General features: G+C 68.5%; 51 protein-coding genes and 1 tRNA gene (1 of these 52 only partly in view). 19 read left to right on the forward strand and 33 right to left on the reverse strand.

From position 1 onward, the window contains the following. Window positions 1-203 precede the first annotated feature (203 nt). The 5 genes from gltB to O4G76_RS10370 form a co-directional block, all read right to left on the reverse strand. Complete coding sequence (gene gltB, locus O4G76_RS10350) at window positions 204-4,751, reverse strand: glutamate synthase large subunit (protein ID WP_269397260.1); 4,548 nt, start codon at window positions 4,749-4,751, stop codon at window positions 204-206. Next, on the reverse strand, window positions 4,738-5,457 hold the full coding sequence (locus O4G76_RS10355) for a hypothetical protein (RefSeq protein WP_269397261.1): 720 nt from the start codon (window positions 5,455-5,457) through the stop codon (window positions 4,738-4,740). Before O4G76_RS10355 ends, gltB begins: the two co-directional genes overlap by 14 nt. Before the next feature lie 145 nt (window positions 5,458-5,602). Then, on the reverse strand, window positions 5,603-7,042 hold the full coding sequence (locus O4G76_RS10360; protein ID WP_269397262.1) for an NAD(P)-dependent oxidoreductase: 1,440 nt from the start codon (window positions 7,040-7,042) through the stop codon (window positions 5,603-5,605). A gap of 157 nt (window positions 7,043-7,199) precedes the next feature. Further along, a complete protein-coding gene (locus tag O4G76_RS10365; protein WP_269397263.1) occupies window positions 7,200-8,006 on the reverse strand; it encodes an undecaprenyl-diphosphate phosphatase in 807 nt (268 codons plus the stop codon). A gap of 16 nt (window positions 8,007-8,022) precedes the next feature. Continuing rightward, window positions 8,023-9,006, reverse strand: coding sequence for a complex I NDUFA9 subunit family protein (locus O4G76_RS10370; RefSeq protein WP_269397264.1), 984 nt, complete (start codon window positions 9,004-9,006; stop codon window positions 8,023-8,025). 230 nt (window positions 9,007-9,236) lie between these two features. Between O4G76_RS10370 and O4G76_RS10375 the strand changes: the two genes are divergently transcribed. From O4G76_RS10375 to O4G76_RS10410, 8 genes are all read left to right on the forward strand, one after another. Next, a tRNA-Leu gene (locus O4G76_RS10375) sits at window positions 9,237-9,323 on the forward strand. Window positions 9,324-9,354: 31 nt separating this feature from the next. Further along, window positions 9,355-9,966 (forward strand): ribonuclease D, encoded by a 612-nt coding sequence (locus tag O4G76_RS10380; RefSeq protein WP_269397265.1) that lies wholly within the window; start codon window positions 9,355-9,357, stop codon window positions 9,964-9,966. A gap of 1 nt (window position 9,967) precedes the next feature. Further along, window positions 9,968-10,948 carry an SIS domain-containing protein gene (locus O4G76_RS10385; protein WP_269397266.1) on the forward strand — a complete coding sequence of 327 codons (981 nt, stop codon included), beginning with the start codon at window positions 9,968-9,970 and terminating at the stop codon, window positions 10,946-10,948. Further along, window positions 10,949-11,560 (forward strand): LPS export ABC transporter periplasmic protein LptC, encoded by a 612-nt coding sequence (gene lptC / locus O4G76_RS10390; protein ID WP_269397267.1) that lies wholly within the window; start codon window positions 10,949-10,951, stop codon window positions 11,558-11,560. Then, window positions 11,557-12,039: an LptA/OstA family protein gene (locus O4G76_RS10395; protein ID WP_269397268.1), complete on the forward strand. Its 483-nt coding sequence runs from the start codon at window positions 11,557-11,559 to the stop codon at window positions 12,037-12,039. The genes lptC and O4G76_RS10395 overlap by 4 nt, the downstream gene beginning before the upstream one ends. Continuing rightward, a complete protein-coding gene (gene lptB / locus O4G76_RS10400) occupies window positions 12,036-12,794 on the forward strand; it encodes an LPS export ABC transporter ATP-binding protein (protein WP_269397269.1) in 759 nt (252 codons plus the stop codon). The genes O4G76_RS10395 and lptB overlap by 4 nt, the downstream gene beginning before the upstream one ends. Window positions 12,795-13,008: 214 nt before the next feature. Further along, a complete protein-coding gene (gene hpf / locus O4G76_RS10405) occupies window positions 13,009-13,584 on the forward strand; it encodes a ribosome hibernation-promoting factor, HPF/YfiA family (RefSeq protein WP_085895300.1) in 576 nt (191 codons plus the stop codon). Between the two features lie 53 nt (window positions 13,585-13,637). Beyond that, a complete protein-coding gene (locus tag O4G76_RS10410) occupies window positions 13,638-14,102 on the forward strand; it encodes a PTS sugar transporter subunit IIA (RefSeq protein WP_085895299.1) in 465 nt (154 codons plus the stop codon). A gap of 13 nt (window positions 14,103-14,115) precedes the next feature. On the opposite strand, the gene O4G76_RS10415 is transcribed toward O4G76_RS10410, so the two are convergent. From O4G76_RS10415 to cysQ, 8 genes are all read right to left on the reverse strand, one after another. Then, entirely contained in the window at window positions 14,116-15,537 is a 1,422-nt protein-coding gene (locus O4G76_RS10415) for a nodulation protein NodH (protein ID WP_269397270.1), read from the reverse strand. Then, window positions 15,530-17,230 (reverse strand): beta-1,6-N-acetylglucosaminyltransferase, encoded by a 1,701-nt coding sequence (locus O4G76_RS10420; RefSeq protein WP_269397271.1) that lies wholly within the window; start codon window positions 17,228-17,230, stop codon window positions 15,530-15,532. The genes O4G76_RS10415 and O4G76_RS10420 overlap by 8 nt, the downstream gene beginning before the upstream one ends. Beyond that, entirely contained in the window at window positions 17,227-18,237 is a 1,011-nt protein-coding gene (locus O4G76_RS10425; protein ID WP_269397272.1) for a glycosyltransferase family 2 protein, read from the reverse strand. Before O4G76_RS10425 ends, O4G76_RS10420 begins: the two co-directional genes overlap by 4 nt. A 28-nt stretch (window positions 18,238-18,265) precedes the next feature. Further along, window positions 18,266-19,450, reverse strand: a complete 1,185-nt coding sequence (locus O4G76_RS10430; protein ID WP_269397273.1) for a glycosyltransferase family 1 protein — start codon at window positions 19,448-19,450, stop codon at window positions 18,266-18,268. A 27-nt stretch (window positions 19,451-19,477) separates the two neighbouring features. Then, on the reverse strand, window positions 19,478-20,371 hold the full coding sequence (gene galU, locus O4G76_RS10435) for a UTP--glucose-1-phosphate uridylyltransferase GalU (RefSeq protein ID WP_269397274.1): 894 nt from the start codon (window positions 20,369-20,371) through the stop codon (window positions 19,478-19,480). Between the two features lie 118 nt (window positions 20,372-20,489). Then, a complete protein-coding gene (locus O4G76_RS10440; RefSeq protein ID WP_269397275.1) occupies window positions 20,490-21,734 on the reverse strand; it encodes a glycosyltransferase in 1,245 nt (414 codons plus the stop codon). After that, entirely contained in the window at window positions 21,731-22,534 is an 804-nt protein-coding gene (locus tag O4G76_RS10445; RefSeq protein WP_269397276.1) for a 3-deoxy-manno-octulosonate cytidylyltransferase, read from the reverse strand. The genes O4G76_RS10440 and O4G76_RS10445 overlap by 4 nt, the downstream gene beginning before the upstream one ends. After that, window positions 22,534-23,328 carry a 3'(2'),5'-bisphosphate nucleotidase CysQ gene (gene cysQ, locus O4G76_RS10450; protein ID WP_269397277.1) on the reverse strand — a complete coding sequence of 265 codons (795 nt, stop codon included), beginning with the start codon at window positions 23,326-23,328 and terminating at the stop codon, window positions 22,534-22,536. Before cysQ ends, O4G76_RS10445 begins: the two co-directional genes overlap by 1 nt. A 147-nt stretch (window positions 23,329-23,475) precedes the next feature. Here cysQ and O4G76_RS10455 point away from each other — a divergent pair, with 147 nt between their 5' ends. Together O4G76_RS10455 and O4G76_RS10460 are read left to right on the forward strand one after the other, a co-directional pair. After that, window positions 23,476-24,297, forward strand: a complete 822-nt coding sequence (locus O4G76_RS10455; protein ID WP_269397278.1) for an ABC transporter permease — start codon at window positions 23,476-23,478, stop codon at window positions 24,295-24,297. Then, the gene (locus O4G76_RS10460; protein WP_269397279.1) at window positions 24,294-24,896 is read left to right on the forward strand and encodes an SH3 domain-containing protein; all 603 of its coding nucleotides are present in this window, start codon (window positions 24,294-24,296) and stop codon (window positions 24,894-24,896) included. Before O4G76_RS10455 ends, O4G76_RS10460 begins: the two co-directional genes overlap by 4 nt. 56 nt (window positions 24,897-24,952) lie before the next feature. Here O4G76_RS10460 and O4G76_RS10465 read toward each other — a convergent pair whose 3' ends face one another. Continuing rightward, window positions 24,953-25,561, reverse strand: coding sequence for an alpha-ketoglutarate-dependent dioxygenase AlkB (locus O4G76_RS10465; RefSeq protein WP_269397280.1), 609 nt, complete (start codon window positions 25,559-25,561; stop codon window positions 24,953-24,955). Between the two features lie 199 nt (window positions 25,562-25,760). Between O4G76_RS10465 and dnaK the strand changes: the two genes are divergently transcribed. The 3 genes from dnaK to radC all read left to right on the forward strand — a co-directional run bounded on the left by dnaK (window position 25,761) and on the right by radC (window position 29,726). Next, window positions 25,761-27,683, forward strand: a complete 1,923-nt coding sequence (gene dnaK, locus O4G76_RS10470) for a molecular chaperone DnaK (protein ID WP_269397281.1) — start codon at window positions 25,761-25,763, stop codon at window positions 27,681-27,683. A gap of 81 nt (window positions 27,684-27,764) precedes the next feature. Beyond that, window positions 27,765-28,919, forward strand: coding sequence for a molecular chaperone DnaJ (gene dnaJ, locus O4G76_RS10475; protein WP_085895274.1), 1,155 nt, complete (start codon window positions 27,765-27,767; stop codon window positions 28,917-28,919). A 45-nt stretch (window positions 28,920-28,964) separates the two neighbouring features. Further along, window positions 28,965-29,726, forward strand: coding sequence for a DNA repair protein RadC (radC, locus tag O4G76_RS10480; protein WP_269397282.1), 762 nt, complete (start codon window positions 28,965-28,967; stop codon window positions 29,724-29,726). On the opposite strand, the gene O4G76_RS10485 is transcribed toward radC, so the two are convergent. The 3 genes from O4G76_RS10485 to secA all read right to left on the reverse strand — a co-directional run bounded on the left by O4G76_RS10485 (window position 29,723) and on the right by secA (window position 35,192). Next, complete coding sequence (locus tag O4G76_RS10485) at window positions 29,723-31,333, reverse strand: phosphate ABC transporter substrate-binding/OmpA family protein (protein WP_269397283.1); 1,611 nt, start codon at window positions 31,331-31,333, stop codon at window positions 29,723-29,725. The two genes, radC and O4G76_RS10485, sit on opposite strands and share 4 nt — an antisense overlap. Next, window positions 31,330-32,232 carry a hypothetical protein gene (locus tag O4G76_RS10490; RefSeq protein ID WP_269397284.1) on the reverse strand — a complete coding sequence of 301 codons (903 nt, stop codon included), beginning with the start codon at window positions 32,230-32,232 and terminating at the stop codon, window positions 31,330-31,332. The genes O4G76_RS10485 and O4G76_RS10490 overlap by 4 nt, the downstream gene beginning before the upstream one ends. 134 nt (window positions 32,233-32,366) lie before the next feature. Then, window positions 32,367-35,192, reverse strand: coding sequence for a preprotein translocase subunit SecA (secA, locus tag O4G76_RS10495; RefSeq protein ID WP_269397285.1), 2,826 nt, complete (start codon window positions 35,190-35,192; stop codon window positions 32,367-32,369). A 185-nt stretch (window positions 35,193-35,377) separates the two neighbouring features. On the opposite strand from secA, the gene O4G76_RS10500 reads away from it, so the two are divergent. From O4G76_RS10500 to O4G76_RS10515, 4 genes are all read left to right on the forward strand, one after another. Beyond that, entirely contained in the window at window positions 35,378-36,220 is an 843-nt protein-coding gene (locus tag O4G76_RS10500; protein ID WP_269397286.1) for a peptidylprolyl isomerase, read from the forward strand. Between the two features lie 2 nt (window positions 36,221-36,222). After that, on the forward strand, window positions 36,223-37,440 hold the full coding sequence (argJ, locus tag O4G76_RS10505; protein ID WP_269397287.1) for a bifunctional glutamate N-acetyltransferase/amino-acid acetyltransferase ArgJ: 1,218 nt from the start codon (window positions 36,223-36,225) through the stop codon (window positions 37,438-37,440). Then, entirely contained in the window at window positions 37,437-37,835 is a 399-nt protein-coding gene (mutT, locus tag O4G76_RS10510; protein WP_269397288.1) for an 8-oxo-dGTP diphosphatase MutT, read from the forward strand. The genes argJ and mutT overlap by 4 nt, the downstream gene beginning before the upstream one ends. 130 nt (window positions 37,836-37,965) lie before the next feature. Further along, window positions 37,966-38,106, forward strand: coding sequence for a hypothetical protein (locus O4G76_RS10515; RefSeq protein WP_269397289.1), 141 nt, complete (start codon window positions 37,966-37,968; stop codon window positions 38,104-38,106). 79 nt (window positions 38,107-38,185) lie between these two features. Here O4G76_RS10515 and O4G76_RS10520 read toward each other — a convergent pair whose 3' ends face one another. The 8 genes from O4G76_RS10520 to dps form a co-directional block, all read right to left on the reverse strand. Beyond that, on the reverse strand, window positions 38,186-38,731 hold the full coding sequence (locus O4G76_RS10520) for an AAA family ATPase (RefSeq protein ID WP_269397290.1): 546 nt from the start codon (window positions 38,729-38,731) through the stop codon (window positions 38,186-38,188). Window positions 38,732-38,842: 111 nt separating this feature from the next. Further along, complete coding sequence (infB, locus tag O4G76_RS10525; RefSeq protein WP_269397291.1) at window positions 38,843-41,344, reverse strand: translation initiation factor IF-2; 2,502 nt, start codon at window positions 41,342-41,344, stop codon at window positions 38,843-38,845. A 5-nt stretch (window positions 41,345-41,349) separates the two neighbouring features. Then, window positions 41,350-41,973 (reverse strand): RNA-binding protein, encoded by a 624-nt coding sequence (locus O4G76_RS10530; RefSeq protein WP_085895259.1) that lies wholly within the window; start codon window positions 41,971-41,973, stop codon window positions 41,350-41,352. 7 nt (window positions 41,974-41,980) lie between these two features. Beyond that, window positions 41,981-43,597: a transcription termination factor NusA gene (gene nusA / locus O4G76_RS10535; protein ID WP_085895258.1), complete on the reverse strand. Its 1,617-nt coding sequence runs from the start codon at window positions 43,595-43,597 to the stop codon at window positions 41,981-41,983. After that, on the reverse strand, window positions 43,597-44,175 hold the full coding sequence (rimP, locus tag O4G76_RS10540; protein ID WP_269397292.1) for a ribosome maturation factor RimP: 579 nt from the start codon (window positions 44,173-44,175) through the stop codon (window positions 43,597-43,599). Before rimP ends, nusA begins: the two co-directional genes overlap by 1 nt. A gap of 148 nt (window positions 44,176-44,323) precedes the next feature. After that, entirely contained in the window at window positions 44,324-44,941 is a 618-nt protein-coding gene (locus tag O4G76_RS10545; protein ID WP_269397293.1) for a glutathione S-transferase family protein, read from the reverse strand. Between the two features lie 31 nt (window positions 44,942-44,972). Continuing rightward, window positions 44,973-45,467 carry a DUF2165 family protein gene (locus O4G76_RS10550; protein ID WP_269397294.1) on the reverse strand — a complete coding sequence of 165 codons (495 nt, stop codon included), beginning with the start codon at window positions 45,465-45,467 and terminating at the stop codon, window positions 44,973-44,975. Window positions 45,468-45,695: 228 nt separating this feature from the next. Further along, window positions 45,696-46,169: a DNA starvation/stationary phase protection protein Dps gene (gene dps, locus O4G76_RS10555; protein ID WP_269397295.1), complete on the reverse strand. Its 474-nt coding sequence runs from the start codon at window positions 46,167-46,169 to the stop codon at window positions 45,696-45,698. 351 nt (window positions 46,170-46,520) lie between these two features. Between dps and O4G76_RS10560 the strand changes: the two genes are divergently transcribed. Beyond that, window positions 46,521-47,153: a hypothetical protein gene (locus tag O4G76_RS10560; RefSeq protein ID WP_269397296.1), complete on the forward strand. Its 633-nt coding sequence runs from the start codon at window positions 46,521-46,523 to the stop codon at window positions 47,151-47,153. A gap of 264 nt (window positions 47,154-47,417) precedes the next feature. Here the strand turns inward: O4G76_RS10560 and O4G76_RS10565 are convergent, their stop codons facing one another. From O4G76_RS10565 to pip, 5 genes are all read right to left on the reverse strand, one after another. After that, on the reverse strand, window positions 47,418-48,962 hold the full coding sequence (locus O4G76_RS10565) for an ABC transporter substrate-binding protein (RefSeq protein WP_269397297.1): 1,545 nt from the start codon (window positions 48,960-48,962) through the stop codon (window positions 47,418-47,420). 46 nt (window positions 48,963-49,008) lie between these two features. Next, entirely contained in the window at window positions 49,009-50,652 is a 1,644-nt protein-coding gene (locus O4G76_RS10570; RefSeq protein ID WP_269397298.1) for an ABC transporter ATP-binding protein, read from the reverse strand. Next, window positions 50,649-51,821: an ABC transporter permease gene (locus tag O4G76_RS10575; protein ID WP_269397299.1), complete on the reverse strand. Its 1,173-nt coding sequence runs from the start codon at window positions 51,819-51,821 to the stop codon at window positions 50,649-50,651. The genes O4G76_RS10570 and O4G76_RS10575 overlap by 4 nt, the downstream gene beginning before the upstream one ends. Then, window positions 51,818-52,810 (reverse strand): ABC transporter permease, encoded by a 993-nt coding sequence (locus O4G76_RS10580; RefSeq protein WP_269397300.1) that lies wholly within the window; start codon window positions 52,808-52,810, stop codon window positions 51,818-51,820. Before O4G76_RS10580 ends, O4G76_RS10575 begins: the two co-directional genes overlap by 4 nt. A gap of 127 nt (window positions 52,811-52,937) precedes the next feature. Further along, window positions 52,938-53,930, reverse strand: a complete 993-nt coding sequence (gene pip, locus O4G76_RS10585; protein ID WP_269397301.1) for a prolyl aminopeptidase — start codon at window positions 53,928-53,930, stop codon at window positions 52,938-52,940. 63 nt (window positions 53,931-53,993) lie between these two features. Here pip and ubiG point away from each other — a divergent pair, with 63 nt between their 5' ends. Further along, window positions 53,994-54,761: a bifunctional 2-polyprenyl-6-hydroxyphenol methylase/3-demethylubiquinol 3-O-methyltransferase UbiG gene (gene ubiG, locus O4G76_RS10590; protein WP_269397302.1), complete on the forward strand. Its 768-nt coding sequence runs from the start codon at window positions 53,994-53,996 to the stop codon at window positions 54,759-54,761. Here ubiG and O4G76_RS10595 read toward each other — a convergent pair. The 3 genes in view from O4G76_RS10595 to grxC are tightly spaced (each overlapping or abutting the next) and all read right to left on the reverse strand, a layout consistent with a single transcriptional unit that may run on beyond the window. Beyond that, the gene (locus O4G76_RS10595) at window positions 54,758-55,201 is read right to left on the reverse strand and encodes a MarR family winged helix-turn-helix transcriptional regulator (RefSeq protein ID WP_085895241.1); all 444 of its coding nucleotides are present in this window, start codon (window positions 55,199-55,201) and stop codon (window positions 54,758-54,760) included. The two genes, ubiG and O4G76_RS10595, sit on opposite strands and share 4 nt — an antisense overlap. Next, window positions 55,198-56,034: a carbon-nitrogen hydrolase family protein gene (locus O4G76_RS10600; protein ID WP_269397303.1), complete on the reverse strand. Its 837-nt coding sequence runs from the start codon at window positions 56,032-56,034 to the stop codon at window positions 55,198-55,200. The genes O4G76_RS10595 and O4G76_RS10600 overlap by 4 nt, the downstream gene beginning before the upstream one ends. Then, window positions 56,031-56,109, reverse strand: the end of a protein-coding gene (gene grxC, locus O4G76_RS10605; RefSeq protein WP_085895239.1) for a glutaredoxin 3. Its footprint extends 191 nt past the window's final position; 79 of the gene's 270 nt are visible here — the last part of the coding sequence; its start codon lies off the right edge, out of view; it ends in the stop codon at window positions 56,031-56,033. The genes O4G76_RS10600 and grxC overlap by 4 nt, the downstream gene beginning before the upstream one ends.

The following is a 56,109-nucleotide window of genomic DNA, read 5'->3' on the forward strand; positions in this document are numbered from 1 at the left end:
CCCCCCCCCCCCCCCCCCCCCCCCCCCCCCCCCCCCCCCCCCCCCCCCCCCCCCCCCCCCCCCCCCCCCCCCCCCCCACCCCCCCGCCCCCCCCCCCCCCCCCCCCCGCCCGGGCGCCGGGCCCCCCGCCCCCCCCCCCCCCGCCCCCCCGCCGGGGCCCCCCCCCCCCCCGCCCCCCCGTTTCTATGCCGCTCCGCGCCGCCTCATTCGGCGGGCAGCGCCACCTTCTCGACGGTGAGCGGGTGCGGGATGTGGCGCAGCATCTCCTTGGGGCAGACCTGCAGGAAGTTGTGCTTCTCGCTGTCCCAGTGCTGCAGGATCTCGGCGGCCTTGCGGCTGCCGGTCTCGAGCTGGTGGCGCTCGATCAGACCCTTGAGCTGGTTTTCCCAATGCTCGACCGTGACATCGCAGGTGACCAGCGTCTCGGTGTTCATCAGCGGCTCGGCGAGGCCGTCGGGGTCGTAGAGATAGGCCATGCCGCCGGTCATGCCGGCACCGAAGTTGGCGCCGATCGAGCCGAGGATCACCGCGACGCCGCCGGTCATGTATTCGCAACCATTGGTACCGCAGCCCTCGATCACCACATGCGCGCCCGAGTTGCGGACCGCGAAACGCTCGCCTGCCCGACCGGCGGCGAAGAGGTAGCCCGCCGTCGCGCCGTAGAGCACGGTGTTGCCGATGATCGTGTTCTCCGAAGCCACCAGCGGGCTCGCCATCGCCGGGCGCACCACGATGGTGCCACCGGAGAGGCCCTTGCCGACATAGTCGTTGGCGTCGCCGGACACTTCGATCTTCAGGCCGGGAGCCGCGAAGGCACCGAGCGACTGGCCCGCCGAGCCGGTGAGCTTGACGGTCAGGTGGTCGGGCTGCAGCTGGTTCCTCATTCCGAAGTTCTCGACGATATGCGCCGAGGTGCGGGTGCCGATGGTGCGGTGCGTGTTCTGCACCGCGTATTGCAGCTGCATCTTCTCACCGTCCTCGAGGAAGCGGCGGGCATCCTTGACGATCTCGGCGTCGAGCGTGTCGAGGACCTCGTTGCGCGGCTTGTTGCGGTCGTAGCGGATGCGGTTGGTGCCATCCACGGTGATCAGCAGCGGGTTCAGGTCGAGATCGTCGAGATGCGCCGAGCCCCGGCTGACCTGGGTCAGCAGGTCGGCCCGGCCGATCACGTCGTCGAGCGAGCGGGCACCGATCGAGGCGAGGATCTCGCGGACCTCCTGGGCGTAGAAGGTGATCAGGTTGACCACCTTGTCGGCGTTGCCGGTGAACTTCTGGCGCAGCGCCTCGTCCTGGGTGCAGACCCCCACCGGGCAGGTGTTGGACTGGCACTGGCGGACCATGATGCAGCCCATCGCGATCAGCGCGGCGGTGCCGATGCCGTACTCCTCGGCCCCCATCATCGCCGCCATGACGATGTCACGGCCGGTGCGCAGGCCGCCATCGGTCCTGAGTGTGACCCGGTCGCGCAGGTTGTTCATTGACAGCACCTGATGCGCCTCGGTGAGACCCATCTCCCACGGCAGACCCGCATATTTGATCGAGGTCGCGGGCGAAGCGCCGGTGCCGCCATTATGGCCCGAGATCAGGATCACGTCGGCCTTGGCCTTGGCCACGCCGGCGGCGATGGTGCCGACGCCCGAGGAGGAGACCAGCTTCACCGTCACCTTGGCGCGCGGGTTGATCTGCTTGAGGTCGTAGATCAGCTGCGCGAGGTCTTCGATCGAGTAGATGTCGTGATGCGGCGGCGGCGAGATCAGCGTGACCCCTTCCGTCGAATGCCGCAGCCGCGCGATCAGCTTGGTGACCTTCATCCCCGGAAGCTGGCCGCCCTCGCCGGGCTTGGCGCCCTGCGCCACCTTGATCTCCAGCTCCTCGCAGGCGCCGAGATATTCGGCGGTGACGCCGAAGCGGCCCGACGCCACCTGCTTGATCTTGGCCGAGGGGTTGTCGCCATTGGCCTCGGGCAGGAAATGCGCCGGATCCTCGCCGCCCTCGCCCGAGTCGGACTTGGCGCCGATGCGGTTCATCGCGACGTTGAGCGTCTTGTGCGCCTCGGGGCTCAGAGCGCCCAGCGACATGCCGGGCGTGACGAAGCGCTTGCGGATCGAGGTGATGCTCTCGACCTGCTCGATCGGGATCGCCTCGCCGATCGGCTTGATCGCCAGAAGGTCGCGCAGATGGATCGGCGGGTTGGCCTGCATGGTCGAGGCGTATTGCTTCCAGAGCTCGAAGGAGGCGCGGTCGCAGGCGGCCTGCATCATGTGCATGGTCGTGGCTTCCCAAGCGTGCTTCTCGCCCGAGCGGCGCGACTTGTAGAAGCCGCCGATCGGCAGCGTGCCGAGATCGGCGCCGGGCTTGGTCCAGCCCTTGGCGTGCACCTCCTCCAGCTTCTTCTGGATGCCGGTGAGGCCGATGCCGGAGATGCGGCTGTGCATGCCGGGGAAATACTCGGCACACATGGCGCGCGACAGGCCCACCGCCTCGAAGTTCAGGCCACCGCGATAGGAGGAGATCACCGAGATGCCCATCTTGGCCATGATCTTCAGCAGGCCCGCATCCACCGCGTCGCGGTAGCGGCGCATGATGTCGGTAAGCGTGCCTTCGAGCAGGCCGCGGTTCAGGCGGTCGGCAAGGCTGTCCTGCGCCAGATAGGCGTTCACCGTGGTCGCGCCCGAGGAGATCAGCACCGCGAAGTAATGCGGGTCGATGCATTCGGCCGAGCGGACATTGACCGAGCAGAAGGTGCGCAGGCCCTTGCGGGTCAGCCAGCTATGCACGGCCGAGGTGGCGAGGATCATCGGCATCGGGACGCGGTCCTCGTCCTGATGCTGGTCGGTGAGCACGATGTGGCCCGCGCCCGAACGCACCGCGTCCTCGGCCTCGGCGCGGATCCGCTCGAGACCCGCGCGCAGCGCGTCGGGCGCCCCGCCCGCCGGGAAGGTGCAGTCGATGAAGGCCACCTGGTCGCCGAACTGCTCGACCATGGTGTCGAACTCGGCATTGGCGATGAACGGGCTCTCCAGCACCAGGATCTCGGCCTGGCTGGAGCTTTCGTCGAGCACGTTCTTGAGGTTGCCGAAGCGGGTCTTGAGCGACATCACCCGGCTCTCGCGGAGCGAGTCGATCGGCGGGTTGGTGACCTGGCTGAAGTTCTGCCGGAAGAAATGCGACAGCGGCCGGTACTTGGTCGAGAGCACGGCGGAAGGGGTGTCGTCGCCCATCGAGGCGATCATCTCCTTGCCGTCCTCGGCCATCGGCGCGAGCACCTGCTCCAGCTCCTCGACCGAATAGCCGGCGGCGATCTGGCGCTTGCGCAGCTCGGGGCCCTCGAACAGCGGCTCCTCGGGGATCTCGCGCAGGATGTCGTTGAGGTTCACGACCTTCTCGATCCACTCGCCGAAGGGCTGCGAGGCGGCGAGCTTGTCCTTCATCTCGCTGTCGTGGAACAGCTTGCCCTCTTTCATGTCGACCGCGATCAGCTGGCCCGGCCCGAGCGCGCCCTTCTCGATCACGCTGGCCTCGTCGACCGGCACCATGCCCGCCTCGGAGCCCGCGACCAGAAGCCCGTCGCCGGTGACGACGTAGCGCATCGGCCGCAGGCCATTGCGGTCGAGGCCGGCGCAGACCCAGCGGCCATCGGTCATGGCAAGCGCCGCCGGACCGTCCCAGGGCTCCATCACCGCGTTGCAGTAGGAATACATGTCCTGCCAGGCCTGGGGCATCTCGACCCGGCTCTTGGACCAGGCCTCGGGCACCAGCATGGTCTTGGCCATCGGCGCGTTGCGACCGGCGCGGACCAGCACCTCGAACACCGAATCGAGCGCGGCCGAGTCCGAAGAGCCCTGCGGCACGATCGGCTTGATGTCCTCGGCCATCTCTCCGAAGGTCGAGGAGGCCATCCGGATCTCGTGGCTCTTCATCCAGTTGATGTTGCCCTTGAGCGTGTTGATCTCGCCGTTATGGGCAAGCATGCGGAAGGGCTGGGCCAGCCACCATTGCGGGAAGGTGTTGGTCGAATAGCGCTGGTGATAGAGCGCGAAGGCGCTCTCGAAGCGCGGATCCATCAGGTCGGGGTAGAACACCGCCACCTGCTCGGCCAGCATCATGCCCTTGTAGATCACGGAGCGGCAGGACAGCGAGGCGAGGTAGAGCTCGCGCACGCCAGCCTGGGTGGCCGCGCGCTCGATCCGGCGGCGGATGATGTAGAGCTCGCGCTCGAACTGCTCCTCGTCGATGTCCTTCTCGCAGCGGATCAGGATCTGCTCGATCTCGGGGCGGGTGGCGTTGGCCTTCTCGCCGAGGCAGGTGATGTCGACCGGCACGTGGCGCCAGCCATAGATGTAGTGCCCCATGCGGAGCACCTCGGTCTCGACGATGGTCCGGCAGGTTTCCTGCGCGCCGAAATCGTTGCGCGGCAGGAACACCTGGCCCACGGCGATGCGGCGGCCGGCCATCGGCTCGTGGCCGGTGCGGCGGATCTGGTCCTCGAAGAAGGCGCGCGGGATCTGCACGTGGATGCCGGCGCCGTCGCCGGTCTTGCCGTCGGCGTCGACCGCGCCGCGGTGCCAGACCGCCTTCAGCGCGGCGATGCCCTTCTCGACCACCGCGCGCGAGGGCGAGCCGTCGATCGACACGACGAGGCCGACGCCGCAGGAGGCGTGCTCGTCATCCTCGCGGTAGAGACCGTTCTCGGCCATGTACTTGCGCTTGGCCTCTTCCGAGGCGACCCAGGCGTCATCATAGGTGGTCATGGAAGATCTCCTTCGCGGTGGAGGCGGGCGCCGACGACATGGTCGCGCCGCAGCCGTGTTTGGGGTTGGACGAGAGGAAGCCCGGCTCGTCCGGAAAGATGAATTCGACGGGGCTGTCGTCGGAGGTGAAGGTGCCTTGCGCGTTGGTCACCTCGCTGGTGCCCGACAGGAAGATGCGCCGCGTCCGGTCGATGAACTCCGATCCGGTGCTGCGCCAGATCTGCTCGCCATCGGGGCCGATGGCGCGGACCTCGTAATCGGTGCGCTCCAACTCGACGCCGTCGATGGTGACGGTCTCGCCGGTCAGGCTGTCGAAGCCGACATAGCGGGTCTCGCCGACCTGGTCGGAGATCGTACTGAAATCGAAGCTGTCGGCGCCGGTCTCGACCAGCTCGCTGAACGAGGCCGGGTCGGCCGGGTCGGGGGCGAGTTCCTCGCGCCGGTCGGCGCGGGGATAGACGCTCTCGACCCATTGGGTCTCGGCGTCGATGGCCCCGAAATAGCTCACGCCGTCGAGGTCGAGATCGACCCTGCGGCGCCAGCCCTCGGGGTCGCCCTCGCAGGTGAAATGATGCGAGACGGTGCAGTTCGCGGCCTGCACGGTCATCTCGGCGGTGCAGCCCTCTGGCAGCGTCACCTGACGCGGCCCCTGCGCGGCGGCCGCCATCGGCAGCGCGCAGATCAGGAGGGCGATGGGCGTCTTCATGGCGGTCTCCGAAAACAGGATCGCGGGACGTGGTGTGATCGGGGGTCAGGCCGCCCCGGCCATCTGGCCGGGGCCTCGGCCCCTGAACCGAGACATGGATCGCGCGCGGGCCCATCGGGCCTCGCGCCACTGGTTCACGCGTGGCTCACTCGGCGGCGACGCCGGCGCTGGCCGACTGATCGAGATACTCCACGATCGCCGAAGCGCTGTCACGCCCGTCGCGGATCGCCCAGACGACGAGCGAAGCGCCGCGCACGATGTCGCCCACGGCGAAGACGCCGTCGAGCGAGGTGGCACCGGTGCCGAACTCGGCCCGCACCGTGCCCCAGCGGGTCACTTCCAGCCCCTCGACGCCCCAGAGCTGCGGCAGGTCCTCGGGCTCGAAGCCCAGCGCCTTGACCACCAGATCGGCCTCTTCGAGGTAATCCGCGCCCTCGATCTTCTCGGGCATGCGGCGGCCCGTGGCATCCGGCGTGCCGAGGCGCATCTTGTGGACATGCACGCCCTTGACCCCGTCGGGGCCGCATTCGAAGCCCTTCGGAGCCGAGAGCCAGACCAGTTCGACGCCCTCCTCCTCGGCATTGGCCACCTCGCGCTGGCTGCCCGGCATGTTGGCCCGGTCGCGGCGATAGAGGCACTTCACGCTGGTCGCGCCCTGGCGGATCGCGGTGCGCACGCAGTCCATCGCGGTGTCGCCGCCGCCGATCACGACGACCTTCTTGCCCTCGGCGTTCAGCTCGCCGCTGTCGTATTCCGGCACCTCGTCACCAAAGTTCTTGCGGTTCGAGGCGGTGAGGTAGTCGATGGCGCGGACCACGCCGCCATGGTCGCTGTCGGGCAGGTCGCGCGACTTGTAGACGCCGGTGGCGATCAGCACCGCGTCGTGCTTGCCACGGATCGCGTCGAAGGAGATGTCCTCGCCGACCTTGCAGTTCAGCACGAACTCGACGCCCGACTCCTCGAACTGCCTGGTGCGGCGGTCCACGACCTCCTTCTCGAGCTTGAAGCCGGGGATGCCGTAGGTCATCAGCCCGCCGACGCGGTCGTAACGGTCATAGACGGTGACCTGCACGCCGGCGCGGCGCAGATAGTCGGCCGCGGCGAGGCCGCCGGGCCCGGCGCCGATGATGCCGACGCTCTCGGGGCGCTCGCGAGCGGGGCGGATCGGCTGGACCCAGCCCTCCTCCCAGGCGGTGTCAGTGATGTATTTCTCGACCGAGCCGATGGTGACGGTGCCGTGGCCCGACTGCTCGATCACGCAGTTGCCTTCGCAGAGCCGGTCCTGCGGGCAGATGCGGCCGCAGATCTCGGGGAAGGTGTTGGTCGCCTGGGAGACCTCGTAGGCCTCCTGCAAACGGCCTTCGGCGGTCAGGCGCAGCCAGTCGGGGATGTTGTTGTGCAGCGGGCAATGCGTCTGGCAGTAGGGCACGCCGCACTGGCTGCAACGGCTCGACTGCTCGGCCGCCTTGTCGCGGGCGAACTCGGCATAGATCTCGTGGAAGTCCTCGCGCCGCGCGGCCGCCAGACGCTTCTCCGGCATGTCACGCGGCACGGACACAAATTTCAGCATCTTGTTTTCGGCCATGGCTGGTCTCCCTCTGGCTGGGCGTGCCGAGGGGATAGCCAATGCTTGACCACATTAAAAGTCAGCATGGTTGACCTAATTGGCGCTTTTCGCGCCAATCGGATCGAAATCTTCGGCCCGATTGGCGATTTTAGGTCATAACTAATGACCCATAACTTCAGCCAGCTAGGAAAATGCCCAGCAACGCCCCCGCCCCGATCACGATTCGCCACCAGCCGAACAGCGCGTAGCCATGCCGCGACACGTAGCCCAGCAGCCATTTCACCACGACCACGGCGGTGACGAAGGCCACGACGAAGCCGATCGCGATCTCGTTGAGCGCGCCCCAGTCGAGCACGTCGCGATTCTGGAACAGGTCATAGGCCACGGCCCCGGCCATCGTCGGCATCGACAGGAAGAATGAGAACTCGGCCGCCGCGCGCTTGCCCACGCCCATCGACAGCCCGCCGACGATGGTCGCGCCCGAGCGCGACACGCCCGGCACCATCGCCAGCACCTGGAAGAAGCCGATCGCCAGCGCCGTTCGGACCGGCAGCCGCATCGCGTCCTCATGGCGCGGCTCCGGTGCCATGCGGTCCGCGAAGAGCAGCACCACCCCGCCCAGCACCAGCATCACCGCGATCAGGGACGGCGTCTCGAACAGCACCGTCTTGATCAGGTCATGCGCCAGCACGCCGATCACCGCCGCCGGCAGGAAGGCGATCAGGACCGCCCAGACGAAGCGCCGCGCCGCCGGGTCCGCGGGCGCCGCCCGCAGCACGCCCCAGAGCTGTCCGAAATAGACGGTGAGCAGCGCCAGCACCGCGCCGAGCTGGATCACCACCTCGAAGGTGCGCCCGGCGCTCTCGAATCCCAGGAAGTGCCCCGCCAGCAGCAGGTGCCCGGTCGAGGACACCGGGATGAACTCCGTCAGCCCCTCCAGAAGGCCCAGGAGGAGTGGCAGGAGAATCGTGTCTCCGGTCATGGCGATGTCCGTCCGTTCAGTGGTTGCGCAGGTTCCGCGCCGATTCCTTGATGGCCAGATACTGCCCCGAGGGGCGGAACCGCCACAGGTAGTCCGGCAGCACGGCCTCCATCGCGATCGGCGACAGGCCCAGATCGGCGAAAGTCTTGGCGCCCGGGCTCACGACATTGTCGCGGCGCAGATTGGCGACCTGATCGGCGGTGATCGGCGCCCGCACCAGCCCGAGGCTCAGCGTCTGCACCAGCCCGCCGACGCCGGCCATGATCCGGCCCACGCCGAAGGGCAGCGACAGCACGAGGCGACGGCGGCGGATGTAATGCAGCATCTGCACGATCAGCTCGCGGAAGGTATGCACGTCCGGCCCGCCCAGCTCGTAGACCCCCGGCGCGGCGCGGCCCTCGATCGCCAGCGCCGCGGCATGCGCCACGTCGTCGACATGCACCGGCTGGAACCGGGTGCCGGCCCCGACCACCGGGATCACCGGCGAGATCTGCGCCATCGAGGCGAAGCGGTTGAAGAACTCGTCCTCGGCTCCGAACAGGATCGAGGGGCGCAGGATCACCGCCTGCGGCATGTGCCGCAGCACGCCCTGCTCGCCCGCGGCCTTGGAGCGCGCGTATTCGCTCTCGCTGTCGGCATCGGCGCCGATCGCCGAGACATGCACCATCCGGGCCACGCCCAGCTCGGCGGCGAGGCGGGCGATCCGCTCGGGGCCCTCCTCCTGCACCGCCTTGAAGGTGTTGCGGCCCTTCTCGGCCAGCACGCCCACGCAATTGACCACCGCCTGCGCGCCGGTCATCGCCGCGCGCACGCTGTCATCGTCGCGGATGTTGCAGAACACCGGCTCGACCTGGCCCACCACGCCGTAGGTGCGCACGAAGAGCGCCTCCTCGGGGCGGCGGCAGGCCACGCGGACGCGCCAGCCCTGCTGCGCCAGCCGGCGCGTGATATAGCGCCCGAGGAAGCCCGATCCGCCGTAGATGGTCACAAGTCCGGTCATCGGCCCCGCCCTGATAAGGTGAATTGACGCCTCGCGGTTTACCCGCCGGGGCGGGCGCGGACAAGCGCCGATCCGGACAGCTCTCCCTGTCACCGGCATCGGCGTCGCCGCATGCCCGGCAAGAGACGCGTCCCGAGCGACCGCCCGCTTCCGCAGCGACAACCGAAATTCCCGCGAATTGCCCGTTGACACCCCCCGCGGCATTCCGTAGATCGCCCATCACACGACCTGCCCAGGTGGTGGAATTGGTAGACGCGCTGGCTTCAGGTGCCAGTGTCCGAAAGGACGTGGAGGTTCGAGTCCTCTCCTGGGCACCATCCCTCCTCGTATTGCGAAACGCGAGGGATCATGGCGAACCATCTCTACCAGAACGATATTCCCGACGATCTCGATCTTGGCCCCGTCGTGGCGATCGATTGCGAGACCATGGGCCTGAACCCGATGCGCGACCGGCTCTGCCTGGTGCAGATGTCGGGCGGCGACGGCCATTGCCACATGATCCAGGTCCATCCCGGCCAGTCCGAAGCCCCCAATCTCGTGCGGCTGCTCGAAGACCCAGACATCCTCAAGCTGTTCCATTTCGGCCGGTTCGACATCGCCGCGATGCAGCACGCCTTCGGCGCCACCGCATCCCCGGTCTACTGCACCAAGATCGCCTCGAAGCTGGTGCGCACCTTCACCGACCGGCACGGGCTGAAGCAGCTGCTGCAGGAGCTGGTCGGCGTCGACATCTCCAAGCAGCAGCAGCAATCCGACTGGGGCGCCGAGGAGCTGAGCCCGGCGCAGCTCGACTACGCCGCCTCGGACGTGTTGTACCTGCACCGGCTGAAGGAGGCGCTCGACGCCAAGCTGGCGCGCGAGGGGCGCAGCGAACTGGCGCAGGCCTGCTTCGATTTCCTGCCGACCCGCGCCAGGCTCGACCTCGCGGGCTGGCCCGACACCGACATCTTCTCGCACTGACATGACCGAGGACACCCAGCGCCCCGACGACCTGGAAGTCGCGCGGCAGGTGATCGCCGACGAGGCGGCGGGCCTCGCCGCGCTGGCGCGCGGGCTCGATGGCGGTTTCGGCGCGGCGCTCGAGGCGATCCGCGCGGCCCCCGGACGGGTCATCGTCTCGGGCATGGGCAAGTCGGGCCACGTCGCGCGCAAGATCGCCGCCACCCTCGCCTCGACCGGCACCCCCGCCTCCTTCGTGCATCCCGCCGAGGCCAGCCACGGCGATCTCGGCATGATCACCCGCGGCGACGTGGTGCTGGTGCTGTCGAATTCCGGCGAGACCCCCGAGCTGGCCGATCTCGTGGCGCATACCCGCCGCTTCGGCATCCCGCTGATCGGCGTCGCGGCGCGGCGCGAAAGCACGCTGATGACCCAGGCCGACATCGCCATCGTCCTGCCCGCCCTGCCCGAAGCCTGCGGCATCGGCGTGGTGCCGACCACCTCGACCACGATGACGCTGGCGCTGGGCGACGCGCTGGCGATCGCGCTGATGCGCGGGCGCGGCTTCACCGCCGCCGATTTCCGCGCCTTTCATCCGGGCGGCAAGCTCGGGGCCCGGCTGGCGCGGGTGCGCGACCTGATGCACGGGGCCAGGGAACTGCCGCTGGTCGATCGCGACACGCCGATGGCCGACACGCTTCTGGCGATCACCGGGGCCGGGTTCGGCGTGGTCGGCGTCACCGATCCGGATGGCGGCCTTTGCGGCATCGTCACCGATGGCGATCTGCGGCGTCACATGGCCGGGCTGCTCGATCATGTGGCCCATGAGGTGATGACGCCGGCGCCGCGCACCATCCGCCCCGACGCGCTGGCGGCCGAGGCGCTGGCGCAGATGAACGAGCGCAAGATCACCTGCCTCTTCGTGGTGGACGAGGACGACGCGGCGCGCCGGCCCTTGGGCATCCTGCACATCCATGACTGCCTGCGCGCCGGCGTCGCCTGAATGCACGCCCGCGACAACGCCTATTCGCGATTCATCGGCTGGGCCAAGGTGGCGCTGCCGCTGATCGGGCTGATCCTGCTCTCGACGCTGTTCCTGATCGCCCGGGGCCCCTCCGGGCCAAGCGAGATTCCCTTCGCCGAGATCGAGGCGATCGCCGCAGAACAGCGCGTCAGCGCGCCGCGATTCGCCGGCCGCACCGAAAGCGGCGCCTCGATCGCCATCGCCGCCGATACGGTACGACCGCGCGAGACCGGCGAGGGAATCTTCGCGGTCGAGGCGCCACGCGGCACCATCGAAGGCCCCGGCGACACCCGGATCGAGCTGAGCGCCGCGCGCGGTGAGATCGAGACCGGCCGCAACCTGCTGCGCCTCGACGGGCCGGTCTCGGTCACCAGCAGCAACGGCTACAGCGTCGAGACCCCGACGCTCGAGGCCGATCTGGGCACCGGCGGGCTGGTCTCGACCGGGGAGATCAGCGTCACCGCGCCCTATGGCACGCTCAGCGCCGCCGCGATGCGAGCCACCCTGCCCGAGGGCGGCACGCCGCGCATGGTGTTCTCCGGCGGGGTTCGGCTGCTATATGATCCAGCGAACCAGGGAGAGCGCCGATGACCCGCATGATGACCGCCATGCTGACGATCCTGCTGATGCTGCCGGGCCTCGCCGCCGCGCAGACGCAGATGGCGCTGGGCGGGCTCGCCGCCGATCCCGACGCGCCGGTCGAGATCACCTCCGAGCGGCTCAGCGTCGACCAGGCCACGGGCCGCGCCACATTCGAGGGCGAGGTGCTGATCGGCCAGGGCGAGATGAAGATCTCCGCCGCCACGGTCGAGGTGGTCTATGACGACGCCACGGGCGAGATTTCGCGGCTGGAGGCCGAGGGCGGCGTTACCTTCGTCACCCCGACCGAGGCCGCCGAGGCCGACCGCGCGGTCTATGACATCGCCGGCGGCAACCTCACCCTTACCGGCGACGTGCTGCTGACGCAGGACCGCACGGCGCTGTCGTCGCAGAGCATGGTGATCGACCTCGCCGCCGGCACGGCGCAGCTCGAAGGTCAGGTGCGCACCGTGATCGAGCCCGCGCAGTGACTCCGCCCGAGCTTGACGTGACGCCGGGCGAAGGCGGGCTGCGGGTCGCCGGGCTGCGCAAGAGCTACCGCAAGCGCCCGGTGATCCGCGACGTGTCGCTGCATCTCGACCGCGGCGAGGTGGTGGCGCTCCTGGGCCCCAACGGCTCGGGCAAGACCACTTGCTTCTATTCGATCGCGGGCCTCGTGACGCCCGAGGGCGGCCAGGTGACGATCGACGGGCGCGACGCGACGCTTTTGCCGATGTACCGCCGCGCCCGGCTCGGCATCGGCTACCTGCCGCAGGAAATGTCGGTCTTCCGTGGCCTCAACGTCGAGGACAACATCCTCGCGGTGCTGGAGATCGCCGAGCCCGACCGCACCTCGCGACGCGAGCGGCTCGAGGAGCTCCTGTCGGATTTCTCGATCGGCCATCTGCGCCGCGCCCCCGCGCTGGCGCTGTCGGGCGGCGAGCGCCGGCGCGTGGAGATCGCGCGCTGCCTTGCCGCGAACCCGCGCTACGTGCTGCTCGACGAGCCCTTCGCGGGCGTCGACCCGATTGCGGTGGGCGACATCCGCGACCTCGTCGCGGCGCTCAAGACCCGGGGCCTCGGCGTGCTGATCACCGACCACAATGTCCGAGAGACGCTGGGCATCGTCGATCGCGCTTACATCCTGCATGACGGCCGCGTGCTGATGTCGGGGACCACCGACGAGGTGGTGCGCGACGAAAATGTACGTCGCGTCTATCTTGGCCAGGGCTTCCGCATCGGCTGAACGGCGAAGTTGACAAGCGGGGCCGCGATCGGGCGAGATGGGACTCGATGACGCAGGCCAGACACCCTTGTCCACAGCTTCAGACGGCTCCGACGCAACGGGCCGCACGGCGCGCGGACAGCGCGGGCCCTGCCCATCCTCACCCCTTGCCGGCCCCTGAGCGACGCGAGCCCGAGGCCCGCTTCGCGGAGCCGTGCCCCCAAAGGAGACGTCCATGCGCTACCAGATCACCGGCAAGCAGATCGAGATCGGCGAGTCGCTGCAGATACATGTGCAGACCGAACTGGGCGCGACCGTCGGCAAATATGCCGGTCGCCCGACCGATGCCAACGTGGTGTTCTCGCGCTCCGGCCATGAGCATGTCTGCGAAGCCGTGGTGCATCTGTCCACCGGGCTGAACGCCCAGGCCACCGGCCGCGCCACCGAGATCTACGCCGCTTTCGAGGCCTGCTGCGAGAAGATGGACAAGCAGCTCAGGCGCTACAAGCGCCGCCTGAAGGACCACCACAAGGCGCGCCCGAACCCGGTTGAACAATCCCTCGCGGGCTCCTATATCCTCGCCGCGTCAGGAGACAATGAAGAGACCGAGCAGGACGGCCTGGCACCGATGATCGTCGCGGAGATGGAATCGAAGATTCCCGAGCTCTCGGTCGGTGAAGCGGTGATGCAGCTTGAGCTGGCGGATGCGCCGGTGCTGGTGTTCCGAAACGAGAAGCATAGCGGGATCAACGTGGTCTATCGCCGCGAGGACGGCAATTTCGGCTGGATCGACCCGCGCAACATCGGCTAGGAGGGCGCCAGATCCTGGCTCTCCGAGCCCGCCTCGCAGACAGGGGATTCCCTATGCAGATTTCCGAGATCCTACCCTCCGAGGGCGTGAAGATGCTGGCCTCCACCAGCTCCAAGAAGCGCCTGTTCCAGGATCTCGGGGACCTCGCCGAGAGCTGCTACGACTTGCCCTCGGGCCGCGTGGTCGAGGCGCTGCTCGAGCGCGAAGGCCTCGGTCCGACCGGCGTCGGTCATGGCGTGGCGCTGCCGCATGCTCGGCTCGAAGGGCTCGAACGGGTGCGCGGCCTGTTCATCCGCTTGGAAAAGCCCCTCGAATTCGATTCGATCGACCGCCAGCCCGTGGACCTCGTCTTCTGCCTGCTGGCGCCGGATGGCAGCGGCGTCGAGCACCTGAAAGCGCTGGCGCTGGTGTCGCGCACGCTGCGCGACGCCGCCACCTGCCAGAAGCTGCGCGCCAATGCCGAGATCGGCACGCTGCACGCGATCCTCACCGAGGGCCCGGCGATACAGGCCGCCTGATTCTCCGGGGCCCTCAGCCGGGCAGCGGCTGCCAATCCTCGAATCCGAAGCGATCGTAATCGCGCGCATAGACCGTGCGAATCGCCCGTTCGACCTCGGCATCGTAGATCGCCACGAGCGCGGCCTCCTGCGGGCCCTGTGCGGGCCGCCATGGCGGCGCCTCGCGCCCGAGCTGCGCGGCGATCCAGGGCAGGTCGCGCGCCAGCTCCGTCTCGCGCAACACCGCATCCGGACTTTCGACCGAGGCCGCGCCCTGCAACAGCGCGCTCTGGCTGGCCCATGCCGCATCGACGCGGAGCGCGGTCTGGCCGCCGAGATTGGCCTTCAGAAAGCCCGCGAACTGCAAGAAGGCCGCGCGGTGCCGCGCCGGATCGGGGTCGGGCCCGTTCGCGGCCGCATCAATGGGAAGCCCGTGGCGGCGACGCAGCGTGTCGCGGATCTCGCCATAAGAGCCGGGGCCCGTGGACAGGATCCGGTCGCAAAAGGCGGCATGGGCCCGCGCCACCGGGTGGCGCAGCACCGCGAAGCTGCGATGCCCGGGATGGGCGCGGCGCCAGTCGCGCAGCGTCTTTTGGGTGAACCCCTCGCGGACCGGCGCGCCATCGAGCGCTTCGAGCCAATGCCGAAGCGCCGCCTCGGGCCCCGATGTCAGCGGCAGGCACAACAGCCCCGTGGTCGCGGCGGCGATGTAGCCCGGCACCATCGCGCCGCGCCGCGGCTCGAAATTCGGTGTGCGGTGCAGGTCGAACCTGTCGATCCGCGCCAATGCCGCCTGCATTTCCTCGACATTCTCGACCTTGTCCGCGATCGGGCCGGGGTTCTGTTTCTTGAGCCCCCGGTCGAGAGCGTCGAGCCGCCCCGTCACCCCGAGCCAGGCCGCGAGGCCGTTCAGGACCTCGACATCCTGCAGATCCGCGTAATCGACGTAGAAGGCGGTCTGGCCGCTCCGCTGCAGCGCCCCCATGATCCGGATCTGCGTCTCTTGCAGCCGCTGCAGATGCGCCTCGAATCCCTCCGGCTCGAAACGGATGCGCGCGGCGCGGGCATGGCGCGCATCGGTAAGCTTCCACTGCCCGGTGGCCGCGGCGATGCGGTGGCTGACATAGGAATCGAGCGGGTTGCGGGTCAGCACGATCTTGGCGATGCGCGGCTCGTCCATGATCGGCCCGAAGAGCCTCGGATCGTGATCGCCGAAATAGCGAAACCCGTTGAGACCGGGTGCCGCCCGCAGCCGCGCCAGGAGCGCAGTGGGATCGGCATCGCGCGCGGCGCGATCAAACCCGAGGATCGGCGGGTCCTGCGGGCTGCCGATGAAATGCGGGTTGAACGCCTCGCCATGGCAGCGCACGCCGTCGAGCGCGTTCAGATTGGCTTCGAGGAAGTTCGAGCCGGTGCGCATCTCGGCGAGCACCACGAAGCTGTCGAATTCAGGCATGGGGTCTCACAAGGTAGGGCCGCGGCGCAGGTCGGCGCGGCGCCGGCGGTTCGATCGGAATGTCGCCGGTCAGATAGGGATGCATGCCGAGATTGCGCATCTCCTGCAGGAACCGTCCCAGCCCGTCGAGCGGCACCATGGCGGGCGGTGGCGGCGGCGCTCCCGCGCGGCCCGGCGCGATGTCCGACAGCATCAGCGCCAGCGCCTCGGCCGGCGCCTCGAGAAATTCCGCCAGCGTCCAGACGCGGATCCGCGCCTTGGCATGGGGCGAGCGCAGCGCCGCGAGGTGATCGGCCTCGACCTGCTGAAGCCGCGCCGCCAGATCGCATAGCCGTGCCGCCGGTCGGCCCGAACGGAGAAGCGGCACCGCCCAAGCCCCCGAGATGACGCCGATCCTGGCATTGGGGTCCTTGGCGATGTCCCAGCTTACCCGCTGGCTGTCGCGCGGACCGAACTGGAACACCTGCCTCGCGCCGCGCCCGTTCCAGATCAGGTTGGTGAGAAAGCGCCGCCCCTGATGGTCGCGCAGCGCCGCGTTGTCCGACATGGCGCCGCGCCAGACCGTCGCGCCATCCGCGAACTCGACCCGCTCCGGTGCGAAGATATGGCCATGCACAGTGGCGCCGCTGGCGCGGGCGAACCACTCCGTGAAGCCGTCATGCAGCTCGGCGAAGCCTTCGAGCACGCCATAGGGAGCGGCGGTAAAGCCGTTCTCCCAGCCCGGATTCGGCAGACGGCTCTGCATGTAGAGACCCGACCGGCCGCGCACCCGCCGCTCGGTCGCCTCGGCAAAGACCCGGTCGATGCGCGCGGGCGAAGGCGCGGCCTCGCCTGCCGGATGGCCGCCCGCGGCCATCTCGTCGTAGATCGCCTGCGCCCGGGGCCAGATCTTGCGCGCCACGAAACAGCCCGAGCGGCGCAGCAATGGCAAGTGATCATCGTAGAACAGGTGCGGCTTGCCCTGAAAATCAAACTTGCACATCGTCAGCGATCGGCTCTCGATATGCGTCGCCCAGCGCCGCGCGAGGCTCTGGAAATAGCTCTCGTCGGGAATCCAGACCCGGCGAAAATAGCGGTCGATCTCGGGGCGCTGCGGATCCGACAGGATCGCGCGCAGCGTCGCCGCCGACAGGCACCACCATTGCGAACCCATATACGGCTCGAACCCGGCGGGCAGTCTCCGACGCACCCCGAGCCGGCGCTGCAGCGCGACGTAACGGTCGAACAGCCAGCGCCGTCGTTTCCAGGAAAACGGGAAGCGCAGCGTGAAGCGCTCCTCGGACAGGCCGCCCACGGTCCAGGGCACCTGCGTGACCCGGGCGCTCTCGATGAAATCGGTGCGGGGCCGCCCGGCGAGGAAGGCGTCGAGTTCCGCCACGGGGCGCAGCGGCACGCAGGAGCCAGAAGCCAGATAGACGTGTCCCAGGCCTGGAAACCGTTCCAGCAGCAATTCCGCCCCGGACTGGGTCGCCGCGACGATGCCCCAGCCGCCCCATTCGCAGCGGTGGCGCGAGCAGAAAAGCACCCGGTCGGAAAGATCGCCGAGCTCCGCGCGAAACCGGTCGAACCGGGCGCGACGCACGGCGCGGTCGACATGCACCACCACCGGGCAGCCCGCATCCGCCCAGTGCCGGATCACCTGGGCCGCGCGGTCCAGCGCGTTGTGCACCAGGATGACGACCCCGAAGCTCATGTCCAGTTGCCCCGCGACATCAGCCCCAGCACCTCGAGCTGACGCCAGTTGATGTATCTTTCGCTCCATCGGCACCACAGCTCGGGCTCCGCCTCAAGCGCGGCGGCATAGGCTTTGTATTCGGCGCTTGCGGCGTAATGTTGGCGGCGCTGCAGCTCCTCGTGGGCCTTGTCGGAAAAGCCGTCGAGAAACTTGGTATGGAGCAGCATGCCGCAGGTCTTCTCGCCGCCCCATTCGTCGTAGACGAGGTTGAGCCCGCGCGGCAGCAGCATGTGGGTCGAGCTGACATAGGCGAAGCGGCGGTCCCACTTCACCAGCGGGATCTTGTTGAGCGCGGGCGCGCGTTCGGGGTCGTCCGCGAAGAAGCTGCGCGCCCGCGGCCCGCCCTGAATCCACAGATTGCCGTAGGTCGCGTTGCGCGACAGGCTGTAATTGCCGGGATCGAACCAGCAGGCGATGTCGAGCGGATCGTCTCCGCGTGCGTAAGGCTGCGCGCCGATCGGCCCCTTCGGGTAGAGGTCGAGCAGCATCGCCCCGAAGCTGCGGATCGACGACGCGTCGAGCCAGTCGGTCAGCGCCCTGAGCGGCCGCGTATCGCAAAACGGATAGACCAGCAGCTCGTCGGGATCGACGGTCAGGCACCAATGGCCATGGCCATGGCGGCGCGCCAGCCAGTTGAGCCAATCGACCCCGAAGCGCGCGCGCTTGTAGCTCGCCTCGGTGCGCCACAGCGACACGTCCTCCTGCGCCGCGAGATATTCGGCGCCGCCATCCGTGCTGCCATTGTCGACCACCAGGAAATGGCCCACCCCGAGCCCCCGGTAGTAGTCGAGGAAATGCGGCAGCCGCGCGTTCTCGTTGCGCAGGGTGGTCAGCACGAGGATGTCGGCGGGGCGGATCTTTTCGGTGCGGTCGGCCACCACCGACAGCTCGCGTCGCTTGCGCAGCGCGCGCAGCCGCCAGCGCCTGCGTTGCAGTCTCAGCCGATATGCCTGCCAGGCCTTCACGCGCCTGCCCCTCCTCGCGATCCGCGTCTTACAGCCCGTCCAGGGCACGGGCGACATGGGCCTCCCAGCTGGGCGGGTCGAGACGAGGCGGGGTTGCGGAGATCGCGGTCTGCGCCCGGACCGCCCGCTCCCACTGGTAGCGATCGGTCGGGTCGCAGTAAACGGCGCGGTCCCCGAGCAATTCGCGGCAGATGGCAAGATCGCCACATATCACCGGGCAGCCCAGCGCCAGCGCCTCCAACGGCGGCAGCCCGTAACCCTCGGCCAGCGAGGGAAAGACCAGCGCCCGCGCCCGTTCCAGAAGCGCCGCGATCGCTGCGTCCGACAGGCCCGGAAACTCGGTCACGCCGGCCACGCCCCGGTCGAGCCGGGCAAATACCTCGGCATTGTTCCAGCCGCGCGCCCCGCAGATCAGCAACCGCGGCGCCTGCGGCCCCAGCCGTTCCCAGACGTCGAGCAGCAGCGCGTGATTCTTGCGCGGCTCGATGGTGCCCAGCGCCACCATGAAGGGCGCTTCCAGATCGAGCCCCGGAGGCAGGGCCGTGGGGTCGGGCCGGGCCGGTGTGACGCCCAGCGGCGCCACGACGATCTCGGGCAGGCGACCGCGCCCGGCCAGATGCGCCGTCACCGGCGCAGCCGTGGTCCGGGCAGTGACGATGACCCGGTCGGCATGGCGCGCCACCACGTCGAGCTTCGCGGCAAAGCCCTCCGCCGTGCCGGGCCGCGCGGCCCGAGGCAGATCGAGCGGGATCGTGTCGTGCAGCAGCACCGCGCTCCGCGCGCCAACACCCCGCATCGCCCGCATCACCCGGTCGTCGAGATCGGCATGGCCGGTATTGAGATAGAGTGCACCGGGCGGCAGATGACGGCGCAGCATCCGTTCGAGCCCGGGCCGCGTGCTGCGGGCAAGGGCATGGCGACGAACATGGCCCTGCGCCGCGCGCCGGGGGGGATCCAGCTTGCGAAACAGCGATGCCACGCGTCCCGCTGCGCCCCATTCATCGGTATCCGACGCGGCCGCAAAGCGCGCCAGCCCGGCGCGATCGAGAAGCAGAAAACCGATCGGCGTACGCAGCAGTCCGAAGACCGGCCGCGTTTCGGCGAGGCAGGCATCGAGCCAGGCCCGCTCGACCCGGTCGACGCCGGTCCTCGTCCGCCCGGCGCGGCTCGCGAGCCGCGTCAGGTCGAGAACCAGCGCCTTGGGCGCGCCCATGCGGCCGGGTATCCGCCTGCGGGGCGATTACTGCGCGGCGTTGCGCAGCCCCATGACCTCGTTGAGATACTGGCCGAACTCGTCGCGCAGTTCCTCGCGGGCGAGGCCGAAAGCCACGGTCGCCTGCAGGAAGCCCGCCTTCGAGCCGCAATCGTAGCGCTCGCCCGCGAAACGGTAGCCATAGACCCCGCGCGGCCCGTCGATTTCCTTGGCGATCGCATCGGTCAGCTGGATCTCGCCGCCCGCGCCCTTCTCGCCGGAATCGAGGTGGTGCATCACCTCGGGCGACAGGATGTAGCGCCCGATCACCGCGAGGTTCGAAGGCGCGTCGGCAGGCTTGGGCTTTTCGACCATGCCGCGTACCTTCATCGAATTGCTCTCGCCCGGTTCGACGTCGAGCACCCCGTAGGAGGATGTGCGCTCGTTCGGCACCTCCATCGCGGCCACCATGCAGCCGCCGGTTTCGCGATGTGCCTCGACCATCTGCTGCAGGCAGGGCTTGTCGGCCGCGATCACGTCGTCGGGCAGAATCACCGCGAAGGGCGCGTCGCCGATCAGGTGACGGGCGCACCACACGGCATGGCCGAGGCCCAGCGCCTGATGCTGGCGGATATAGGCGATGGCGCCCGACGGCATGTAGGTCGATTTCAGCACGTCGAGCAGCTGCTGCTTGCCATCCTCGGCCAGACGCGTTTCCAGTTCGGGGGAATGGTCGAAGTAGTCCTCGAGCGCCGATTTTCCACGCGCGGTGACGAAGATGAACTCCTCGATCCCGGCCGCGCGGGCCTCGTCGATCGCGTATTGGATCAACGGCTTGTCGACGAGGGTCATGATTTCCTTGGGCACCGATTTGGTGGCCGGAAGGAAACGTGTTCCAAGTCCTGCAACGGGGAAGACGGCCTTGGTCACGCGTTGTGTCATCTGTCTAGGTCCTTTGGGTCGCCACTCCGAAAAAGCGGAGGCGTAGAAAACGAAATCACGATGTGCTGTCACATCTGTCTATCACAGAACACGCGATTACAATGACGGTTTCATCGCATCAGACCGCACCACCGGCAGCGGGGTCGCGCAGCGCTCTCTGACGCGCCTCCTCGAAGGCCGCGCGCTCGGCGAAACGCCAGTAGCGGAAGGCCGGGTCACCCGGAAGCGACGGCCCGAACAGCCCGCCCGACTGGACCCAGACGCCGCGCGGATCGAAGCGCAGCCGGTGGCGCCGGGCATCGGGCCACAGCACCAGCAGCGTCACCACGTGTCCGCGCGCCGCGAGCGTCGCGGCCTCGGCCATCTGCGCCCGCGCGGTGAAGGGCCGGGCCGACAGCCAGACGCTGGGCATATCGGGCATGTCGTCGTGCAGGGGCGCGAAGGGCGGCGGCGGCTCGTCGAGCGGCGACAGCCGCCTCAACTCCCGCAGCCGTCCCTCGGAGACGCCGGCATCGAAGCCGGCCATCAGCGGCCCGACATCGCTCGGTGCGATCCGGCCCCATTGCATGTGGTGCAAGAGCCTGCGCCGCTGCGCCGCGCGCTCGGCCTCGATCCGGGCGTTGCCGTCGAGCCGGGCGCCGTGGCGCCGCAGGAACACCGCCAGGCTGGCGCCGATCTCGGACAGGTCGCGCGGCACCCTGTCATGGCGGCGGCGCGGGCTCTCGAGATAGCCGTGATGGACCTGCGCCCCCGGCACCACGGCGGTGCGCGCGCCCAGCGCCGCGAGGCGCAGATTGAGGTCGGTCTCGTCGAGATAGAACCGGTAGGCCGGATCGAAGCCACCCATCGCGGCGAGCACCGAGCGGCGCAGCGCCATGTTGGTGCCCTCGGTCTTGATGCCGCGCCCGAGCCGGCCGCGCAGCACCATGGTCTCGTCCCTTTCCATGACGAGGTCGCGGCAGCTGCCATCGGCGAAGGCCGCCCGCGCCCGCCATTGCCAGCCCAGATGGCCCGGGCCGCGCACGAAGCCGCCCGCCGCCGCCACCGTCTCGTCCGCGAATGGCGAGGTGAGCGCGGCGAGCCAGCCCGGCTCGGGCAGCGCGTCATCGTCGAGAAAGGCCACCACCTCGCCCGCCGCCGCCTCGATGCCGATGTTGCGCGCGAGGCTGATATTGGCCTCGTCGCAACGCCGCACCCGGATGCGGTCGCCCCATGGCGCCAGCGTGGCCTCGCCCTCGGCATCGGTGACGACGATCACCTCATAGGCGGGGTGACGGTTCTGCGCCAAGGCGGTGAGGCACAGCCGCAGCGCCGATGCGCGGCCGCGGCTGGCGATGACGACGCTGACGCGCCCCGGCGTCACGCCACCCGCATCTCGGCGAGCATCGCCTCGATCCGCGGCACGTCCTGCGGGTTGTTCAGCTCCCAGAACTGCCGTCCCCGCGCCTCGACCTCGACGCAGAGGATCGGCACCCGACGCTCGAGAAAGCGCAGCTGCTCCAGCCCCTCGAGCGTCTCCAGCGGCCCCTGCGGCCAGCGGCCATAGGCGGCGAGCGCCGAGGGGCGGTAGGCATAGACGCCGACATGGTGGAACACCGGCGTCGCCTCGTCGGCGGCGTAATCGTCGCGGCCCGTGTAGGGGATGACTTCCTTTGAGAAGTAGAGCGCGGTGTTGTCGGCACCGAAGACCGCGGTGGTGCCGCCGACCCGGCCGGCGCGGCGATCCTCGCGGAATCCCCGCAGCGCCGCCGCGTCGGCCCGCAGCACCGGCGTGGCCACCTCGGCCACCGGGTGGTCGCGCAGATCCTCGATCAGCCGCTCCACGAACCAGGGCGGCGTCAGCGGCGCGTCGCCCTGCAGGTTCACGACGATCTCGAAGCCACCGCCCAGCACATCGAACGCCTCGGCGCAGCGCTCGGTGCCGTTGCGGCAGGCTTCCGAGGTCATCACCACCTCGGCGCCGAAGCCCTCCGCATGGTCGCGGATTCGCTCGTCATCGGTGGCGACGACGATACGCGGGTCGCCAGACACCTGCCGCGCCGCCTCCCAGGAGCGGCGGACGAGGCTGCGCGCCTCGCCGGTGGCGCCCCTGAGTTCGACCAGCGGCTTGCCGGGATAGCGGGTCGAGGCATAGCGCGCGGGGATGACGATCAGCACGGACATCAGGGTTTCGCCAGTTCCACGCCCGGCGCATGGGCGATGAAGAACGGGTTCTCGAAGCCCGGCTTGCCATAGCCCAGCGGGGTGTGATCGTCGAAACGGACCACGCGGCCGCCCGCGCCCGCCAGCACCGCGTGACCGGCGGCCGTGTCCCATTCCATGGTGCGGCCGAGCCGCGGGTAGAGATCGGCCTCGCCGGTCGCTACGAGGCAGAACTTGAGCGAGGATCCCGCGCTCTTCATGTCTGCGACCTCGTACTTGTTGATATAGTCGTCGGTGGCGGCGTCGCGGTGGCTCTTGGAGGCGACGACGCGCAGCGAGGTCTCGGGCGCCGAGACCGAGATCGGCGTCGTGGCGCCGGCGGTCCGGGCGTCGAACGGGCCCTGCTCCTCGACCGAGACGCCGGAGGCATCGGTGTAGAACAGGCGCTGCTTGGCGGGGGCGTAGACGACGCCGCGGGTGGGCTGGCCGTCCTCGACCAGGGCGATGTTGACGGTGAAATCGCCGCGGCGCTGCACGAATTCCTTGGTGCCGTCGAGCGGATCGACGATCAGGAAGGTCGAGACGGACTGGCCATGGCTGTCGGCCTGCTCCTCGGTGACCAGGGGCAGGTCGGGAAAGGCCTCGCGCAGACCGGCCGAGATCAGCGCGTCGGCGGCCTCGTCGGCGGCGGTGACGGGGCTGTCGTCGCCCTTGGCGCGGACGTCGAAATCGGGGCCGTCATAGATCTCCATGATCTTCTCGCCCGCCTCGATGGCCAGGGTGCGCATCACCTGCATCAGCCGTTCGAAATCCATGCAATCGTCCCTTTCAACAATGTGGTGCCCCGAAATCGTCATCCGCTTCGTGCAAAGTTGATAGGCGGAGCGATATCCTTATGATGTCCCGTCTGAAGATCGGCAAGAAATTCGTCGCCGGCCCCGCCGGCCGCCAAGCGAGGTCAGATGTTCGAAAGCGAGCGCCCCCGTGGCACCGGCAGACGCGCCGCCGGACTGGCCGAGCTGATCTATCATTCCACGGTGCGCGAGGTGCGCCGGAGCCATCGCAACGCGCTGGCCGGGCTGTTGTTGAACATCGTGCAGGCGGTGATCTTCGTGCTCGCCTTCTACCTGATGTTCACCCTGATCGGCGCGCGCGGCGCCGGGCTCAGGGGCGATTTCCTGCTCTACCTGATGTCGGGGATCTTCCTGTTCCTGACCCATACCAAGGCGGTGACGGCCGTGGTCAAGGCCGACGGCCCGGCCTCGTCGATGATGAAGCACGCGCCGCTCAACACCGCCGTGACCATCTCCGCGGCGGCCTTGGGCGCGCTCTACATCCAGCTGCTGTCGCTCCTGGTGATCCTGTTCTTCTACCACGTGCTGGTGACGCCGGTGGAGATCGACGACCCCGTCGGCGCGATGGGCATGCTGCTGGTCGCGTGGTTCTCGGGCGTCGGCGTCGGGATGATCTTCATGGCGATCAAGCCCTGGCTGCCGGAATTCACCCAGATCGGCGTCTCGGTCTATGCCCGCACCAACATGATCGCCTCGGGCAAGATGTTCGTCGCCAACACGCTGCCCGGCTACCTGCTGCCGGTGTTCGACTGGAACCCGCTGTTCCACGCGATCGATCAGGCGCGCGGCCATGTCTTTCTCAACTACACGCCGCATTTCACCTCGGCCCTCTACCCGCTCTGGGTCGGGCTGGCGCTGGTGTCGATCGGCATGATGGCCGAGTTCTTCACCCGCAAGCGCGCCTCCGCGAGCTGGAGCGCCGGACGATGAGGTGGCTGGCGCTGCTTTTCGGGCTCTGGGCCGCGCCCGTCTCGGCCACGGTCGATGCCTGGCCGGCGCTGTTCGACGTGGCGCGTGTGGCGGCGGATGACGCGCTCAACATCCGCTCGGGCCCCGGTGCCGGCCACGAGGTGATCGGCAGGCTCGCCCATGACACGCGCGGCGTCGAGGTGATCGAGATGTCGCGCGACGGGCACTGGGGCCGGGTCAATGCCGGGGAGGGCACCGGCTGGGTGGCGCTGTCCTTCCTCGACCGTCGCCCCGGGCAATGGGACGGGGCAATCCCGCCCCTCGCCGCCTGCTTCGGGACCGAGCCGTTCTGGCGTCTCGAGACCGGTGCGACATGGCGCATGGATACGCCCGAGGAGGTGATCTTCGACGTGCCCGCCCCCGACCTCGTGGGCAGCGCCGCCCATCGCGGCCGCTTTGCCGGGGCGGTGACGGCGGGCGGGGCGATCTGGACCCTGTCGGTGTTGAACCAGCCATGCTCAGACGGCATGTCCTCGCGCCGCTACGGCTTCGAGGCGATGCTGATCGGCGCGGCGCCCGAGACCAGCCTCCGCACCGGCTGCTGTTCGCTCGCCCCCTGAGCCTTTCGCGCCAAAAGCCTTCCAAGGCTTTTGCAAAAACTCTTGCAAGAGTTTTGCTACCGCACCACCCGCAGGGTGACATTGATCCGGCCGCCGCCCGGGATCAGCGTCGAGGACCCCGCCCGGACCCGGTCGATGCCGTGATGCACCAGCCGCGCCGCGCCGCCCATCACCGCCACATCGCCCGAACGCAACCAGATCGAGGCGGTCGAGCCGCCCCGCTCGACCGATCCCACCCGGAACAGCGCCTCGTCGCCGAGGCTGATCGACACCACCGGGTAGGAGAAATCCCCCTCGTCGCGATCCTGGTGCATGCCCATCTTCGCCCCTTCACGGTAAAGATTGACCAGGCAGCTGTCGAGATCGACCGCGACCCCGGCGACCGCACGCCAGACGCCGAGCACGCTGTCGGGGATCGGCGGCCAGGGCATGCCGGTCTCGGGATGCACCGGCGCGTAGCGATAGCCGCGCCGGTCCGCGACCCAGCCCAGCCGGCCGGCGGAGGTCATCTGCACGCTCATCGGGCCGCGCCGGGTCACCGGGCGCATCATCGGGGCGGCGCGCGCCACCTCGCGCAGCTCCGCCAGCATCGCGGCCTGCGCATCCGCATCGATGAAGCCCGGCAGCACCTTCACGCCGCGCAGCTCGATCTCCTCGCCCCTCATCCGCTCTCCCGCCATCCGGTTCCGGCCATACGGCAAAATGGCGCGTCTCGGCCAATGCTGCCAGTTGCAGCCCGAAAATGCCCTCCCTATATAGCCCAGTGATCCGCGACGGGCCCGTCCCGCCGCAAAATTCCTGTCCGGGGCAGATGCCTCAACGGGTCCGCACCGGAAAACCGCCTAGAGCTAGAGGGTTTTGAACATGGCTAAAGTAATCGGCATCGACCTTGGGACCACCAATTCCTGCGTCGCGATCATGGATGGCTCGCAGCCCCGCGTGATCGAGAACTCGGAAGGCGCCCGCACCACCCCGTCGATCGTCGCCTTCACCGATGACGAGCGTCTCGTCGGCCAGCCAGCCAAGCGGCAGGCCGTGACCAACCCGTCCAACACGATCCATGCGGTCAAGCGCCTGATCGGCCGCCGCATGTCCGACGCCGCGGTCGAGAAGGACCGCAAGCTCGTGCCCTACAAGATCGTCGATGGCGGCAATGGCGACGCCTGGGTCGAGGTGAAGGGCGAGAAGTATTCCCCGTCGCAGATTTCCGCCTTCACCCTACAGAAGATGAAGGAGACCGCCGAGTCCTATCTCGGCGAGGAGGTGACGCAGGCCGTCATCACCGTTCCCGCCTATTTCAACGACGCCCAGCGTCAGGCCACCAAGGATGCCGGCAAGATCGCCGGCCTCGAAGTGCTGCGCATCATCAACGAGCCCACCGCGGCGGCGCTGGCCTATGGCCTCGACAAGAAGGATTCGAAGACCATCGCCGTCTACGACCTCGGCGGCGGCACCTTCGACGTCACCATCCTCGAGATCGATGACGGCCTGTTCGAGGTGAAGTCGACCAATGGCGACACCTTCCTCGGTGGCGAGGATTTCGACATGCGCATCGTGAACTACCTCGCCGAGGAGTTCAAAAAAGAGCATGGCAGCGACCTCACCCAGGACAAGATGGCGCTGCAGCGCTTGAAGGAAGCGGCCGAGAAGGCCAAGATCGAGCTGTCCTCCAGCCAGCAGACCGAGATCAACCAGCCCTTCATCTCGATGGACGGCAAGACCGGCACGCCGCTGCACCTGGTCATGAAGCTGACCCGCGCCAAGCTGGAAAGCCTCGTCGGCGACCTGATCAAGGCCTCGATGAAGCCCTGCCAGGCGGCGCTCAAGGATGCCGGCATCTCGACCTCCGAGATCGACGAGGTGGTTCTCGTCGGCGGCATGACCCGCATGCCCAAGGTGATCGAGGAAGTGACCAAGTTCTTCGGCAAGGAGCCGCATAAGGGCGTGAACCCCGACGAGGTGGTGGCGCTCGGCGCGGCGATCCAGGCCGGCGTGCTGCAGGGCGACGTCAAGGACGTGGTGCTGCTCGACGTGACGCCGCTGAGCCTTGGCATCGAGACGTTGGGTGGCGTGTTCACCCGCCTGATCGACCGCAACACCACGATCCCGACCAAGAAGAGCCAGATCTTCTCGACCGCCGAGGACAACCAGAACGCGGTGACGATCCGGGTCTTCCAGGGCGAGCGCGAGATGGCCGCCGACAACAAGATGCTCGGCCAGTTCAACCTCGAGAACATCCCGCCCGCGCCGCGCGGCATGCCGCAGATCGAGGTGACCTTCGACATCGACGCCAACGGCATCGTCTCGGTCTCGGCCAAGGACAAGGGTACCGGCAAGGAGCAGAAGATCACCATCCAGGCCTCGGGCGGTCTCACCGACGAGGACATCGAGAAGATGGTGCGCGAGGCCGAGGAGAACGCCGATGCCGACAAGAAGCGGCGCGATCTGGTCGAGGCCAAGAACCAGGCGGAGAGCCTGATCCACTCGACCGAGAAATCGCTCGAGGAGCACTCCGACAAGGTCGATCCCTCGACCGTCGAGGCGATCGAGCTGGCCATCGCGGCGCTCAAGGACGAGCTCGAGGGCGACAACCCCGAGAAGATCCGCTCCGGCATCCAGAACGTCTCCGAGGCTTCGATGAAGCTGGGCGAGGCGATCTACAAGGCCAGCCAGGCCGAGGCCGGCGAGGAAGAGCCCGCCGAGAGCGACAAGCCGCGTGACAACGATGACGACGGCATCGTCGACGCCGACTTCGAGGATCTGGACGACGACAAGCGGGGCCGCTGAGGCGCCGCGAGAGCTCTAGTCCAAGGAGCCGGCCCGGCGACCGGGCCGGCTCCTTCCGTTTCCGAAAGGTAGGACGATCCTATGGCAAAACGCGACTATTACGAAACGCTCGGGGTCTCCAAGGGCGCGTCCGCCGACGAGATCAAGAAGGCCTATCGCCGCAAGGCGAAGGAGCTGCATCCCGATCGCAACTCCGACAACCCGCAGGCCGAGGAGCAGTTCAAGGCCGCCAACGAGGCCTATGACGTGCTCAAGGATGCCGACAAGAAGGCCGCCTATGACCGCTATGGCCACGCCGCCTTCGAGGGCGGCATGGGCGGGCGTCCGGGCGGCGGCGCCGGTGGCTTCCGTGGCCAGGGCGATTTCGCCTCGGCCTTCTCGGACGTGTTCGACGATCTGTTCGGCGATTTCATGGGTCAGCGCGGCGGTGGCGGCGGTCGGTCCCGCGCCGCGCGGGGCAACGACCTGCGCTACAACCTGCGCATCAATCTCGAGGACGCCTTCGCCGGCATGCAGAAGACCGTGACGGTGCCGACCTCGGTCACCTGCGGCAAGTGCCACGGCTCCGGCGCCTCCGACGGCTCCGAGCCCGCCACCTGCCCGACCTGTTCGGGCATGGGCAAGGTCCGCGCGCAGCAGGGTTTCTTCACGGTCGAGCGCACCTGCCCGACCTGCAACGGCATCGGCCAGATCATCAAGGATCCCTGCCGGGCCTGCCAGGGCGCGGGACGCGTCGAAAAGGAGAAGTCGCTCTCGGTCAACATCCCGGCGGGCGTCGAGACCGGCACCCGGATCCGTCTCGCGGGCGAAGGCGAGGCCGGGCTCAGGGGTGGTCCTTCGGGCGATCTCTACATCTTCATCGACGTGGCCGAGCATCAGCTGTTCAAGCGCGACGGCCATGATCTCTACTGCCGCGTTCCCGTCTCGATGGCGGCGGCGGCGCTGGGCGGCGATATCGAGGTGCCGACCATCGATGGCGGCAAGAGCCGGGTGAAGATCCCAGAGGGCAGCCAGTCGGGCCGGCAGATGCGGCTGCGTGGCAAGGGCATGCCGGCGCTGCGCGGCGGCCAGCGCGGCGACATGTTCATCGAGCTCGCGGTCGAGACGCCGGTGAACCTCACCGCGCGGCAGCGCGAATTGCTGCGCGAATTCGACGAGGCGAGCGAGAAGAACAACCCGCAGAGTTCGAACTTCTTCTCCGCCGTGAAGGGGTTCTGGGACTCGATGAAGGGCTGAGCCTCTTAAGCCCGTCTTAACCATGCCCGCGAGACATTCGCGGGCATGGCACCCGACCCGTCATTCTCCGAGCGCCCCCTGCCCTTCGACGCCGACGAAGTGGCCGAGATCGCGCCGCTGCCCAAGGGTCGCCTGCCGTCCTACATGGCCGACCACCGCCGCCGCCTGCGCGAGAGGTTCCTCTCTGGCGGCGCCGAGGCGATGCCCGATTACGAGCTTCTGGAGCTGCTGCTGTTTCTCGCGGTTCCGCGGCAGGACATGAAACCTCTGGCGCGGCAGCTGATCGACGAGTTCGGCGATCTCAACCGGGTCCTCGCGGCTCCGATCCCGCGATTGTCCGGGGTCGAGGGCGCCGGGCCCTCGGTCGTCGGCGCCCTGAAGCTGGTCGAGGCCGTCGCCCACCGCATGGCCCGCGCCCGGGTCATCGCGCGCCCCGTGCTGTCGGGCTGGGAGCCGCTTCTCGACTACTGCCGCACCGTGATGGCGCATCGCGAGACCGAGCAGTTCCGGGTGCTGTTCCTCGACCGGCGCAACGTGCTCGTCGCGGACGAGGCGCAGGCGCGCGGCACGGTGGACCACGTGCCCGTCTATCCGCGCGAGGTGGTCAAGCGGGCGCTGGAGCTGAACGCCTCGGCGCTGATCCTCGTGCACAACCACCCTTCGGGGGATCCCACCCCGTCCGAGGCCGACATCGCCATGACCGCGCAGATCGAGGCGGCGGCCGGGGCCTTGGGCATCATGCTGCACGACCACCTCGTCATCGGCAAATCGCGCGAGACCAGCTTTCGCGCCGCAGGGCTGCTCTAGCGTAGCGGTGCCACCCAGAGCTCGACCCGGCGATTGATGCCGCGCCCGGTCTCGGTGTCGTCGCAGCCCATCGGCAGCGCCTCGCCGAAGGCCGCGACCTCGAGCGCCACGCCTGCGGGCAGCGTGCCGCCAAGCAGCGACAGCACCGATGCGCGCACCGCCTCGGCCCGTTCCAGCGACAGGTCGTGATTGGCCACGGGCCCGCCGAGTCCGTCGCTGAACCCCGCCAGCAGCAGCGACTCGCCGTTGTGACGCCCGTCCCGGATCGCGTGGGCGAGCTGCACCACATGGCTGCGCGACACCGCGTCGAGCGCCGCCGCGCCGGGCTCGAAGCGGAAGGTGGTCGACAGGCGCTGGCGCGGCTCAAGCACCCGCAGCATCCGTTGCAGCTCGCCCAGCCCCACATCCTCGCCCGCCGCGAGCACCGCCCCCGCGAGGCGGCGGCCCTGCGCCTCGATCGGAATCGGTAGCGGCGCCAGCCCGGTCACCCCGGCGCGGCGCAGCACCAGCTGCGCCTCGGCGCTGGCAATCCAGTCGAGAAACGCCTCGGCCGCTTCCGGCAGGCGGCGCATCGGGCGGTAGAGCACCAGCGGCAGGGTGAGCGGGAAATCCCCGGTCATCACCGTCTCGGCGCTGGCGTTGCTGCGCAGGCCGCAGGGTCCGCCGAGCGTCAGCGGCTGCGTCGTACCGAGCCGCCCGAAGGGCAGCATGCCGATGCCGCCGGGATCGGCGGCCACGGCGGTGGCCAGCGTATCGGTGTCGGGATGGCGGATCACCTCGGGCGACAAGACGCGCTCCGAGCGGCCCAGCACCAGCGCCTCGAAGCCCTGCATCTGGCCGCTGGCCTCCGGCCCGAGATGCAGCCGCACCGGCCCCGGCGTACCGCCCAGCCGCGACCAGTCGGTGATCTCGCCCGCATAGAGCCGCGACAGCTGCGGCAGCGACAGGGCCCGAAGCCTGCGCCCCGGCGCCACCACCGGCACCAGCGCATCGAGGCCGATCAGCTGCAACCGCCCGGGGCTGTCGAGCCGACCCAGACCGGCATCGCGCGCCAGGGCCAGCTCTTCGGCGTCGAGCAGCCGCTCGGCCATGGCGAGATCGGCTTCGTCGGCGAGCAGGTCGGCAAAGCCGTCCTCGGTCGAGGTGAGCCGGAACGACACCCGCAGCCGCGTCTCGCCCCCCTCGGCCTCAACGAGAGCGTAATGCCGATGCGTGGCATCGGTCTCGACGGTTTCGATCGCCAGCCCCCGTTCGCGCGCATAGCCGTCGACCAGCGCCGGCAGCACCAGCTCGCCCAGCCGCGCCGCGCCAGACAGCCGCAGTTCGGGCACCCATGTCTCGGGATCGGGGCAGGCCATGCCCTCGCAGCTCACGCCCGACAAGGGCAGCGTCAGTTCGCCATGCTCGGTCGCCACCCGCAGATAGCGCCCGTCATAGCCCAGCAGGCTGCCGGTGAGGCGCAGCGAGCCGCTGCGCGAGGTGAGCTGCACGGTGGTGTCCGGCTCCTGCGCCAGCGCCGGAAGCGGCCAGAACGCCAACGCGGCCCAGAGGGCCGCGCGGCGCAGGATCTGCTGAAACGATGGGGGTGCGGGGCGTTGCGGCGTCATCTCGACGCGACTGTCAGTCCCGGCTCGAGGTTTTGCAAGACGAGAAGCTCGCCCACCGCGTCGCAGCCCGGAAGCGTGACTTCGATATCGGTGCTGGCGATGCTCTCGGCGTCACCCACGCGGACCAGCTCGGCCGCGACCGGGCTGCCGCAATTCGTCGCGGTGACCTCGATCTCGACGCTGATCGCGGCGGCATCGCCCACGGGCGCGCTATAGATCTCGGCCAGACGCGGCGCCGGTGCGGCCGGATCGCCAAGCCCGATCATCGAGGCCCCGCCTGCCGCGCCCGGTGCCATGTCGCGGCTCACATGGCCAGACTCGCCATACCGCGCGCCGGGCGCCAGCGCGTGGAGCGAGAGCCCGTCGCCATCGCGCCACTGCAGCGCCACGCGGTGCCATTCGGCCATGTCCGGAAGCTCGGTGCGGGCCACCGCCATGGCGCCCCCCGCCTCGGCCATGAAGACCGCGTCGCGCGAGAGCGCCGGGAACAGCACCCCGGCCTCGCCCTGCGCATCGGTCAGCAGCGTCACGGTCAGCCCTTGGTGGCGAAGCGTGACGCGGGCCAGCGGCGCGCAGGGCGCGGCAAGCTGCAACTCCGCGATGGCGCCGGGGCGCGGCTCGGCCGAAAGGCGCAGATCGCAGCCCTCCTTCGCGGGCACCGGCCCGAGTCGCGCCAGCCGGGCGGGGCTGCGCGGCGGCTGAGGCAGGTCGAACGCCCCGGAAAGACGCGGCGCCATCTCGGTGACGGCGGCGGTCAGCACCGGCGCTTCGGGATAGGTTTCGGGGAGGTCGACCGGCGTCGCAGCGGCGCGCGACACGCCGCTTTCCATGAACTGTCCGATCGCGACGGCCGCGCCCGCGCAGGCGGTCGCGGTCAGGAGAAAACGCAAGACGGCCATGACCAGATCCTCTTTCAACTCCACCGATCATGGCACCCCCGCAAGGCCCGGGCGCGTCCGCAACCCGGCACCTTGGGGGAGTCATCCGGGCACAATTGCGGCAAAACCCGCGGCCCGGAGGGGAGATAGGAGGATCAGAGCTTGCCGTGGCAGTGCTTGAACTTCTCGCCCGAGCCGCAGGGGCAAGGCTCGTTGCGCGAGGGCGCGCCCCAGGTCGCGGGATCGTTCTCATCGAAGCCCGGCACCGCTCCGGCAGCCGCGTCGGCGGCAGGTGCCGCCCCGGCGGTGGCCAGCTCGGGCGCCTCGCGGCGCGGCGCGGGGGCGGGCTGAGCCGCCGCACCGGCCGCACTGGCGGCACCGGTCGCACCGGCGGCCGCACCGGTCGCGGCCGAGGCACCGGCAGCCGCGGCGCCGTTGCCACCGGAGGCCTGCGCCCGCGCCTGCATCGCGCGCTGCAACATCGCCTGCTGCTCTTCCTTGGAGATCGGCCGGATCTGCGCCAGCTTCTCGGTCACCTCGGTCCTGAGCCCGTCGAGCAGCCCCTCGAACAGCTGGAAGCTCTCGGTCTTGTACTCGTTGAGCGGATCGCGCTGCGCATAGCCGCGGAAACCGACTACCGAGCGCAGATGCTCGAGCATCAGCAGATGTTCACGCCACTTGCCGTCGATGGTCTGCAGCAGCACCTGCTTCTCGATGCTCTTCATGGTCTCGGGGCCGAAGGTCTCGGCCTTCTCGGCCATCAGCTTGTCCGAGGCCTCTTCGAGCCGCTCGCGGATCTCCGCGTCGTCGACGCCTTCCTCCTCGGCCCATTTCATCACCGGCACGTCGATGCCGAGCACCTGGATCGCCTGGGCGTAGAGCCCCTCGGTGTCCCACTGGTCGGCATAGGCCTTGGGCGGGATATGGGCGGCGACGAGGTCCTCGATCACCTGATGGCGCATGTCGGCGACGATCTCCGACAGGTCCTTGGCCTCCATGATCTCGCGGCGCTGGGAGAAGATCACCTTGCGCTGCTCGTTCATCACGTCGTCGTATTTGAGGAGCTGCTTGCGGATGTCGAAGTTGCGGCCCTCGACCTTGGCCTGCGCGCGTTCCAGCGACTTGTTCACCCAAGGGTGCACGATCGCCTCGCCTTCCTTCATGCCCAGGCCCGACAGCACCTTCTCGAGCCGCTCCGAGCCGAAGATCCGCATCAGGTCGTCTTCGAGCGACAGGAAGAAGGAGGACCGGCCCGGATCGCCCTGCCGGCCCGAGCGGCCGCGCAGCTGGTTGTCGATGCGGCGGCTCTCGTGGCGCTCGGTGGCCAGAACGAACAGGCCGCCGGCTTCCAGCACCGCCTTCTTCTCGTCGGCATGCTCGGCCTCGATCCGGGCGCGGATCTCGTCGGGATGCGCCTCCGGATCGGCGGCCAGCGCCTCGAGCACCTTCAGCTCGACATTGCCGCCAAGTTGGATGTCGGTGCCGCGGCCGGCCATGTTGGTGGCGATCGTCACCGCACCGAGCTTGCCGGCATCGGCGATGATCTGCGCCTCCTGCTCGTGCTGGCGGGCGTTGAGCACGTTGTGCTTGATGCCCTCCTTTTCGAGCAGCTGGCTCAGGAACTCGGATTTCTCGATCGAGGTGGTGCCGACGAGGATCGGCTGGCGCTTCTCATGCGCCTCCTTGATCGCCTTGACCACGCCGTCGAACTTCTCGCGGGCGGTGCGGTAGACCTGATCGTGCTCGTCGATCCGCTGGATCGGGCGGTTGGTCGGCACCTCGACCACGCCGAGCCGGTAGATCTCGTAGAACTCGTCGGCCTCGGTCAGTGCGGTGCCGGTCATGCCCGCGAGCTTGTCGTAGAGCCGGAAGTAGTTCTGGAAGGTGACGCTGGCCAGCGTCACGTTCTCGGGCTGGATGTCGAGGTTTTCCTTGGCCTCGATCGCCTGATGCAGCCCGTCCGAAAGCCGGCGGCCATGCATCATCCGGCCGGTGAACTCGTCGATCAGCACGGCCTGGCCGTCGCGGATGATGTAGTCCTTGTCACGGGTGAAGAGCTTGTGCGCCCTGAGCCCCTGGTTGACGTGGTGCACGATCGTCGTGCTCTCGGGGTCGTAGAGCGTCTGCCCCTCGGGCAGGATGCCGAGCGCCTGCAGCCGCGTCTCGAGAAACTCGTTGCCCTCGTCGGTATAGGTGACCGAGCGGGTCTTTTCGTCGAGCGTGTAATGCTCGTCGGTGAGGTCCGGGATCACCCGGTCGATGCTCCGGTAGAGCTCGGAACGGTCCTGGCTCGGACCCGAGATGATCAGCGGCGTGCGCGCCTCGTCGATCAGGATCGAGTCCGTCTCGTCGACGATCGCGAAGTTGTGGCCGCGCTGGTTCATCTGGGACAGCTCGGACTTCATGTTGTCGCGGAGATAGTCGAAGCCCAGCTCGTTGTTGGTGGCATAGGTGACGTCGGCGGCATAGGCCCCCTTCTTCTCGGCCTCGGGCTGCTGCGGATAGACCACGCCGGTGCTGAGCCCCAGCGCGCCATAGACCTTGCCCATCCACTCCGCGTCGCGCTTGGCGAGGTAGTCGTTCACGGTGACGACGTGCACGCCCTTGCCCGACAGCGCGTTGAGATAGGCCGGGAAGGTCGCGACCAGGGTCTTGCCCTCACCGGTCTTCATCTCGGCGATGTTGCCCTGATGCAGGAAGATGCCGCCCATCAACTGCGTGTCGAAGGCGCGCAGGCCAAGCGCGCGGCGCGCCGCCTCGCGGCAGTTGGCGAAGGCCTCCGGCAGCAGGTGATCGAGGCTCTCGCCCTTCTCGATCCGCTCCTTGAACTCGACGGTCTTGGCCTTGAGGCCCGCGTCATCCAGCGCCTGGAACTCGGGTTCGAGCGCGTTGATCTTCTCGATCAGCGGTCGCGTGGACTTGATCTTGCGGTCGTTCGGCGTGCCGAAGACCTTCTTGGCCAGCGATCCGATACCCAGCATTGGCGATTGTCTCCTGCCGTCGTCCTGTGATCTGCAAGGAGGTCGCTTGTCGCCCCCGCATGTGGGGCATAGATAGGGCGCAAGTGCCGCCCTTTGCCAGCCCATCCGGCGATGTAAGGGGCGGGGGACCGAGTGTCAACGTCGCGCCCGGGACGCGTCCCCGCGCGGCTAGGGAAGGAAACCACATGATCCGCACGCTGCCCGCCGCCGCCCTGATGGCCGGCTTCGCCACGATGGCCTCCGCGCAACAGGCTTCGGACGTCGTCGCCACGGTGAACGGCACCGAGATCACGCTGGGCGAAATGATCATCACCCGCAGCCAGCTGCCGCAGCAATACCAGCAGTTGCCGCCCGAGACCCTGTTTCAGGGCATTCTCGACCAGCTGATCCAGCAGCAGGTGCTGGCCGACACGCTCGAAGGCACCCCGGCCCGGGTCGAGCTGGCCCTGCAGAACCAGCGCCGCTCGCTGCTCGCGGGCGAGGCGATCAACGCGATGATGCAGGAAGAGGTCTCCGACGAGGCGCTGCAGGAGGCCTATGACGAGGCCTTCGCCGATGCCGAACCGGTGCAGGAATACAACGCCAGCCACATCCTCGTGGAGACCGAGGAAGAGGCGCAGGCGGTGCTCGAGCGGCTCGCGGCGGGCGAGGATTTCGCCGAGGTGGCCAAGGAGGTCTCGACCGATCCGGGCTCGGGCGCGCAGGGCGGCAGCCTCGGCTGGTTCGCCGAGGGCATGATGGTCGAGCCGTTCCAGGCCGCGGTGGCGGAGCTGGAAAAGGGCGAGATGACCGAAACCCCGGTCGAGACCCAGTTCGGCTTTCACGTGATCCGGCTCGACGACACCCGCACGCAGGAGCCGCCCTCGCTCGACGAGGTGCGCGAGGATCTCGCCAGCCAGATCCAGCAGGGCAAGATCGAGGAGCGCCTGACCGAGCTCGAGGGCGAGGCCGAGATCACCCGCCCCGAGGAGGGCGCGTTCGATCCGGCGCTGCTCACCGATCTCGACCTGCTCGAAGAAGGCAACTGATCATGGCCGGTCCGGTCTCGCCTCTGGCGCCCGCCGCCTTTCCCGCCCTGCCCGAGATCGCGGGCGTGCGTTTCGCCTCGGTCGCGGCCGGGGTGCGATACGCGAACCGGACCGACGTGATGCTCGCGGAGCTGGCCGAAGGGTCGGCGGTGGCGGGGGTGTTCACGCGCTCCTCAACCCGCTCGGCCCCGGTCCGCGACTGCGAGGCGAAGATCGGCGCGCAGACCTCCCGCGCCGCCTTCCTCGTCAATTCCGGCAATTCCAACGCCTTCACCGGCCAGGCGGGCGAACGCTCGGTGGCCGAAATCTGCGCCGCCGTGGCACAGGCCACCGGCATCGACGCGGCGCGCGTCTTCACCTCATCGACCGGGGTGATCGGCGAGCCGCTTCCGCATGAGCGGATCGTGGCGAAGCTGGGCGAGCTGAAAGCCGCGCTGGAGCCGTCGGGCATCGAGGGCGCGGCGCGCGCCATCATGACCACCGACACCTTTCCCAAGGGCGCGACCGAGACGGTCGAGATCGACGGAAAGAGCGTGAAGATCGCCGGCATCGCCAAGGGGTCGGGCATGATCGCGCCCGACATGGCGACGATGCTGGTCTACATCTTCACCGACGCCAAGCACGACCAGCCCGCGCTGCAGGCGCTTCTGCGCGAGATCACCGACCGGACCTTCAACTGCATCACCGTCGACAGCGACACCTCGACCTCGGACACGCTCTTGATGGCCGCGACCGGGGCCTCGGGCGTCGATGCGACCGGCAACGCCGATTTCGCGGCCGGGCTGGAGCGGGTGATGCTCGACCTCGCGCATCAGGTGGTGCGCGACGGCGAGGGTGCGACCAAGTTCGTCGAGATCCGGGTCAGCGGCGCCGCTTCCGACGCCGATGCCCGCCGCGTCGCCATGGCCACCGCCAATTCGCCTCTGGTGAAGACCGCCATCGCCGGCGAGGACCCGAACTGGGGCCGCGTCGTCATGGCGGTGGGCAAGTCCGGCGCCGAGGCCGATCGCGACCGGCTCTCGATCCGCTTCGGCGAGATCCTCGTGGCCGAGAAGGGCTGGGTCAGCCCCTCCTACAGCGAGGAAAAGGCCGCCGCCTACATGAAGGGGCAGGAGATCGTGATCAGCGTCGATCTCGGTCTCGGCACGGGCAAGGCCGTGGCCTGGACCTGCGATCTCACGCATCGCTACATCGACATCAACGCCGACTATCGGTCGTGAAGATCGTTCTCGTCGCCGCCGTCGCCCTGATCGACGCCGATGGCCGGGTGCTGCTCGCGCAGCGCCCGGAGGGCAAGTCGATGGCGGGTCTGTGGGAGTTTCCCGGGGGCAAGGTCGAGCCGGGCGAGACGCCCGAGGCGGCGCTGATCCGCGAGTTGCACGAGGAGCTTGGCATCGACACGCAGGAGAGCTGCCTCGCACCGCTCACCTTCGCCAGCCATGCCTATGAGAGCTTTCACCTGCTGATGCCGCTCTATGCCTGCCGCCGCTGGCAGGGCACGGCGCATGGGCGCGAGAATCAGGCGCTCGAATGGGTGCGGCCGAACCGGCTGCGGGAATACCCGATGCCACCGGCGGACCTGCCGCTCATTCCCGTTTTGCGCGACTGGCTCTGAGACAGCTCTCGTAACCCTGCGTCGAAACCGGCCAATTGGTTCCATATCCTATCAAAAAGACGTCAGATTGGTGTATTCTTCACACACCCGCGCTTAATGTGCGGGGCGTGAACCAACTCTGGAGTCCATTATGCTGCAAACCATCCTGATCGGAAGCTGCATCTCGGTGCAGGGTCTCCTCGTCAAGAAGCTCGAGAACGGCCGCATGCGCATTCGCGTGGGCGAGCGTTTCTACGAGGGCCGCCCCGCAAACGTCGCGAAGGCTGCCTGATCCCTTTCGCGTTGCCCGCGTTTTACGAGTGTTCCGCACGCGAAGGGGACGGCTCCGGGCCGTCCCTTTTCTTTTGCCTTCAGCGATGCGGCAATCCGAGATTACCCCGCTTTACCGCCTCCGACAGGCCGTACAGGTAGGCCGTGACCTCGCGCCGACTGCGCAGGCGGTGACGGTCCTTGCCCTCGGGGATCTGGCCATAGAACCAGTTCAGCCGCGAGCGCATCGAATGCCGGGTGCGCCAGACCCATCGGTAGAATTCGCGGTCGAACCGCTCCGGACAGCCCTGCGGCATGTCCGGCCGGGTCCAGCCATGGTGGCGCAGCGTTCTCCACAGCAGCCGTGGCAGCCTGCGCCGTAACGGCAGATCCAGCCAGATCACCGTGTCGGTCCGGGCCAGCCTTTCGCCCCAGGTCGAAGAATGCCCGCCCTCGAAGATCCATTCGGGCCGCGCATGGACCTCCGCGCAGAGCCGGTCCTTCTCGGCGCGCGACCGTTCGATCCAGCCGGGGGCCCAGTGGATATGGTCGATATGGACCACCGGCAGGTGCGTGATCGCACCCATCCGCCGTGCCAGCCACGACTTGCCCGATCCGGGCTGCCCGATGATCATCACCCGCTTCATGGCCCATGGATCGCGGCCCGCCCATGCGGCGTCAAGCGGCGGACACGTCGCTTGACGGAAAAGGGGCGGCCCGAAGACCGCCCCTTTCCAATTCTCCATCGCGCGGGATGGTCAGAGCGACCGCTCGACCGATTCCCGCTCGAAGATCTCGATGACGTCGCCGGGGCGGATGTCCTCGTAGTTCTCGAAGGCCATGCCGCATTCCTGACCCGACTGCACCTCGGAGACCTCGTCCTTGAAGCGCTTGAGCGTCTTCAGCGTGCCCTCGTGGATCACCACGTCGTCGCGCAGCAGGCGCACGCCGGCCGAGCGACGGGCCACGCCCTCGGTGACGAGGCAGCCCGCGACCTTGCCGACATTGGAGACCTTGAAGACCTCCTTGATGCTGGCATAGCCGATGAACTTCTCGCGGATCTCGTTCGACAGAAGGCCCGAGGCCGCCTGCTTCACGTCGTCTACGAGGTCGTAGATCACGCTGTAATAGCGGATCTCGACGCCCTTCTGGTTCGCGGCCTGACGCGCGGGCGCGTTGGCCCGGACGTTGAAGCCGAAGACCGGCGCGCCCGAGGCCTCGGCGAGACCGATATCGCTCTCGGTGATCGCGCCGACGCCCGAATGCAGCACCCGGACCCGGACCTCGTCATTGCCGATCTTCTCCATCGCCTGGACGATGGCCTCGGCCGAACCCTGCACGTCGGACTTCACCACGATCGGCAGCTCGGAGACGTTCTTGTCTTCCTTGGCCTTGGCCATGAGCTGCTCGAGGGTCGTCGCGGCGCCGGCGGCGGCGCGCTTCTCCTTGGCGGCGTTGGCGCGGTATTCCGCGATCTCGCGGGCCTGCGCCTCGGTCTCGACGACGTTCAGCACGTCGCCCGCCTCGGGCGTGCCGTTGAGACCCAGCACCTCGACGGGGACCGAGGGACCGGCCTCCTCGACGCGCTCGCCCTTGTCGTCCACGAGCGCGCGGACCTTGCCCCACTGCTCGCCCACGACGAAGATGTCGCCGCGCTTGAGCGTGCCGTTCTGCACGAGGACGGTCGCGACCGGGCCGCGGCCCACGTCGAGTTGTGCCTCGATCACGGCACCCATCGCCGGACGGTTCGGGTTGGCCTTGAGCTCGAGGATCTCGGACTGCAGCGCGATCGCCTCGAGCAGCTGGTCCAGACCCTTACCGGTGATCGCCGAGACCTCGACGTCCTGCACGTCGCCGGACATCTTCTCGACGATGACCTCGTGCTGGAGCAGGTCGGTGCGGACCTTGTCGGGGTTGGCGTCGTACTTGTCGATCTTGTTGATCGCCACGATCATCGGCACCTTGGCGGCCTTGGCGTGGTTCAGCGCCTCGATGGTCTGCGGCATCACCGCGTCATCGGCCGCGACCACCAGCACCACGATATCCGTCACCTGCGCGCCACGGGCGCGCATCGAGGTGAAGGCCGCGTGGCCGGGCGTGTCGAGGAAGGTCAGGCGCGTACCGCTCTCGGTATCCACCTGATAGGCGCCGATATGCTGGGTGATGCCACCGGCCTCGCCCGAGACGACCTTGGTCTTGCGGATCGCGTCTAGCAGCGAGGTCTTGCCGTGATCGACGTGACCCATGACCGTGATGATCGGCGCGCGATCCTGCAGGTCCTCGGGCTTGTCCTTGACCTGCTCGATCACCTGCTCGACGTCGGCATCCGAGACGCGGACGACGCGGTGGCCGAAATCCTCGATGATCAGCTCGGCGGTGTCGGCATCGATCGACTGGTTCTGGGTCGCCATGATGCCGTTCTGCATCAGCGACTTGACCACGTCGGCCACGCGCTCGGCCATGCGGTTGGCAAGCTCGCCCACGGTGATGACCTCGGGCAGCTGCACGTCGCGCACGACCTTTTCGCGCTCGACATGACCGCCCATCGCCTTCTGGCGCGCGCGCTCCTGCTTGCGCTTCATCTGCGCCATGGAGCGCTGACGGCCGCCTTCGCCGGACAGCGCCTGGTTCAGCGTCAGCTTGCCCGAGCGGCGGTTGTCGGCGCCACCCTTGGTCGCGGGCTTGGCCTTCTTGTCGGCGCGGGCGTCGCGGTCGCGATCGCCGGCCTTGCGGGGGGCCGAGCCGGGACGCGGGCCGCCGGCCGGCATCTCGCCGGGGGTCGCGGCGGCGGGCTGCTGCGGCGTCGGCTGGGCGGCGCGGCGCGCGGCCTCTTCGGCCTCGCGCTTCTTGCGCTCCTCTTCCTCGGCCTTGGCCTTCAGCGCTTCCTCGCGCTCGCGGTCCTCGCGTTCCTTGGCCTCGATCTCGGCGCGGCGGCGCTCGCGCTCCTCGGCGCGGGCGGCCTCCTCGGCGGCACGCTTCTCGGCCTCCTCGGCCTCACGGGCCCGGGCCAGCGCCAAGGCGCGCATCCGGCGCTCGAGTTCGGCCTCGCTGATTCCGGCCGGGCGCTTGGACGGGTCGCCCCGCACCGCGCCGGTCGCAGCCGTGCCCTGCGCCGCGCCGCCCGGCTTGGGCACCACGACGCGCTTGCGTTTGGTCTCGACCACGACGTTCTTGGTCCGGCCATGACTGAAGCTCTGCTTGACGTTCCCCGGACGGGATCCGCGCAGACCAAGAGGTTTCTTGCCGTCGGTATCGCTCATCAGATTTACATATCCTTCCCGGAGGCCGTATCGCCGCCGTTGCTCTCTCGTAGACCGCGCAGTTTCGCGGCCTCCTCTACAACACGGTCGCTGAGTCCGCCAGCGGCGAGCGCGCCGTGTATCACACTTTGCCGGCCGAAAGCCAAACCCAATTCTTCCGAGGTCAGGCAGCCGTAATATCTTGCCCCCGTGGGGGTCCAGAGCTTGGACTTGCCGCGCACCGACCCGTCGGAGGCCTGAAGCAGCACGCGGACGTGATCGCCAGCAAGCGCCGCCTTCACCTTTTCGAAGCCGGCGATCGCCAGCCCCGCCTTGCGGGCCAGAGCGATCAGATCGACCACCCGGCGCGCCTGCTGACGCTCCACCTCGGCCGCCAGCCCGTCCGGCACCGTCACCGGCGCCTTGGCGGCGCGGGCGAATTGCCCGCGCTTCGCCGTTTCTATCACGGCCTTCTCGGCCGTCACGTAAATGCCCCGTCCCGGCAGCTTGCCGAGGATGTCGGGCACCACCTGGCCGTCGGGGCCGATCACGAAGCGGATCAGGCCGGATTTCGGCTGCACGTCACCGGTGACGATGCATTTCCGTTCCGGCCCGTCGGCCCGCTCCGCCTTCATTCCACCGCGACCCATGCGTGTCTCAGACCTCTTCCTCGTCGTTCTCGGCCGCCGCGGCGGCCTCTTCGGCGGCGAGCTCGTCGGGATCGACCCAGCCCAGCGCCACGCGCGCGGTCATCACCAGCTCCTGCGCCTCTTCGAGGCTCACGTCGAAGGGCTCCAGCACGCCGTCATCCTTCACGCGCTCGCCGTTCTGGGTGGTCCAGCCGCCGGCCAGTTCCCAATCCGCGCAGGTCGCGAAATCCTCGAGCGTCTTGACGCCGTCCTTGGCAAGCGCCTCGACCATCTGCGGGCTCAGTCCCGGGAAGCCGATCAGGCTGTCCTCGACCCCCAGCTCGCGGGCCCGCTCCAGCGCGGCCTTGTTCTGGGCGTCGATATAGTCGCGGGCACGCGCCTGAAGCTCGGCGGCGGTGTCGCTGTCGACACCGTCGATCACCAGAAGCTCGTCCTGATCGACATATGCGACCTCGTCGAGATTTGTGAACCCCTCGGAGACGAGAAGTTGCGCGAAGAACTCGTCGAGATCGAGCGTGTCCATGAACAGCTTGGTGCGGGTCTCGAACTCGGCCTGGCGGCGCTTCGATTCCTGCTCCTCGGTCATGATGTCGATGTCGAGCCCGGTGAGCTGCGACGCCAGACGCACGTTCTGGCCGCGACGGCCGATGGCGAGCGACAGCTGCTCCTCGGGCACCACCACCTCGATCCGCTCGGCCTCTTCGTCGAACACGACCTTGGAGACCTCGGCCGGCTGCAGCGCGTTGACGAGGAAGGTCGGCATGTCCTCGTTCCACGGGATGATGTCGATCTTCTCGCCCTGCAGCTCGCCGACCACGGCCTGGACGCGGCTGCCGCGCATGCCGACGCAGGCGCCGACCGGATCGATCGAGTTGTCATAGGAGATCACGGCGATCTTCGCGCGCGAGCCGGGGTCGCGGGCCACGGCCTTGATCTCGATGATGCCCTCGTAGATCTCGGGCACCTCCATCTTGAACAGCTCGGCCATGAACTCAGGCGCGGTGCGCGACAGGAAGATCTGCGGGCCGCGGACCTCGCGGCGCACGTCCTTAACGTAGCAACGGATCCGGTCGCCGGGGCGATAGGCCTCGCGGCCGATCTTCTCGTTGCGGCGCAGCACCGCCTCGCCGGCGCCGGGCAGCTCGACGACGATGTTGCCGTATTCCTCGCGCTTGACGGTGGCGTTGATGATCGTGCCGGCGCGGTCCTTGAACTCCTCGTATTGCCGGTCGCGCTCGGCCTCGCGGACCTTCTGCAGGATCACCTGCTTGGCCGATTGCGCCGCGATGCGGCCCAGCTCGACCGGCGGCACCTCCTCGGCATAGACGTCGCCGACCTTGGGGTCGTCGAGATACTGCTTCGCCTGCTCGACGGTCATCTCGGCCTGGTAGTTCTCCAGCTCGTCATCGGCGACGACGGTGCGCACGCGGGTGAAGCGGGCGCGGCCGGTCTTGCGGTCGATGTTGACCCGGATGTCCATCTCGGCGCCGTAGCGCGACTTGGCGGCCCGGGCGAGGCTCTCTTCCATCGCCTCGACCACGAGCGCGGGGTCGATCATCTTCTCGCGCGCCACCGCCTCGGCGGTCTGCAGCAATTCCAGCTGGTTTGCGGACGTGATGGCCATCAGTCGTTCTCCTCATCACCATCAATGATGGTTTCAACATCGTCGAATTGGGTCTCGTCGATCTGCCCCGCATCCTTGCGGTTGCGCAGCACCTCGCGAATGAGCTCGTCGGTCAGCACCAGCTTGGCATCCGACAGCCATTCGAATTTCAGCCCGATCGTGCCTTCCTCGATCTCGATCAGCACCTCGTCGCCCTCGGTGCCCGCCAGCTCGCCCTTGAAGCGGCGGCGGCCGTCGATCAGCTCCTCGGTCTCGATCTTGGCCTCGTAACCCTTCCACTGCTCGAAATCCTTGAGCCGGGTCAGCGGCCGGTCGATGCCGGGCGAGGAGACCTCGAGCGTATAGGCGTCGAGGATCGGGTCCTCGACATCGAGCACCGCCGAGACGGCGGTGGAAATCTGGCCGCAATCATCGACCTCGATCGTGCCGTCGGGCTTCTGCGCCATGATCTGCAACGTCGTGGACTTGCCCGACATCAGCCGCACGCGCACCAGCTCGAAGCCCATGTCACTGATGACGGGCTCGATGATCTCCTGGACGCGGCGGTCGATCGCGGCCTTGGCGATGAGGTCGGACATGGGGTCCTCCAAGCACAAAAAAACGGGCCAGCGGCCCGTCGATCTTTCCCGGTGGGCGCCGGTTGTGGAGGCCGGCGCGCCGCTGTTCTGAGGGGGATATAGAGGGACGGATCCGAGTCTGCAAGGGTGGCGTGTCGGGTCCGCCGGATCAGGCCTCCGGAAAGAAGGCCTCGGGCGCGCGGGCCGCCGGCAGCGCGCGCATCCGCTCGATCCAGCCGGCCATCGCCGGGCTCGGCGAGACGCCGGCCTCGGTGAGCCACTGCACGTAGCCCCAGACCGCGCAGTCGCCGATCCCCGGCGCCGCGCCATGCAGGAAATCGGCGCCGTTCAGCATCCGGTCGAACCGCGCGCGGTCGACCGCGAAACGCCCCTCGAGCCAGTCGATCACCGCCGGGTCGAAGCGCGCCCCGCCCAGCCGCCGCGCCTCCTTGAGTTGCGGCAGGCACATGCCGATGCGGTTGGCCTCCCACAGGACCACCTCGCGACCGCGCCGAAGCCCGGCCGCGCTCTCGCCGCCCAGCGTGCGGAATCGGCTGGCGATCTCGATCAGGATCGCGCCGGACTGGGCATGGGCCACGCCGTCGATCATCAGCACCGGCACCTCGGCCGCCGGGCTCGCGGCGAGGAATGCCGCCGGGCGGCTGTCCGGCGGCGCCCAGATGTCGACCCGGGCCGGGCGCCAGTCGAGCCCGGCCAGGGACAGCGCCAGCGCCACCTTGCAGGCATGGCCCGAATCCGGGTGTCCATAGAGTTCGAGATCGGTCATGCGGACAGCTTCCGCCCGGGCGCGGCCGCCGTCAATGCTCGGCCGGTTCGGGCTGCATGACGAAGATGATCACCGCCAGGATGGTGATATAGAAGCGGAACGCCGGTTGCTGGCCATTCCAGATATCGGATTGCCACATCAGGAACCACTCGGCCCCGATCGCCATGAAGCCGACGAACCAGACCAGGAAACCGGTGGTCGCGCCTAGAACGGCCCAGTCCTTGGCCCCGTGGAAGACGGCCACCGGTGCCCGCAGCGCCATCGCGAGCCGGACCGCGCCGAAGCCGAGCAGCAGCGCGGTAAGCCCCTCGCCCGCGATGATCAGCCAGTAGCCCGCGTGCCACATCCATTCGGTGGTGATCGCACGGCCCATCAGCGCGTTGCCTTCGAAGGTGGTGTCCATCGACAGCACGTGCTGCACGAAGGCGAAGTTCGAGCCGTAATCGAGAATGTTGTTGAGCGTGACGAGGAAGGCGAAGAAGGCGAGGCCGAGCAGCATCGCGATCTTGGAGAGACGCAGGGGCATGAGGGTCCTTTCGGGCAGGTCTGAAAGCATGGCCGCCACGCGCCATAGGCGAGTGAAGCGGCAAGCAGCACCGACTAGAAGTGGCAGGCCGCCGCGCTGTCCATCGCCAAATCCCCTATGCCCTCCATGCTGTGGCCCGATTGCCGCCCCCTTGCCCGGCATGTCGAACGAGAACGGCCCGCCCTCCGGTCGGAGAGCGGGCCGTTCATGCGGCGCAGGGGTGCGTGATCAGCCGTTGGCGCCGATGAACCACGCATCCTTGTCGATGGTGCGGCTGACCTCGGTGAACAGGTCGGCGGTGTCCTCGTCACCGGCATCGCCCGCTTCCTCCATCGCCTTGCGGATTTCGCCGCCGACGAACACGTAGCGCGACTTCAGCTCCTCGACATGCTGCTTGATGTCGGAGATCTCGACCGGATAGGCGTCCAACTGCGCCTTCTCGGCCGCGACCTCGAGGGTGCCGCGGGCAAAGCCGCCGAGGATCACGGCGCGCTCGGCCATCAGGTCGGCGCCCTCGCGCAGCCGGTCGGCGGCTTCGTCGAGCAGCTCGTGCACGCCGATGAAGCCCGGGCCCTTGAGGTTCCAATGCGCCTGCTTCACCGCCAGCGTCAGCGCAAGCATGTTGGCAAGGTTCTTATTGAGCAGATCGACCATCTGGGTGCGGACGTCCTGCGTCAGTTCTCCGGCGAAATTCTCGGGCATCGTGGTCCTCGTTCGTGACGATAGGTCATGTGTCAGGCAGCCAACGCCGCGGCGAAGCGTCGGTTCCTGAGCGGTCGGGAGCGGCTGGAGAACCGGCAGGGGACCGGATTCGTCCCTCGAATCGGCCGGGAAACCGGCAACGATCGCGTCACGCACCATGTAGGCAAAGGCGGTCGCAACCTGAAGTGGCGCTGGCGGCAGGACTCCGCGGCGGGCCCGCGCGCGGGTGAGCGCGTTCCCGCCGGATCGGCCCTGTCAGGCCGTGCCGTGTTTTTCAGCAGTCGGTCTGCCACGTATCCGGGCAAGGTTCGGGCGCCGGGATCGAAGGGCGCCCCAAAGAGGAGATAAGACATGATCATCCGCAAGAGCATCCTCGCCGGCCTGTCGGCAGCTTGCATCACCCTCGCGGCGCCGGCCGCGATGGCCGCCCCGAGCCAGGAAGTCGTCGAAGCCCTGGTTGCCGAGCTCGTGGAGCAAGGCTTCAACGGCGAGATCCGCATCCGCCCGAGCGGCGACCGGATCGAGGTCGAGGCCAGCGGTCCCAGCGGCTACACCGAGCGGGTCTACAGCGAGGATGGCGGGCTGCTCTTCGAAGAAGAGACCGAGATGGCGGACGGCTCGCGCGTCGAGCGCGAATACGACAGCGCCGGCCAGCTGGTGTCCGAAGAGTACGAGGCCAGCGACGAGGCCGAAGAGCTTCGCGAGATCGAGGAAGACGAGGCCGAGGAGCGGCGCGACCGCGAGGAGGACGAGGCCGAAGAGCGTCGCGAGCGCGAAGAGGAAGAAGAGGAAGAGCGCCGCGAGCGCGCGGAAGAGGAAGAAGAGGAGCGCCGCGACCGCGAGGAAGACGAGGCCGAGGAGCGCCGCGAGCGCGCAGAGGAAGAAGAAGAGGAGCGCCGCGAGCGCGAAGAGGAGCGGCGCGACCGCGAGGCTGACGAGGAAGAGGAGCGCCGCGAGCGCGAGGAAGAGGCCAACGACGACTGAGGCCAACGCCCGCGGCCACGGCGCCTCCATCTTCGGGACCTGCCGGGCATTCCGGCAGGTCCTTTGCTTTTGCCCCTCCCGCCGGCGGCTTGGACCGGGCGCAACGCCGGTGCCGCCGACGCCAGGAACGGGCCGCTCGCCTCGCCTGCCCGGATGCGGTCATGCCGATGGCCCGGGCCGGGAGCCGCGCCGTGGAGGCACCGACCAAACGAAAACGCGCCGCCCCGGGGGGACGGCGCGCCAAATCGCGGAGAGCGGCTGGCCTCAGGCCATCCACCACCGTTCGCAGATGCGGTTGCTGTCGAGATCGAACACGTTGCCGACCACCTCGGGGTGACCGAGCTTGATGTTGTAGCCGTCGACGAAGTTCGCATACATCGGGATCGCCGTCGCGCCCTCCTTCGAGCACAGCGCCTGCATCTCGTGATACATGTCGCGGCGCTTGTCGCTGTCGAGCTCGGCGCGCGCTTCCTTCAGCAGCGTCTGGAACCGCTCGTTCTCCCAGTGCGTGTCGTTCCACGCCGCGCCGGTCTCGTAGCCCAGCGTGAACATCCAGTCCTCGGTGACCCGGCCCGACCAGTAGGAGGCGCACCAGGGCTTCTTGATCCAGACGTTGGACCAGTAGCCGTCGGCCGGCTCCTGCACGACGTTGATGTCGATGCCGCAGTCGCGGGCCGAGGCCTGGTAGAGAAGCCCCGCGTCGATCGCGCCGGCAAAGGCCGCCTCCGAGACCGAGAGATCGATGCTCAGGCCGTCGAGCCCGGCCTCCTTCAGCAGCGCCTTCGCCTTCTCGGGATCGTAGTCGTTCTGCTCCAGATCGGCGTGGTAGTACTGGTTCGCCGGGCCGATCGGGTGGTCGTTGGCCACCGCCCCGTGGCCCATCAGGATCTTCTCGACCATCTCCTCGCGCCGCACCGCGTGCTTGAGCGCCCGGCGCACCGTGACGTTGTCCATCGGCGACAGGTCGGTGAGCATCGGGAAGGTGTAGTGCTGGTTGCCGGTCACCTCGTTGAGCGCGAGCTGCGGGTTGGCCTTCAGCAGCGGTTCGACCTGGAACTCGACGTTGTTCACCGCGTCGACCTGCCCGGTCATCAGCGCCGTCATCCGCGCCGAGCCGTCATTGATCGCGATCACCTCGATCTGGTCGAACCAGCCGGCCTTGCCGTCCTTGTAGTGGCCGTCGACGCGGCTCAGCAGCGTGCGCACGCCGGGATCGAAGCTCTCGACCTTGTAGAGACCGGTGCCAATGCCCTGCGCGATCGCCTCCTCGACGTTCTGATGCGGGTACATCAGCAGGTGATAGTCCGACATCAGGAACGGGAAGTCGGCATTGCCCGCCTCGAGCGTGAACTGCACCTGGTGATCGCCGAGCTTCTTCATCTCGGTGATCGGCGCGACGATCGGCCGGGCGGCGGATTTCGCATCCTCGTCCAGATGCAGCTTGAGCGAGGCGATCACGTCGTCGGCGGTGAAGGGCTGGCCGTTGTGGAAGGTCACGCCCTCGCGCAGGTCGAAGGTCCAGGTCTTCGCGTCCGGCGTCGATTCCCACGAGGTCGCCAGCTCGCCCACCAGCTCGCCATTGGCGGCGATCTCGGTCAGGCAGTCGAACACCGCGCCATAGGCGGTGACGATCATGTAGGTGTCGGAATGGGTGCGCCCGTCCCAGCTGTCGGAGGTATTGGCGCCCGCGAGGCCGAGCCTCAGCGTGCCGCCGCGCGACTGCGCGCGAAGCGGCAGGCCGGTGACCGACAGAAGGCCCGCGGCGGCCCCGGACCTGAGCAATCCCCGGCGGCTGATCTGTGGCAACATGTGTCTCTCCCTCTTGATTCCCTCTCGGCCCACCGGACCGATTCGCTTACATCTTATCAGTCGCCGCCTCGCCCAAGGCCTCAACTCTCCGTTCGGCCAGAAGCCGGTCGAGCCAGTCGGGATCCATCTCGGGCACCGAGGACAGCAGCAGGTCGGTGTAGGGGTGGTGCGGCGGCGTGAACATCTCGGTCTTGGGACCCTGCTCGATCACCCGGCCCTCCTTCATCACCACCACCTCGTCGGCGATCGCCTTCACCGTGGCGAGATCGTGGGTGATGAACATGTAGCTCAGCCCGAGCTCGTCCTGCAGCCGGGCGAGGAGCTTGAGGATGCCCTCGGCCACCAGCTGGTCGAGCGCGCTCGTCACCTCGTCGCAGATGATCAGCCGCGGCTCGGCGGCGAGCGCGCGGGCGATGCCGACGCGTTGCTTCTGCCCGCCCGACAGCTCGCCCGGCAGCCGGTCGCGGTAGATGGCGGGGTCGAGCTCGATCTGCTCGAGCAGCTCGTCGACGCGGGCCGCCAGCCGGCGCCCCTTGAGCCCGGAATAGAACCGCACCGGCCGCCCGACGATCTGCGCGATGCTCTGGCGCGGGTTCAGCGCGGTATCGGCCATCTGGTAGATCATCTGGATCTGCCGCAGCTGGTCCTTGGAGCGCTGGCGGTAGCTCGGCGGCAGCGCCTCGCCCTCGAAGCGCACCACACCGCTCCTTGGCGGCAGCAGCCCGGTGATCACCCGCGCCGTCGTCGACTTGCCCGAGCCGCTCTCGCCCACCACCGCCACGGTGCGGCCGGGATGGATGTCGAAGCTCACCTCGTTCAACACGACCTGTTCGCCGTAAGCCGCCGTCACCCCCTCGACCGCCAAGATCGGCACGCTCTCCGGGCCGGGCTTCGGCTTTTCGGGGCGGTGATAGCCGCGCACCGCCCAGAGCGACTTGGTGTAGTCCTCGCGCGGTGCATCGAGCATCTCGCGCGTCGGCGCGGTCTCGACCTCGTCGCCCCGGAGCAGCACCTTGATGCGGTCGGCCATCTGCGCCACCACCGCGAGGTCGTGGGTGATGTAGATCGCCGAGGTGCCGAACTGGTCGACGATGTCGCGGATCGCCGCCAGCACCTCGATCTGGGTGGTCACGTCGAGCGCGGTGGTCGGCTCGTCGAAGATGATCAGGTCGGGGCGGCAGGACATCGCCATCGCGGTCATCGCGCGCTGCAACTGCCCGCCCGAGACCTGGTGCGGATAGCGAAAGCCGATCTCCTCGGGGTTGGGAAGCCTGAGCTTGGCATAAAGCTCGATCGCGTCCTCGATGCTTTCGCCCCGGTCCTGCACGCCGTGGCGCACCGGTGCCTCGACATGCTGGTCGATCAGCTTGTGGGCGGGGTTGAAACTCGCCGCCGCCGATTGCGCGACATAGGCGATGCGGCGGCCCAGCAGCGAGCGCTTCTCCTCGGTCGAGGCGTTCATCAGGTCGATGCCGTCGAACATCACCGAGCCGCCCGAGATCCGCACCCCGTCGCGCACATAGCCCATCGCGGCGAGGCCCAGCGTCGATTTGCCGGCCCCGGATTCGCCGATCAGCCCCAGCACCTCGCCCCGGCCCAGCGTCAGGTCAACGCCGTTGATGATCGGGTGCCACTCCTCGTCTGAGCGGCCCTCGATCCGCAGGTCGCGGATTTCCAGAAGCGGCGTCACGATTTCAGCCCCGACGCGCGGTGCAGCATCCAGTCCACCACGAAGTTCACCCCCACCGTCAGGATCGCGATGGCCAGCGCCGGCAGCAGCGGCGCCAGCGCCACCATCGGCGCGAAGGCCGCGAAATTGATGAACTGCGCGAGGTCGCGGACCATGGTGCCCCAATCCGCCAGCGGCGGCTGGATGCCGACCCCGAGGAAGGACAGCGAGGCGATGGTCAGGAACACGAAGCAGAACCGCAGCCCGAACTCGGCCAGAAGCGGCGCCATGGCGTTGGGCAGGATCTCGCGGAACACGAGATGGCCCATTCCCTCGCCCCTGAGCTTCGCGGCCTCGACGTAATCCATCACCACGATGCCGATGCCGACCGAGCGCGCGAGGCGGAACACCCGCGTGCTGTCGATCACCGCGATGATCAGCACCATGTAGAAGGTGAGCAGCCCGCGCGCGCCATCGGCCCAGACCGAGGCGATGGTGAGCAGCAAGAGCGCGAAGATCAGCGAGGGGATCGCCATCAGCACGTCGACGCCCCGGCTCAGCACCTGGTCGAGCCAGCCGCCGACGACGGCGGCCAGAAGCCCCAGCGAGCCGCCGAGAAAGAAGGCCAGCAAGGTCGTCGCGAAGGCGAGGCCCACGGTGTTCTGCGCCCCGTAGATCAGCCGCGAGAGGATGTCGCGGCCGATCCGGTCGGTGCCCAGCGGAAAGGCCGGGTCGCCGCCCATCGCCGGATCGCCGCCCGGCACCACGTTGGCCGCGCCCAGCACCGCCTCCTGCCCGTGCGGGGCGATCCAGCCCGCGAAGATCGCGACGAAGGCGTAGATCAGGATCACGAGGATGCCGAAGGCCGCCGTCAGCGGCATCTTGCGGAACTGCCGCTTCAGCCTCTCGGGCCCGAGGTGGCGCCCGGCGAGACGGAACAGGAAGGCCGCGACCGCGCAGATCGCAAATCCCATCACCGCCCAGCGGAAATACACCGCTCCCGGCTTCATCCACAGCCAGATCCCGGCCGCGATGGCGGCGAGCGCCAGCGCGTAGCCGAAGGCCACGCCATAGGACATGTCGCGGTAGCGCGGCGCGTTGCCGCTGAGCCTGCGCGCCGCCCAGAGACCGATCCAGGCCAGCGCCGCGATGGCGGCAAGCGCGCCGAGGAGCCAGATCCAGAGACTCATTTCGGGTGCCTCAGACGCGGGTTCGAGATGATCGACAGGATGTCGGCGGTGAGGTTCAGCAAGATGTAGGCGGCGGCAAAGATCAGGCAGCAGGCCTGCACCACCGGGATGTCGCGCAGCTTCACGCTGTCGACGAAGAGCTGGCCGATGCCGGGATAGACGAAGACCACCTCGACCACGACGACGCCGGTGACGAGATAGGCGAGGTTGAGCGCCACCACGTTGACGATCGGCGCCAGCGCGTTCGGCAGCGCGTGGCGCCAGATCACCCGCAGCGGCCGCATCCCCTTGAGCCGGGCCATCTCGATATAGGGCTGCGCCATCAGGTTGAGGATCGCGGCGCGGGTCATCCGCATCATGTGCGCGGTGACCACCAGCGTCAGGGTCAGGGCCGGCAGCAGGGTCTTTTCCAGCCGCTCGCCGAAGCTCATCCCGGGAAAGATGTTCGACAGCGACGGCAGCACCGGGTTCACCACGGCGAACAGCAGGATCAGGATGTAGGCCACGAAGAATTCGGGGCTGGAGATCGAGGACAGCGTCGCGATGTTGGCGCCCTTGTCGAAGGCGGTGTCGCGCCACAGCGCCGCGAGGATGCCGAGGCCCACCGCCAGCGGCACGGCGATGGCCGCCGTCACGCCCGCGAGGAACATGGTGTTGGCGAAACGCGGCCCGATCTGCGCCAGCACCGTGGCCGAGGGGTCGACCCGGCCCGTGAAGCTCGCGAAATTCGCCTGCGCGAAGCTGACGCCGAGATCACCGCGCGCCGCGTCCCAGAGCCACTGCGCGTAGCGGACCGGCAACGGCTGATCGAGACCGAGCTGGGTGCGGATCGCGGCGACCGCCTCGGGCGTCGCGGACTGGCCCAGCACGGCCTGCGCGAAATCGCCGGGGAGCAGATTCACCGCGCCGAAGATCACCGCCGAGACGATGAGCAGCGTCAACAGGCCAAGCGCCAGACGCTGCAGGACGATACGGATCACGCTCCCCAAACTGCCGTGCTCTCCCCTGGGACCCGGGATGCGGGTCGCTGCGGTGCGGTTCCGCACCTTCTTGATTGCGGTCAGGTTAGCGAAGCCTCGGAATCTGTAAAGCCTTGTGGTGATTACCCAACGTCGCCTAGCCGAAGATCGGCCCGTCATTGCCCCGGCCCAGCGCGTCGGTGGCGCGCACCAGCTCGGCCGAGATGCCCGGCTCGGACAGCGCGTGACCGGCGCGCGGGATCATCCTGAGCGTGGCGGCGGGCCAGCGCGCGACGAGGCTGTGCGCCCCGGCGGGCGGGCAGATCATGTCGTAGCGCCCCTGCACGATCAGCCCGGGGATCTGCGCGATCCTGCCCATCCGTTCGAGGATGCCCTGCCCCGGCGCAAGAAAGCCGCGATTGTGGAAGTAATGGTTCTCCAGCCGGGCAAAGGCGCGGGCGTATTCGGCGGGACCGTCGCCCAGCGGCCCGTCATTGTCGATCGAGGCCAAGGCGTTCTCCCACGAGGCCCAGCTGCGGGCATGGCGCAGCTCGCAGCCCGCATCGCCCGAGAACAGCCGCCGGTGATAGGCGCCGATCAGGTCGTCATGCTCGGCCTCCGGGATCGGCGCGGTGAAGCGCTGCCACAGCTCGGGCCAGAACTGCCCGGCGCCGCCGCCATAGAACCACTGCAACTCGGGCTCGGTCATCAGGAACACGCCGCGCAGGATCAGCGCCGCGGCCCGCTCGGGGTGGGTCTGCGCGTAGATCAGCGCCAGCGTCGCGCCCCATGAGCCGCCGAACAGCACCCAGCGCTCGATCCCGAGCATCTCGCGGATATGCTCCATGTCCGAGACCAGATGCCACGTCGTGTTGGCCTCGACGCTGGCATGCGGGCGCGAGCGGCCGCAGCCGCGCTGGTCGAACAGGATCACCCGCCAGGCCGAGGCATCGAAATAGCGGCGCATCGCGGGCGAACAGCCGCCGCCCGGGCCGCCATGCAGCACTACGACCGGCTTACCGTCCGGGTTGCCGCATTGCTCGACATAGATCCGGTGCCCGTCGCCGACATCGACCATGCGCTGGTCGAAGGGCTCGACGGGGGGATGAAGATGCGCGATGGCGCGACGGTGACCTGAGACCTTGTCCATGCCCGACCTATATAGGCACAAGCATCATGCCGTCACCCGCCCGCGACGAAGAAGGACCGAAACATGCCGCAGACCGATCCCGCCCGCTCCACCGTCGATGCGCAGGAGGTCGCCAAGTTCGAGGCGATGGCCGCCGAATGGTGGGACGAGAACGGCAAGTTCAAGCCGCTGCACATGCTCAACCCCTGCCGGCTGGGCTACATCACCGACCAGATCGCGGCGCAGTTCGACCGCGAACTTTCAGCGAAGACACCGTTCGAGGGTCTGCGGATTCTCGACATCGGCTGCGGCGGCGGGCTGTTGTGCGAACCGATGGCGCGGTTGGGCGCGACGGTGGTGGGTGCCGACGCGGCCGAACGCAACATCCCCGTGGCACGGCTCCATGCAAAGCAGTCGGGGCTCGAGATCGACTACCGCCACACCACCGCCGAGGCGATGGCCGAGGCGGGCGAGCGCTTCGACGTGGTGCTCAACATGGAGGTGGTCGAGCACGTCGCCTCGCCGATCGACTACCTCAGCGCCTGCCACGACCTGCTAAAGCCCGGGGGCCTGCACATCTGCTCGACCCTGAACCGCAACGCCAAGAGCTTCGGCATGGCGATCCTCGGCGCGGAATGGGTGATGCGCTGGCTGCCCAAGGGCACGCATGACTGGAAGAAGTTCATCACCCCGGACGAGCTCTACGACCTGCTCAGGCGCGCCGGGCTGACGCCGGTGGACCGCAAGGGCATGGTGTTCAACCCGATCTCCTGGAGCTGGTCGCTCTCGGAGCGCGACCTCTCGGTCAACTACGTCACCGCGAGCCTGCGGCCCGAGCGCGTCACGCTCTAATCCACGTCCGAAAGCCTCAGCCTGAGCTCGCGCAGCACCGGCAGCGCGGCGCGGGCCCGCTCGGCGCCGACCCGTTCGACCACGTCAGAGACGATCGGCGTGATCGCGGCGACGGCGGCGTTGCGCGCCTCGAGCCCGGCGGGGCTGATCGCCACCATCTTGCGGCGCGCATCGTCCCAGTCGGGACGGATATGCACCCAGCCCGCCCATTCCAGCTTGCCCAGCGTGTTGGTCATCGCCCCGCGCGTCAGGTGAAAGGTCTTGGCGAGCTGCGCCGGGCTGCGCTCGGACCCCGAGAAGGCGAGGTGGTTCAGCACCGAGAAATGCGACAGTTCCATGCCCTTGGGCAGCACCTTCGACATGGTGTTGCGCGCCAGCTGGTCGACGGCCAGGATCTCGCTGAACAGCGTGATGGCGAGATTGTCGAGAGGCTGGCTCATGCGGGTCCTTCATAGGGGCGGTCATGCGCGAGCGAGGGCACCCGCCGTCTCGCTTGTGCCACTTCGGCCATGTCCAGATCAACGATGCTGATACCGGCGGCCGTGCCGGCATCGGCGATGACCGCGCCCCATGGATCCACCGCGAGGCTGTGGCCCCATGTCTCCCTGGCCCGGCCCTCGGTCGCGGCGTGGCGCCCGCTCTGCGCCGCCGCCAGCACGTGGCAGCCGGTCTCGATGGCGCGGGCCCGCAGCAGCGTTTCCCAATGCGCGGCGCCGGTGACCAGGGAAAAGGCGCTGGGCACCAGCAGGATCTCGGCCCCGGCCTGCGCCAGCGCCCGGTAGAGATGCGGAAACCGCACGTCGTAGCAGATGGTCAGCCCGATCCTGCCCAACGGTGTCTCGGCCAGCACCGCACGATCGCCGGGGCGGTATCCGGCGGATTCGCGGTAGGTCTCGGTCTCGCTGACCTCGACATCGAACATGTGGATCTTGTCGTAGCGGGCATGGATGCCGCCATCGGGCCCGATCAGCAGCGAGCGGTTGGCAAAGCGCCCATCCGCGTCCCCGGTCTTCACCGCGATCGAGCCCAGCGACAGCCAGATGCCCGCCCGCGCCGCCTCGTCGCGCAACGCCGCGAGCATCGGATCCTCGGCCTCGTGCCGCAGCACCGCGAGTTGCCGCGCCCGGCTGGCCGAGACGCAATTGGAGACCTCGGGCGTGCAGACGAGCTCCGCGCCCTGCGCCACCGCCTCGCGGACCATCCCGCGCAGCGCCTGGACGTTCTGCGCCGGCTCGTCCGAGGCGGTGAATTGCAGGAGCGCGGCGCGGGTCACTTGCCCAGCATCGGGTCGAGCCCGCCGCGACGGTCGAGAAGCGCCATGTCGTCATAGCCGCCGACATGGGTGCCG

Origin of the sequence: Limimaricola sp. G21655-S1, from assembly GCF_027213785.1 — a bacterium.
Taxonomy (GTDB): domain Bacteria; phylum Pseudomonadota; class Alphaproteobacteria; order Rhodobacterales; family Rhodobacteraceae; genus Limimaricola.

Excerpts from the sequence above, each read along its gene's own strand:
- gltB (WP_269397260.1), bottom strand. The coding sequence starts at position 4,751 with ATGACCACCTATGATGACGCCTGGGTCGCCTCGGAAGAGGCCAAGCGC.
- O4G76_RS10355 (WP_269397261.1), bottom strand. The coding sequence starts at position 5,457 with ATGAAGACGCCCATCGCCCTCCTGATCTGCGCGCTGCCGATGGCGGCC.
- O4G76_RS10360 (WP_269397262.1), bottom strand. The coding sequence starts at position 7,042 with ATGGCCGAAAACAAGATGCTGAAATTTGTGTCCGTGCCGCGTGACATG.
- O4G76_RS10365 (WP_269397263.1), bottom strand. The coding sequence starts at position 8,006 with ATGACCGGAGACACGATTCTCCTGCCACTCCTCCTGGGCCTTCTGGAG.
- O4G76_RS10370 (WP_269397264.1), bottom strand. The coding sequence starts at position 9,006 with ATGACCGGACTTGTGACCATCTACGGCGGATCGGGCTTCCTCGGGCGC.
- O4G76_RS10380 (WP_269397265.1), top strand. The coding sequence starts at position 9,355 with ATGGCGAACCATCTCTACCAGAACGATATTCCCGACGATCTCGATCTT.
- O4G76_RS10385 (WP_269397266.1), top strand. The coding sequence starts at position 9,968 with ATGACCGAGGACACCCAGCGCCCCGACGACCTGGAAGTCGCGCGGCAG.
- lptC (WP_269397267.1), top strand. The coding sequence starts at position 10,949 with ATGCACGCCCGCGACAACGCCTATTCGCGATTCATCGGCTGGGCCAAG.
- O4G76_RS10395 (WP_269397268.1), top strand. The coding sequence starts at position 11,557 with ATGACCCGCATGATGACCGCCATGCTGACGATCCTGCTGATGCTGCCG.
- hpf (WP_085895300.1), top strand. The coding sequence starts at position 13,009 with ATGCGCTACCAGATCACCGGCAAGCAGATCGAGATCGGCGAGTCGCTG.
- O4G76_RS10410 (WP_085895299.1), top strand. The coding sequence starts at position 13,638 with ATGCAGATTTCCGAGATCCTACCCTCCGAGGGCGTGAAGATGCTGGCC.
- O4G76_RS10415 (WP_269397270.1), bottom strand. The coding sequence starts at position 15,537 with ATGCCTGAATTCGACAGCTTCGTGGTGCTCGCCGAGATGCGCACCGGC.
- O4G76_RS10420 (WP_269397271.1), bottom strand. The coding sequence starts at position 17,230 with ATGAGCTTCGGGGTCGTCATCCTGGTGCACAACGCGCTGGACCGCGCG.
- O4G76_RS10430 (WP_269397273.1), bottom strand. The coding sequence starts at position 19,450 with ATGGGCGCGCCCAAGGCGCTGGTTCTCGACCTGACGCGGCTCGCGAGC.
- galU (WP_269397274.1), bottom strand. The coding sequence starts at position 20,371 with ATGACACAACGCGTGACCAAGGCCGTCTTCCCCGTTGCAGGACTTGGA.
- O4G76_RS10445 (WP_269397276.1), bottom strand. The coding sequence starts at position 22,534 with ATGTCCGTGCTGATCGTCATCCCCGCGCGCTATGCCTCGACCCGCTAT.
- cysQ (WP_269397277.1), bottom strand. The coding sequence starts at position 23,328 with ATGGATTTCGAACGGCTGATGCAGGTGATGCGCACCCTGGCCATCGAG.
- O4G76_RS10455 (WP_269397278.1), top strand. The coding sequence starts at position 23,476 with ATGTTCGAAAGCGAGCGCCCCCGTGGCACCGGCAGACGCGCCGCCGGA.
- O4G76_RS10460 (WP_269397279.1), top strand. The coding sequence starts at position 24,294 with ATGAGGTGGCTGGCGCTGCTTTTCGGGCTCTGGGCCGCGCCCGTCTCG.
- O4G76_RS10465 (WP_269397280.1), bottom strand. The coding sequence starts at position 25,561 with ATGAGGGGCGAGGAGATCGAGCTGCGCGGCGTGAAGGTGCTGCCGGGC.
- dnaK (WP_269397281.1), top strand. The coding sequence starts at position 25,761 with ATGGCTAAAGTAATCGGCATCGACCTTGGGACCACCAATTCCTGCGTC.
- dnaJ (WP_085895274.1), top strand. The coding sequence starts at position 27,765 with ATGGCAAAACGCGACTATTACGAAACGCTCGGGGTCTCCAAGGGCGCG.
- radC (WP_269397282.1), top strand. The coding sequence starts at position 28,965 with ATGGCACCCGACCCGTCATTCTCCGAGCGCCCCCTGCCCTTCGACGCC.
- O4G76_RS10485 (WP_269397283.1), bottom strand. The coding sequence starts at position 31,333 with ATGACGCCGCAACGCCCCGCACCCCCATCGTTTCAGCAGATCCTGCGC.
- O4G76_RS10490 (WP_269397284.1), bottom strand. The coding sequence starts at position 32,232 with ATGGCCGTCTTGCGTTTTCTCCTGACCGCGACCGCCTGCGCGGGCGCG.
- secA (WP_269397285.1), bottom strand. The coding sequence starts at position 35,192 with ATGCTGGGTATCGGATCGCTGGCCAAGAAGGTCTTCGGCACGCCGAAC.
- O4G76_RS10500 (WP_269397286.1), top strand. The coding sequence starts at position 35,378 with ATGATCCGCACGCTGCCCGCCGCCGCCCTGATGGCCGGCTTCGCCACG.
- argJ (WP_269397287.1), top strand. The coding sequence starts at position 36,223 with ATGGCCGGTCCGGTCTCGCCTCTGGCGCCCGCCGCCTTTCCCGCCCTG.
- O4G76_RS10515 (WP_269397289.1), top strand. The coding sequence starts at position 37,966 with ATGCTGCAAACCATCCTGATCGGAAGCTGCATCTCGGTGCAGGGTCTC.
- O4G76_RS10520 (WP_269397290.1), bottom strand. The coding sequence starts at position 38,731 with ATGAAGCGGGTGATGATCATCGGGCAGCCCGGATCGGGCAAGTCGTGG.
- infB (WP_269397291.1), bottom strand. The coding sequence starts at position 41,344 with ATGAGCGATACCGACGGCAAGAAACCTCTTGGTCTGCGCGGATCCCGT.
- O4G76_RS10530 (WP_085895259.1), bottom strand. The coding sequence starts at position 41,973 with ATGGGTCGCGGTGGAATGAAGGCGGAGCGGGCCGACGGGCCGGAACGG.
- nusA (WP_085895258.1), bottom strand. The coding sequence starts at position 43,597 with ATGGCCATCACGTCCGCAAACCAGCTGGAATTGCTGCAGACCGCCGAG.
- rimP (WP_269397292.1), bottom strand. The coding sequence starts at position 44,175 with ATGTCCGACCTCATCGCCAAGGCCGCGATCGACCGCCGCGTCCAGGAG.
- O4G76_RS10545 (WP_269397293.1), bottom strand. The coding sequence starts at position 44,941 with ATGACCGATCTCGAACTCTATGGACACCCGGATTCGGGCCATGCCTGC.
- O4G76_RS10550 (WP_269397294.1), bottom strand. The coding sequence starts at position 45,467 with ATGCCCCTGCGTCTCTCCAAGATCGCGATGCTGCTCGGCCTCGCCTTC.
- dps (WP_269397295.1), bottom strand. The coding sequence starts at position 46,169 with ATGCCCGAGAATTTCGCCGGAGAACTGACGCAGGACGTCCGCACCCAG.
- O4G76_RS10560 (WP_269397296.1), top strand. The coding sequence starts at position 46,521 with ATGATCATCCGCAAGAGCATCCTCGCCGGCCTGTCGGCAGCTTGCATC.
- O4G76_RS10565 (WP_269397297.1), bottom strand. The coding sequence starts at position 48,962 with ATGTTGCCACAGATCAGCCGCCGGGGATTGCTCAGGTCCGGGGCCGCC.
- O4G76_RS10575 (WP_269397299.1), bottom strand. The coding sequence starts at position 51,821 with ATGAGTCTCTGGATCTGGCTCCTCGGCGCGCTTGCCGCCATCGCGGCG.
- pip (WP_269397301.1), bottom strand. The coding sequence starts at position 53,930 with ATGGACAAGGTCTCAGGTCACCGTCGCGCCATCGCGCATCTTCATCCC.
- ubiG (WP_269397302.1), top strand. The coding sequence starts at position 53,994 with ATGCCGCAGACCGATCCCGCCCGCTCCACCGTCGATGCGCAGGAGGTC.
- O4G76_RS10595 (WP_085895241.1), bottom strand. The coding sequence starts at position 55,201 with ATGAGCCAGCCTCTCGACAATCTCGCCATCACGCTGTTCAGCGAGATC.